The following is a 42,699-nucleotide window of genomic DNA, read 5'->3' on the forward strand; positions in this document are numbered from 1 at the left end:
TCGTGTGCTGAATGCGGCGAATGGCCGGTTCTTTCATTTAAGCCTGCGCGGACATCGCCCGTTTCAGTACATCGGCAGCGACCAGGGGCTGCTGGCGGCGCCGGTGACGCAAACCTCGTTGTTGCTTGCCCCGGGCGAGCGTGCTGATCTGGTGATCGATTTCGCCGAGCTCGCCGGGCAGTCGATCGAACTGATGAACGATGCCTTGCCGGTGCTGCAGTTTCGCGCAGGCGGCGGTAAGGTCAACGACAAGAGTCAGCTGCCCGCGGTGCTGCGCGAGCTGCCGCGCATGCCCGAGTCGGCCGCCAGCCTGACCCGCGTGCTAACCCTGGACGAATACGCCGATTGTGTGTCTGAGCCGATGCTGATGCTGCTCGACGGCAAGCGCTGGCACGAGCCGGTGACCGAAAAACCACGCCTGGGCAGCACGGAAATCTGGAGCTTGGTAAATCTCACCGAAGACAGCCATCCGATTCACCTGCACTTGGTGCGATTCCAGATTCTTGATCGGCGCCCCTTTGACGGCAACGTATGGCGCGATTCGAAAACCCTGCGCTATACCGGCCCGACGCAAATACCGCCCGCGCATGAGCGCGGCTGGAAAGACATCGTGCAAGCCTATCCCGGCATGGTGACCCGCATCATCGCCACCTTCGATGGCTATGTCGGCAAATACGCCTGGCACTGCCATCTGCTGGAGCATGAGGCGAATGAAATGATGCGGCCTTTTGAGGTGGTGGCCTAGCCGCTCCCTCTGCTGGCAGAGGGAGCGGACGTACAGGCTTAGTGCGCTGCCTTGCTCAATGCGGCGGCTTGCGCGGCATCCAGGCGCAACACCGGGTAGGCGCCAACCTCTTGCACGCTGTACCAGGGGGAACGCTGGAAGAAAAAGCTCAGGCGCGCGGAGCTGTCTTTGGCGAAGGCGGGATCGTCGTGCAGTTTCTTGTCGAACTCGGCTTTGAGCGCTGGGTTTTTGGCGATCATCTCGCGCGCTAGTTTTTCCACCACGCGCGGCTCGCCGTATTCCTTCGGCTCGAAGATGGCATTGAGGAAACCCCAGCGCAGCAGGGAGTCGGGCGCTTGGGGTTCGAGCAGGTTGATGGCGACGTTGGCGCTGCGCTGGTTGAGCGGAACGATCACTGAGCCGGTGGGCAAGGTGACTTCGCGGGTTACCGTGCTCTGCGCGAAGTCACGCAGCATCAGGTGACCCTCGAAGGGCTGGCTGGACCATTTGGGCTGATCCAGTTGATAGGCCTCGGCCTTGATCTTCTGCGGCTGGGTCAGGCGGGTGTAGCTCACGCCATGCGCGTCGAGCTTGTCGATGATGGCCGTCCATTGCGCCGGGATGACATACGCCGCCGGCGCGGTGATCGACAGGTCCGGCAGCAGGCTGTTCCAGTTTTCGATGGCATAGCTTTTGGGCTTGCTCGGGTCGTACTGGATCCAGACGCTGTCGGAGATATCGCTATGCGTCTGGCTGAATTCGAAACTCTTGAACTCGAATGGCGTCGGCGTGGGATCGAGCTTGTAGCTGAGCGCGACTTGCGCTTTGGCATCGCTGGCGCGCGCCACCACGTGCTGGTCGGCCTGACGGGTCGCGGCGAGCAGGGCTTGCGGATCGCGGCCGATTTTTTCCAGCAGGATCTCGACCAGATCGTAAGTGGCGCGGACACGGTTGTCGTAGGGCTTGAGCATATGCGTTTCGATCAGCAATGCCGGACGGTTTTGCAGCGCGACGTAGCCAGTGGAGAAGCGCGGACCCGAGCCGAAGTTGGCCAGGCCCTTGCGTGGGTCGCGGCCGTCTTTGAAATCCAGATAAATGGACTCGAGGTGACCGCGTTTTTCGTACGCCGGCATGGCCTCGTCGACGATGATGTGACGTTGCCATGCGGCGACAGCGGGGTCGAGCTTGTGCGGGTCTTCGGTATACCAGGTGAGGTCGTATTGGTAATCGGCGCCGTTGGTGGTGTGCACGTCGACGAAGAAATCCGGCAACCAGCGCTGCCACAGTTTCAGCCAGTCGCGAATTTCCGGTGCATCGGCTTTGACATAGTCGCGGTTGAGATTGAGGTATTGCGCCTGGCCACGAAAGCCCATGCTCTCGGGGCCATCCTGGTTGATGCGGTGGTACGGGCTGGAGTTCTCATGGCCGTCCACACTGAACACCGGGATATACACCAGCACGACATGATCGAGCAGTTGCGGCAGCTTGCCGGTGACGGCGAAGTCGCGCAGCAGCATCAGCCCGGCGTCTTTGCCTTCGATCTCGCCGGGGTGAATGCCTGCCTGCAGCAGCACGATGGGTTTGCCTGCCTTGCGCGCCGCCTCCGGGGTAAACGTGCCGTCGCCGCTGGCGACGATCACCGTCATCGGTCGCCCCTGCGGGCTGGTGCCGAATGACTCCAGCTTGAGTTTGCCGGGCGCCGCGGCGACCAGTCGCTGCAAATATTCCAGCGTGCTGGCGTAGTCGGGCGTGGTGCGAAAGTGCGCGGCTTCGGCGGGGGTGGTCCAGTCAGTGGCGTGTGTAGTCATCGAGACAGATCCCAACAAGGTGAGTAAAGCGAGGTGGCGCAGTTTCACGCGTGGTCCTCTGGTTGTTCGTCGGCGGCGGAAGATGATTGGCGAGGCAGGGCCGGGGCAGAGGGCAGCGTATCCGGGGCCACCGCACCGCCTGAAATGATGAAGGCCATGGCTTGGTCCATGGTCCAGTCGGTGGGTGTCAGTTCGTTCACGGGCACGATTTCCAGATAGCCGCCGGTAGGGTTGGGGGTGGTCGGGATATATACCGCCGCCATTTCCTGGCCGCTGCCTTCCTCCACCATGACGCGGGTGACAAAGCCGACGACCTTCATGCCACGGCGTGGAAAATCCACGAGCACCACACGCTGCATGCCGGAGGGCTTTTGCTGCAATACCGCCATCAGTTTCTTGGTGCCGCCATAAATGGTTTGCACCACCGGAATGCGTGCCAGCACGCCATCGAAAGCATGCAACAAGCGCTGGCCGATCACCCGGTTAGTCAGCCAGCCAATCGAATACAGCGCGGCCAGCGTGATCAGCAGCGCCACGATCGAGGTAAGCCAGCCATTGTTGAGCGCAGTGGCCGCCCGGGGGGCGACCAGCGACAGTGCGCTGGTCAGTGCCGACACCAGCGGGGCGCCGATGCCTGCAAGCATGCCCAGCACAAACTTGAACACCAGCCAGGTCACCCATAAAGGAATAAAGGTGAGCAAGCCGGTGATGAGATAGCGTTTAATGCGCAGTGGTGGCATGAGCTGAACCGAGGGGCAGGGGACAGGGGATTGTAGGCGATTGATTTCGCCCGTAGCCGCTTACGGGCTGGTGCGGATTTGTTTGCTGATGCCCCCGATGCGCGAACGTGCCGGGTAACTGCCGATGGTGGATTAAAGGGACGGCGATGTTGTTGAGTTGGCTGAGTGGCCGCGCGCGGCTTTACCCGTTCGAGGTTCGCATCATCGAAGCGGTGGGGGCTGGTTTGCGCCGCGATAGCCAATACCGGCTGCAACGCCAGGCCGAGGCCATCAACTACATACAGCGGCTGGCCGATGGCAGGGAAGTGAATTTGTACCGCATGCGGCGTGGCCGGGCTGTGTTCGACGATGACCTGCGATTTCCCGCGGCTGCCGATGAGGCCTTGTTGGCGACGGCCGCCTTGAGTGAGCCGGCTGGGCGGGTGTCATTCGGGGTGGAGGTGTGGCTGGCCAAGGGGCGCTTGTTTTCGTTGGAGTTCAGCTAATCGCCGACGCGGCTTTTTGCGAACACAAGCCCACGGTCGCTGCCGTTGCAGGTCAGCGAGCTGAAGATCTGGCTCGATCTGTAGCGATGGGCTGGGAGGCATCCGTCTTGCGAGCGAATGCCTCGGCCGAGATGCGCTTCAGCCGTGGCGGGCAAGCCGTTGGTGCATGTTGGCGTTGACCAGGTCGGCTTTGATGCGGTCGGTCAGGTGTCGAATGACCTTGGCTTCCTGCGGCTGCAAAAAGAAGTGGCCGCCCTCGAATACCGTGCTGTCAAAGCCTGCCTGAGTCAGCAGGGACCAGTCAGACAGCGCTTCGGTAGGCACGACCGGGTCATGGCTGCCACCAAGTGCGGAAATCGGCACCGTGCGTAAGCTGTGTTGAGCGACGTACTGTCCATTCAATTCAAAATCGGCGCGCAGCAGGCGAAACACCATCTCCATCAGGTCGGCGTCTTCAAAGACCATGTCGGGGGTGCCGCCGAGGTCGCGCAAGTAGGCGGTGAGTTCGGCGTCGTTCTTGCGATGCAGGGCGTTGCTGTATGCGGCCAGCGGCGGGCGCCTGCCGCTGGTGAACAAACGGGTTACGGTTACGCCGCGTTGCTCCAGCGCCTGCGCCGTGGCAAACGCGAGCGCGGCGCCCATGCTGTGTCCAAACAGGGCGATGGGGCGATCCAGCAACGGTGCGATCGCTGGCAACAGCGCATTGAGCATGGCGCTGACCGAGGTAAAGGGCGTTTCGTAAGCGCGATTGCCGCGGCCCGGCAACTGTATGGGGCAGACCTCGATGAAATCGGGCAACAGCTCGTTCCAGCCGCGATAAGCCAGGGCGGCCCCACCGGCATGCGGAAAACACAGCAGGCGTATGGCGGCCTGTGGGCGTGGTTTGCGGAAAGGGGTCCAGGTCGCGGATGAGTCGCGTGCCTTGGATGTTGCAGCAGCGTGACTGAGCAGGGCAGAGTCGTTCATTGGCACAAACCTTGAGCTTCGCAAATGATTTGTCGACCACTGGCGCCAGGCGTGTAGCAAGCTTCTCGATGGCCGCCCAGATGGCGACTGCTTTGGCGACAGTCGCCGTTTCATCGGGCTCACAAAGCACATCGCGCAGATTGAATCCAGCGCGTATCCAGGATCGACGTATCTGCCAAGTAGTACAGGGGGTGTCGCGAAGGTTTTGTGAAAGCGATGGCTTGCCAGACACGAAAAAACTCACACGCGCCTGGCTGGTGCCGGACGCGTGTGAGTGGTGTCGTCATTCAGCCCTTTACGGACTTAAGTAGGGATTCCAGCCGGCGATAACTCAGGGGAAGCCTCGTCTGCCGTTGGCGTTGATTCGCCAACACGAACCAATCCATTGGCGCGCGGAAAGCTGCAACGTGCAGAGGTCGAGCATTACGGCGAAGTACGATGCATTGGGGTATCGCCAGCATCGCCGCGGACCACACGTTTGACAGAGAAAATTTTGCGGGTTGGGGCCTCGAAACAGCATCAGACGATTCCTAAAAATTCGTCGATGCCATCGGCTGATAGGCATGTCATGGGAGGGCCTGCAGTCAGGCAGTATTTGATTCGCTGAATGCATGGCCACGTTTTCTTAGCAAACGCTTTTCAGGATGCTGCTATTCAGCCTGGCGGTTTCAACCTTGCCTACGGGGGATGGATGCACTTCTCTCCTCGTGCTTGCATTCAAATTAAGGAGAACCGGCGTGAAACGTTTCCTGATCGCTGTAGCGTCACTATCGATGTTTGCTCTTTCAACAGCGGCACTCGCTGCGCCACCGCAGGACCAGGATCACGGCCGCGGCTGGGTCGATGACGGTCATGGGCATGGGCGCGACGACGATCGCCGCGACGATCGCCATGATCAGCGCGATCATGATGACCGCGACCGTGACGATCGTGGCCGCCATGACGATCGCGACCGTCACGACAATGGCTGGCATGCTGGCTGGGACCGTCGCTATGGCCGCGGTGACCATCTGCCTGAGCGTTACCGTGGCCGTGACTACTACGTGGACGACTACCCGCGTTATCACCTGCATGAGCCGCGCCCGGGCTATCGATGGATTCGCGGCGACGGCGGTCAGTTCGTGTTGATCGCCATTACCACCGGAGTCATTGTGGAAGTGCTTTCCGGCAACTGAAGACGACGCTTTTGCTAGTTCACACAGACCCTCGCGCAAGCGGGGGTTTGTGCATTTGAGCTATGGGATTTGCTTGGCCGTCGGTCAGTCAATCGAAAACTTTGATTTTTGCTGTTGCTGGCGCCCGACCTGGCGGGCGCCGTTTTGACCGGCTTGTCAGTGACAAAAAGGCCACCATCCAAACAGGCCCAGCCAATGGCTGGCCAAGCCGCTTGCGTAGAGGCCAAGACCGAATACCGCATGTGTGACAAGGCTGTGGAAGCGCGCGACGTTAGGGCGGGGCGTGCGGCTGGCGGCGATGCCGGCGCCCATGCCTGGTTGCATGAGCAGGAAGGGCGCCGCCACACTACCTATCCCGACGATTAGCGCGGGAACCATGCTGGGGTGACAGGCCCCATCGAGCCCCCAGATGGCGAGCAGCACACCGGCGAATGCGATGCCGGTCAGATAGTGCGCCACCCAGCCGATCAGGCGCTCACCGTGCATGGGTGGCGATGCGCTAATCGGCCGGTGGCGAAAAACTCCTTTCGGCATATAAGCGAACCAGCGGCCGACCATGCGGTAGTCCAGTGCGGGAATGCCCCAGCAGCGTTGCCGGGCCATCGCCCAGAGGTCGACGATGGCCGTCGCGCCGGCTCCGATGAGACAGGCATACACTGCATAGCCGATTGCCTCAGGCATGGGGTGTCGCCGGCGTTGTCGACGATGGGGCATGGGCAACCACCATCCAGCATGCCGCGTTAAAGCGGACTTCCACTCCGTGCACATAGGGATCAAAGGCTGCGCGGACCGTTTCGATGATGCGGCTGCGGGTTGGGTCGTTCACCTGATGCAGAGCCCGGCCAAGGGGGCCGATCCCGGTCAGGTAACGAATCAACTCGCGCTCGGGAAACGCGCAGGCGACATCGACCGGCTGGATATCGATGCCGATCCAGCCGCTTTCCTCCAGCATGCGCTGCAGCCGCCGTTGATCGGCCAAAGCGAGCGGTCCAGGGGCATTCGGCACGCGTGCGGGAAGGTTCGGCAGATACGCTGCGGCCGCGCGCTCGGCCGTGGTCATGAACGGATTGTCTTCAGCGCAACGCCAGGCAACGAAACGGAGCTCGGCATGGGCTCGTGCGGCACGGCGCAAGTTCGCAAATGCCTGCACCGAGTCATCGAAGAACATCACGCCGAAGCGCGACATGATCATGTCGAAACTCGCTGGCTCGAAGGCGTGTGCTTGCGCATCGGCGCAGATGAAGTTGGCGGCTATGCCTTCGTCTTCCGCGCGGACCCGGGCGGCGGCCAGCATCGGCTCGGATATATCGATGCCGGTGCAACGCCCCTGGGCGCCGAGCAGCCGTGCGACAGCGAGCGTGGTGCTGCCGGTGCCGCAGCCGACGTCAAGCACTTGGCTCGCCGATCGGGCGGCGACCGCTTCGACCAGCAAATCTTCAAACGGTTTAAGTATCTGATCAAGCGTGGCTTGCTGCTCGACCCAGGCCTGCCCGGCGATACCGTTCCAAAGCGTGGCCTGCTCGTCAGAGCGCGAAGGGGGTAGGGTCATGTCATGTTCCTTCTTGCTTTCAGTAAGCGGAATCCGCACTGTGCCAACTCAAGTCGACTTGAGGTCAAGAGGGTGAGATACCTGGATATTGCCGAGGTCGTACAGCGCGCCGACGTTCCGGCCTCGACCTTGCGTTTCTATGAGACGAAGGGCTTGATCGCTTCGGTTGGCCGGCACGGCCTGCGTCGCTTGTTCGACCCCAGTGTGCTCGAACGGCTGGCGCTGATCGCGCTGGGGCGCGCCGCCGGCTTTTCGCTGGATGAGGTCGCACACATGCTGGCGCCGGACGGAAAGCTGCGCATTGATCGGCAGATGCTGGTCAGCAAGGCCGATGAGCTGGACAAGACGATCCGCAAACTAAGCATCATGCGCGATGGGCTGCGGCATGCGGCGGTGTGTCCCGCACCCAGTCATATGGAGTGCCCGACGTTTCGTCGCATCCTGCAAGTCGCCGCGTCCGGAGCGATGGCTACGAGGGGCAAGCGAGCGCCGCAACCACCGGCACATTAGCTGCAGCCGTACTTCTGTATGTAGGCTAGATTCAGGCATGCATCGGGTTGTGCGCGAGCCTTGGTAAGGTTTCATCTCATCGTCAACGGCAGCCAGGGGGTGTGCATTGTTTTTTATGCTGTGGGTTGTCGTTGCCTGGGCGACGCTGTTTATCTCCATGCCCAAATGGCTTTCTATCGTTCTTAACTGCGTTTTTATTGGCGCCGGATTGGTGTTGGTGATTTTTGGGTGGGCTGGAGTTACCTGGAACAGCCACATGCAACCAGGGGCGACTGCGGCCAAGTGGGGGCTGGTTGCAGGGGTTTTGCTGCTGCTCTCTCGTGCCAAATATGTGATCTGGCTGGTCATGAAGATTTTTACTGCGACTCCGGAACCGTAATGTGAGGATGGTTGCCCTGCGATGCCGCCTGGTTTGAAACGGGCGGGGTGGAGGTCGTCACACCCCTTCTGTCTCAATAGCCGCGCTCGATATCGACGATGCCGCTGATGATCTCGCCACGCATGAGTGCGCGAATCTTTCGCACGATCTGCTGCACGCTTTCGTTGCGTAAGGTGTCGGCCGAACAATGCGGTGTGATGGCGATGCCTGGGTGGCTCCAGAACGGATGCTGGACTGGTAGCGGCTCTTGCTGAAAGACGTCGAGCGTTGCTGCGCTCAGCTGTCCATTCGCCAGGGCGTTCAATAAATCGTTTTCGACCAGGTGCGCGCCGCGTGCGACGTTGATCAGATAGGCGCCGGGGGCGAGCTTTGCAAAGGTATGCGCGTTGAGTATGCCATCGGTATCGGGCGTGCTCGGTAAAAGGTTTACCAGCACCTTTACCCCATGCAGAAAGGTGTCGAACTGACTATCGCCGGCATAGCAGTCCACCCCGTCGATGTATTTGGGGCTACGACTGAAGCCACGTATGGGCATGCCGAAGCTAGCCAGCACCTTGGCCACGTGAGCGCCCAAGACACCCAGGCCCAGCACGCCAACCGTGAACGTGGCGCGCGGATGCGGTTCAAGCACATGCCATTGGTGTTCTGCCTGCAAGCGGGCGTATTCATCGAAGCGGCGCATGTACCGCAGGACAGCATGGCTGACGTACTCGGCCATCTGCGCTGCCATGCCGGTGTCTTCGAGCCGTACCAGCAAGGCATGTTTCGGCAGGGTGCCTGGATGTTCGCGTTCGAGCCCGAGCATGGCATCGACGCCCGCGCCCAGGTTGAATACCGCACGCATATCGTCGCGGCCGAGAAAGAACGCTTGCGGCGGACGCCAGGCCACGGCGAAATCCGCCGGCGCCGTGTCGCCGGGTTGCCAGTGGCGTACCTCTGCCTCGGGTAACGCCTGCGAGAAATCATCCAGGCTGGCGGCGAAGCGCGGGTGTTGTGTGTATAGCAGGAGTTTCATGCGCGACACGCATCGCGATGGGGCCTGCCATGGTTTGGATCAACGCTGACCGAATCGGGTTTGACTCGCGGGCGAGCCAGGCCGCTTTGCACAGATATCAACACGCACATCCTTGGGGGAAAACTTCGCAATATTATGATCAGAGATGACATTGCCGTGGCGATGACTAGACCGCGCGGCTGGCACGGGCCTAGCGGGTGATCTTTCTTATGCCCGGTCATCAAGGCGTGACGCTAAAAGCGCGCTATGCGGGCCCGCTGTGATTTTTTTCGCCGGGCAGCGAATCATGGGGTAATAGCGGGGATGCGAGCCACCATGGCGATGACTGAGTTACAGCGAGGCTTTGAAGTGCTGCTGCGTGAGCACCAGAAGATCGTGTTCAAGGTGGCCGCTATCTATGCGCGTCAGGCGGAAGACCGGCATGACCTGGCGCAAGAGATCTGCGCCCAGTTATGGCGCTCGTTCAGCAGCTACGACGAGCGGCGGGGCCGCTTTTCCACCTGGATGTATCGCATTGCGCTTAATGTGGGCATTTCGCATGCACGGCGTGAGCGTGGGCAGGGCGAGCGGTTTGAGCCTTTGGACGAATATCTGCTCGATACCTTGGGCGGCGGCACGCCGATAGCCGAAGCGGACGAGCGGTTGCCGCAGCTGCATGCTTTTATTGCGCAGCTCGACGCGCTGCATCGCGCCTTGATCCTGCTTTATCTTGAAGACCGCAGTTACGCCGAGATCGCCGAAATCCTCGGTATCAGCGAAACCAATGTGGCCACCAAGATCAATCGCATCAAGCAACGCCTGCGCGTTCAGATGCGCGCGGACGAAACGTTTACGACGGGAGCATGAGCCATGGAACTCGATGACTTTAAACAAGCCTGGCAAGCGCTGGATCGCCGGCTTGAGCAGCAGCATACGTTGAACGCTTTGCTGTATCGGGAAACGCGATTAGACAAGGCGCGTCGTAGTTTGCGGCCGCTGGTCTGGGGGCAGCGCCTGCAAATCGTCGCCGGTGTTTGTGTGATGTTGTTATTCGCGCCGTTCTGGCTGGCGCATCTGGATAAGCTGCATCTGATGTTGTCGGGGCTGGCGCTGCATGTGTATGGGCTGATGTTTGTGTTGTCTGCGGCGCGCAATCTGTACCTGGTCACGCGCATTGATTACGCAGAGCAGGTGCTGGATATCCAGCGGCAATTGAGCACCTTGCAGGCATGGCGGGAGCGGGTCGAGTGGCCGGTGTTTGCGATCATCGGCTGCTTTATCTGGGTGCCGCTGATACTGGTGATATTTGCCTGGATGGGGGCCGATGTATGGGCCAACGCGCCGATCGTGGTGTGGAGCTGGATCGCTAGCGCCTTTGGCTGTTTGCTGATGCTCTGGGGCATCGTGCATTGGATGCGCCGCAGCGGGCGTGAGCGTGCACTTCAGCGCAGCAAATCGGGCAAGTCGGTTTATCGCGCGGAAAGTGAGCTTGACGAGTTGGCGCGCTTCGAGCGTGAGGGGCTGGCTTAGGGCGAATGGGTTGGCTGGACCAGGCTTATCGGTTTACATACGCATGCGTACGGTGCTGTTAGACTACGCGCTCGCCCGTAACCGATGTTGTGCCGATGAGTCCTACTTTATTTCGCCGGTTGATGAACCTGTGGCCGCCTTTTTTCTTCAACAGCATCAAGATCACCCACATCTCCGATGATTGGAGTGCGGTCACGGTACGGCTGAAGTTACGGCCATGGAACCGCAATTACGTCAAGACGCAGTTCGGCGGAAATATGTTCGCCATGACCGACCCATTCTGGATGCTGTTGGTGATGCATCAGCTCGGTCGCGATTACTACGTGTGGGACAAGGCCGGGGCGATCGAATTCGTGGCGCCGGGGCGTGAGGATGTCTACGCCCATTTCGTGCTCGATGAAGCGACCGTTGCAAGCCTACGCCAGCAAGCTGCCTCGGGCGAAAAGGTGCTGCGCTGGTTCGATGTGGATGTGACGACGGCGCAAGGCGAGGTGGTGGCCAAAGTGCGCAAGCAGGTTTACATCCGTTTGAAAAACAACCTGCGCGAAGGCAAATAGTTTCGCTTCTTGCTGGATGACAAGGCGGTGGAGTCGGCGGTGCCCCACTGGCCTGCCGAGCACCTGTCTATTCTTGTACGGAAGCTGGTTCTGGTTCGCGGCGAAGACATGCTGCTCGAAACCGCGCTATGCCTGGGTAAGTGTCAGTTACGACGAGTGCAGCCAATGACCATCCCGCGCGGGTCGCCGCCGCGGGATGGTTTACCTTGCGTTGGCGCTGTTGCCGGCAAGAGGGCGATCAGAACAGTAGCGAAGCCATGCGGCGGCGGTAGCGTCCCACCAGCTCAGCATCGTCAAGTGTGCTGAAGGCCGCCAGCAGGCGTTTTTTGCCTTGGCCGTCATTCCAGTCGCGAGCGTGCTGGAGAATCGCCAGGAATTGATCCAGTCCGGCGGCGGCATCGTCTTCCAGCAGCAGGCGCACGCCGAGCAGGTCGCGGGCCTGCCAGTCGTTGCCATCGGTTTGTACCCGCTGATGCAATTCGCTTAACGAAGGGGCTCCGTGCACTGCGCGGGCGAGCTCGAGCTGGTTGCGCAGGCGCACGGCGCGGGCATCGGTGGCCAGGTTGACAGGCAACGCGGCCAGCCCGGCCTCGGCTGTATCGACGTGCCCGGCGCGCATCTGCGCCAGGGCCAGGTCGAGTTTCAATTCATGGCGCTCTGGCTCGGCGGCGATGGCTTGTTGCAGACGTTCGACGGCTTGCTCAGGGCTTTCGGGCGCCTCTTCGATCACTTCGTCGACCGGCGCGCCTTCAAGCGGTTGCAGGTGGCGCGACAAAAATTCGCGCAGCTTGCCTTCGGGCAGCGCCCCGGCAAAGCCATCGAGCACCTGGCCGTCTTTCACCAGCATCACGGTGGGAATACTGCGGATGCCGAACATGCCGGCCAGCTGCTGGTGCTGGTCGACATCGACCTTGCCCAGGCGAAAGGCGCCGTTGTACTCGGCGGTAAGCTTTTCCAGCATCGGGCCCAGGGTTTTGCATGGCTCGCACCAGCTGGCCCAGAAATCGATCAGTACCGGCGTATTCAGTGAGGCTTGCAGTACCTCGGTTTCGAAGTTGTCCTCAGCCACGTCGAATACATGGGGATTGGCAATCGTGGCACTCACGGCAAAACTCCTGAATTAGCGGGTCGCCCAAGAATCAGGGCACTGCGCAGCATATCAAGGGTGGCCGCGGCGGCGGGAGCGCATGGCGGCAGGCGGGCGTTGAGCAGGTTCGCCGGTTGCCGCGATAACGGTGGTGGGCTGGCGTTTCGCCGGCTCTAAGCCGTCAGTCATACGCTGAAGCGCAGTCTCGCATTCACCGTTTGTCGCCGGGATTTGCGAGAATCGCCGTCATGACCGCTCCGCTGATGATCTGCGAACACTGCGACACCGTTTATCAACGGCGCGAGCTGGTGTGCGGCGAAGTGGCGCGCTGTGTCCGTTGCGATGCGGTGTTGGAGCGATATCACCGTTTTAGCGTCAGCAGCATGCTGGCGTTGGTGCTGACGGCGCTGGTGGTGTTCGTGCAAGCCAATGTCTGGCCGATCGTGACGCTGGGCTTGAACGGGCAACTGGTCAGCACCCGGCTGTGGGGCACCATTGTGATGATGTGGAACGACCATTCGCAGGTCGTGGCGGTACTGGCGGCGGCGACGCTGTTTTTCTTTCCGCTGGGCAAAATGCTGTTGCTGGGCTGGGTGTTGTGGTTTGCGCGCAAGGGTCAACGGGCGCCGGGTTTTCGCTGGGCGATGCTGGCCTTGCATCACATCAAGCCATGGACGATGAGTGAGGTGTTCGTGCTCGGTGCGCTGGTCGCCATCGTCAAGGCGCATGTGTATTTCGATGTGATTCCCAATGCCGGCATCTTTGCCTATGCGGTGATGATGTTGCTGATTACCGTGTTTGCCGGCATCGACCTGCGCAAGCTGTGGGATATGACGGCGGAGCGTGCCGCGTGAGCAGCCGCTTGCCCCGTGCCAGCGAATTGGGCCTGATCGGTTGTCATGTGTGCGGCCTGGTTTGCCGCGATAACGATCTGGACGAGGCCGCCTGCCCGCGTTGCGGCTCGCCCCTGCATCGGCGCAAGCACGCCAGCTACATACGGACCTGGGCACTGCTGATCGCGGCCTTTCTTTTATACATTCCTGCCAATCTGCTGCCGATCATGCGTACGGTGAGCGTCGGCGACGTGGATGACAACACCATCCTCAGCGGCGTGATCGAGCTATGGGTAAAGGGCTCGCCGGATCTTGCGGTAATCGTCTTCACCGCCAGCATCGTGGTGCCGATGTTGAAGTTTTTTGCCATGACGACGCTGCTGGTGAGCGCCCATCGCCGTTCAGGTTGGGCGCAACGCCAGCGTGCCAAGCTGTATCGGTTGGTGGAGCTGATTGGCTATTGGTCCATGCTCGATGTGTTTGTGGTGGCCTTGCTCACGGCACTGGTGCAATTTGGTTTGCTGAGCCTGGTCGAGCCGTTGCCCGGCGTGGTTTTTTTTGGCCTCACGGTGGTGCTCACCATGCTGGCTTCGATGAGTTTTGACCCGCGATTGATTTGGGATAGTAGGGATACCCATGACTGACGAACACAAGCCCCAAGCCGGTGACGACCTGCCGCAGCCGGTCATCCGCCATCGCCGGGTCAGTGTGTCGCTGATCTGGCTGGTGCCGATCCTGGCGGCCATCGTGGGCTTGTCGCTGGTCATTCACTCGTGGCGGCAGGCGGGGCCGGTCATCACCATCAGTTTTCAGAGCGCCGAGGGCCTGGACGCCGGCAAGACGGTGGTGAAGTTCAAGAACGTGGTCATCGGCCGGGTTACTTCGATCCGCCTGAGCAGAGACCGTGGCCATGTCGAGGCCAAGGTCGACCTGGACAATAGCGCCGAGGGCTTTGCCACCGCCGATACGCGGTTCTGGGTGGTGCGCCCGCGCATTGGCCTGGGCGGCGTGTCGGGTGTGGATACCTTGTTCTCGGGGGCCTTTATCGGTGCCGACGTGGGCGAATCGAAAGAGCCCAAGACCGAATTCACCGGGCTGGAATCGCCCCCGGCGATCACCCATGGCGCGCCCGGCAAGCGCTTTACCTTGCATGCCGATGACCTCGGTTCGTTGGATATCGGCTCGCCGGTGTATTACCGGCGCATCCAGGTCGGCCGGGTGGTGGCTTATCAGCTGGATAAAGACGGCAAGGGCGTATCGCTGCAAATCTTTGTCGACGGGCCGAACGATCAGTTTGTTACCGAATCCACCCGTTTCTGGAATTCCAGCGGCGTCGATGTGTCGCTGGGCGCTGACGGGCTGAAGTTCAATATGCAGTCGCTGGCCACCGTGCTGGCCGGCGGCGTGGCCTTCCAGGAGCCGCTGGGGCCGCATGAAACCACCCCCGCGGTGGCCGATGCGGAATACCGCTTGTTTAGCGAGCAGGTCAGCGCGATGGCGCCGCCGGATGGCGAGCCGCGCTATATCCGTATGCGTTTCGATCATTCGCTGCGCGGTCTTGCCGTGGGTGCGCCGGTGGAGTTCCAGGGCATCAACTTTGGCCGCGTGGTGTCGATCAATCTCGATTATGACGAGAAGGCGCAGCGCTTCCCGTTGATTGTCGGTGCGGTGATTTATCCGCAGCGCCTTGGCCGCGCCTTCCAGAAACTCAGCGCCCTGGCCTTGGCCAAGGGTGACGACGCGCAGCTGTCGCAGATGATGGGGACGTTGATCCAGCATGGTCTGCGTGCGCAGGCGCGTACCGGCAACCTGCTGACCGGGCAGCTGTATATCGCGCTGGATTTCATACCGAACGCGCCCAAGGTCAATTACGACCCGACCGTGCGGCCGTTTGAAATGCCGACGGCGCCGGGCAGCTTCGACAAGCTGCAAGAACAGATGGCGCAAATCGTCGACAAGATCCAGAAGATTCCCTTCGACAGTATCGGCAAGCATCTCGACGAGACGCTGGGTGAGCTGGGCGGCACGCTCAAGCAGGTCAACAGCCAAGTGCTGCCCGAGTTCAAGAACACCTTGCAGGGGGCGCAGCAGACCATGGGCAATGCGAACAATGCGCTGTCGGCAGACTCGCCCTTGCAGCAGAATCTCGGCAGCACCTTGCAAGAGCTGCAACGCACGGCGCGCTCCTTGCGGGTACTGACCGATTACCTGGGCGGACAGCCCGATGCGCTGATTCGCGGCAGACAAACCGACCCCGCGCCGGCCAAGTTCGCGGCACCAGCCAAGTCACCGCAGCAAGAGAGCAAGCCATGATCCGTATCGCCTATCGTCCCTTGTTGCTCGCTGCGGCGTTGGTGCTGTCGGGCTGCTCTTCGGCGCCGCTGCATTACTACACGCTGGTGCCTGCGGCGAGTGAGTTCGTACCGACCGCGACCCATGCTGCGATCAACGTGCCACCGGCCCCGTTCCAGTTCGAGCTGCTGCCGGTGACCGTGCCGGCGCAAGTCGATCAGCCGCAACTGGTGGTGCGTCAAGGCGGGCAGGGTGTGGCCGTACTCAATGGCGAGCGCTGGATCGCACCGCTGGGTGACGAGGTGCGCAGCGCGCTTTCCGCCGAGCTGGCTCGCGAGCTGCATACCCAGGATGTCAGCGGCCTGCCGGCGAGCGGCAAGCCGGTGTTGCGGATCAAGCTGGATCTGCGCCGCTTCGATTCCGAGCCGGGCCGCTACGCCTTGATCGATGCGGCCTGGAGTATGCGCTCGCTCAAGGGCGGCGCCACGCTGGCCTGTACCAACCGGATCAGCGAGACCGTGGACGCCGGCTACGATGCCCTGGTCCAGGGTCATCAGCGTGCGATTGCCCGGCTGGCGGCACAAATCGCTAGCGCTGCGGGGCCGTTGGCGGCGGGGCAGACGCCAGCCTGCCCGGCTGACAGCTGACGCACTGATCTTGCGGCCGGTCGCCGCGCCATGCGGCTTGGCTGGTGCGTGTTTTTGCAACGCCGGGCTTGGCGCTAGGCCGACGCTCGGCTAGTCTGCTGTGTTCCCCGCGGCCGCCGGCAAATGCCAGCGCAAGGCCGCCAAAGCTCAATCGGCGCTGGAATGATGCAGGATATTCAAGACCAAGTAACGAACCAGGATGCGGTCGGCGGTTACGACCCGCAGGCCGTGGAAGCGGCTGCCCAGCAATATTGGACCGCCAAGCATGCGTATGAGGTCAAGGAAGACACTTCCAAGCCCAAGTTCTATTGCCTCTCGATGCTGCCATACCCCTCCGGTGCGCTGCACATGGGGCATGTGCGCAACTACACCATTGGCGACGTGATCAGCCGCTATCAGCGGATGAATGGCAAAAACGTGCTGCAGCCGATGGGCTGGGATGCGTTCGGCCTGCCGGCGGAAAACGCCGCGATCAAGAACAACACCGCACCGGCTGCCTGGACCTACCAGAACATCGAGCATATGCGCGGCCAGTTCCAGCGCATGGGCTTCGCCTACGACTGGACCCGCGAATTCGCCACCTGCCGCCCGGACTACTACCGCTGGGAACAGTTGATGTTCACCCGGCTGATGAAAAAGGGCATGGCCTACCGCAAAAATGCGGTGGTCAACTGGGATCCGGTGGACAACACCGTGCTGGCCAACGAGCAAGTCATCGATGGCCGCGGCTGGCGTTCCGGCGCCCTGGTGGAAAAACGCGAGATTCCGCAGTGGTTTCTGAAGATCACCGATTACGCGCAAGAGCTGCTTGATGGTCTGGACACGCTGCCCGGCTGGCCCGATGCGGTGAAAACCATGCAACGCAACTGGATCGGCCGTTCCGAAGGCCTGGAAATCCAGTTCGCGGTCGAGGGTGAGGCTGAGCCGTTGACCGTCTTCACCACGCGCCCCGACACCTTGATGGGGGTGACTTTTGTTTCTATCGCCGGCGAGCATCCGCTGGCGATCAAGGCCGCCCAGGGCAATGCGGCGCTGGCGGATTTCCTGGCCGAACTCAAACACGGTGGTATTTCCGAAGCCGAGCTGGAGACGCAAGAAAAGCGCGGCATGGATACCGGCCTGCGCGCCATCCATCCGGTCAGCGGCGATCGCGTGCCGGTGTATGTCGCGAACTTTGTCTTGATGGGATACGGCACCGGTGCGGTGATGGCGGTGCCCGGGCACGATCAGCGCGATTTCGAGTTCGCGCACAAATACAAGCTGCCGATCAAGCAAGTGATCGGCTTGGCTGCCGGCGCGTCGGACAAGCCGTTTGACGCCAGCGTCTGGCAGGACTGGTACGTCGATAAGAGCCGTGCCGATCTGCTGGTGGTCAATTCCGGTGCGCTGGACGGCAAGAACTATCGCGAGGCGTTCGATTTTCTCGCCAGCAAACTGGAAGGCGAGGGCAAAGGTCAGCGCCGCGTCAATTGGCGTTTGCGCGACTGGGGGGTTAGCCGCCAGCGCTATTGGGGTTGCCCGATTCCGGTGATTTATTGCCCGACCTGCCAGGCCGTGCCGGTGCCGGAAGATCAGCTGCCGGTGGTGCTGCCGGAGGATGTGGCGTTTTCGGGGATTCTGTCGCCGATCAAGGCCGACCCCGAGTGGCGCAAGACCACCTGCCCGCAATGCGGCGGCCCGGCCGAGCGCGAAACCGACACCTTCGACACCTTTATGGAGTCGAGCTGGTACTACGCGCGCTACACCAGCCCAGGCGCCAACGAACAGGTCGACGAGCGCGCCAACTACTGGCTGCCGGTGGATCAATACATCGGCGGTATCGAGCACGCCATCCTGCATCTGCTGTATTTCCGCTTCTATCACAAGCTGATGCGTGACGCCGGGCTGGTCCACGCCGATGAGCCGGCGACCAATCTGCTGTGCCAGGGCATGGTGATCGCCGATACGTTTTATCGCGAGAACGCTGACGGCTCGAAAGACTGGTTCAATCCCGCGGCTGTCGACATGCAGCGCGACGAGCGTGGCCGGATCATCGGCGCCAAGCTGATTGCAGACGGTAAGCCGGTCAGCATCGGCGGCACCGAGAAGATGTCCAAGTCGAAGAACAACGGTGTCGATCCGCAAACCATGGTGAGCAAGTTCGGCGCCGATACGGTGCGCTTGTTCTCGATGTTCGCCGCGCCGCCGGACCAGTCGCTGGAATGGAGCGACGCGGGTGTCGAGGGCATGTCGCGCTTCCTGCGCCGTTTCTGGCGTGAGGTGACCACGCATGCCGCGGGGCCGGATCACGCCGTGGTCGATCCGGCCGCGCTGGATGCCGGCCAGAAAACCCTGCGCCGCCAGTTGCACGAGACCATTCAAAAGGTCAGTGACGATTTCGGTCGCCGTCACGCCTTCAATACGGCGATTGCCGCGTTGATGGAGCTGCTGAACGCCTTGCAGAAATTCAACGACGCCAGCGAGCAGGGCCGTGCGGTACGTCACGAGGCGCTGGAGGTGATGGTGCTGTTGCTCAATCCCGTGGTGCCGCATGTCAGCCATGCGTTGTGGCAGACGCTGGGCCGCCCCGAGAGCGTGCTGGAAGATCAGTCCTGGCCGCAGGTCGATGCCGCGGCGCTGGTTCGCGACTCGTTGACCCTGGCAGTTCAGGTCAATGGCAAATTGCGCGCTACCATTGAGGTCGCCGCCAACGCTTCGAAAGAAGAGGCCGAGGCGCTGGCCCGCGCACATCCGCATGTGGTCGCTTTTCTGGAAGGCCAAACCGTGCGCAAGGTTATCGTGGTGCCCGGCAAGATCGTCAACATCGTCGCAGGATGAGAGTTATGAATCGTCTGGTTCAGTTCAGTATGAAAGCTTCATGGCTGCTGATGTCGGCGCTTGCATTGACGGCGTGCGGCTTTCACCTGCGCCAGAGCGCGGCATTGCCACCGGCGATGCAGCGCGTGCATCTCGTCGTCAATGGCGGCGGCGATTTGCAGCGCGGTATGGCGCGTGCCCTGAACGCTTCCGGGGTAAACGTCGAGGAGAAAGGCGGCCCGGGTATCGCTGAAATGCGTATACCGGTTGCGACATTCAGCACCGAAACCCTTAGCGTCGGCAGTTACGCGCAGGTCACCGAATACGCCAGCCGCTACCACGTGCTGGTCAGCGTGAGCGATAGCAACGGCGAGGTGTTGCTGCCGGAGCAGAACATCAATATGTCGCGCGAGTTCAGCTACGACGCCACCAATCCGATCGGTAACGCATCGCAGATCGAGCAGATCCAGCGCAGCCTCAACGATGACATGGTGCAGTCGATCCTGTTCCGCTTGCAGGCGGCGGCCAAACCAAAAGCTACCCCGACGGTCGCTCCGGCGGCGGCGTCCAGCACCAACTAAACCATGCCGTTGAATCCCGTCCAATGGCAAAAGGCGCTGGCCGCTGACAGCCTGCGCCCGGTTTACCTGCTGGCCGGTGAGGAGTTGCTGGTGCTCGAGGCTGCCGATGCCCTGCGTGCGCAAGCGCGCAAGCTGGGTTATGCCGAGCGTGAAGTACTGGAAGTGGGTAGCCACTTCGATTGGAACGACCTGGCTCGCGCCGCTGCCGGCATGTCGTTGTTCGCCACCCGGCGCTTGCTCGATCTGCGCTTGCCGACCGGGCGTCCAGGCACCGAGGGCGCCAAGGCGATCAACGAGTTCTGTGCCAACCCGCCACCCGATGTAACCCTGCTCATCACCGCGATGGACTGGAGCAACAAACACGAGGGCGCGTGGACCAAGAACCTCGACGCAGCGGGTGCACTGGTGGTGTTCAATGCACCACGACCGAACGAGTGGGCGGGCTGGATCAGCGCTCGCTTATCCTCGCGCGGACTCTCCGCGACGGCGGATGCTGCCGCATTGTTGGCTGAGCGGGTGGAAGGCAACCTGCTCGCCGCCGCGCAGGAGATCGACAAATTGGTCGTGCTGCACGGTGAAGGAAAAATCAGCACCGCCGAAATGGAAAACCTGGTTGCCGACAGCGCCCGCTACGATGCCTTCAAACTCACCGATGCCGCCTTTGCCGGCGAAGGTGGCCGTGCCTTGCATATTCTTGCCGGGCTGCGTGCCGAAGGCGATGAGCTGATTGCCTTGATGGGTTGGCTGGTCAATCAATTGCAGTTGGCGTTGCGTTTGGCCAATGCCCGCGATTTCGCTGCGCAGGCGCGGGTCGAGCGCTTATGGCCGGCGCGCGAGCAATTATTTCGCAAGGCGCTGCGCCGCGCACCGCGTGAGCATTGGCTGCAATGCCTGGCTCGTGCCGCGCGTATCGACCGTATGGCCAAAGGCCGCGAACAAGGTGAGCCGTGGCTCGAAGCCGAGCGCTTGATCGCCACGATTGCCGAGCCGCGGGCAGCACAGGTATTGGGATGAGCGGTTGGCGCCGCGACGTGGCTGCCTGGGTGGGCCTGCTGCGCAAAGGAGCGCTAGCCAAGGCGAAGGAGTCATGACGTGCAACCCTTAGCCATTTTCGGCGGCACCTTCGATCCGGTCCATCTGGGCCACCTTAGCGTGGCCTGGGAAGCCTCGGAATTGCTTGATGCCGAAGTGCGTTTGATGCCCGCCAGCGTGCCTCCGCACCGCCCGCCGCCGAGTGCGAGCGCCGCGCAGCGAGTGGCGATGCTGCACGCCGCGCTACAAGGACAGTCGCGACTCACGCTGGATCTGCGCGAGCTGGAACGCAGTGGTCCTTCCTATACCATCGATACCTTGATCGAGCTGCGGGCGGAGCAGGGCGATCGTCCACTGGTATTGCTGATCGGTGCCGATGCTTTTGCCGGATTAAGCAGCTGGCATCGTTGGATCGAGCTTTTCGATATCGCGCATATCGGGGTACTGAATCGTCCGGGCATGTCGGTTGAGTTGCAGGTGGAACTGGCGATTCAAAAGGCGGTGCGGCATATCGACGATGCCGCGGTGTTGCGTGCGTTGCCTGCCGGAAAAATCATCGATCTTGCGGTGACGCCGCTGGAGATTTCCGCAACGCGTATTCGTGAGTTGCTCGCCGCCGGGCGCGATCCGCGCTACCTGCTGCCGAGTGGATTGTTTGACGATCCGGCGCTGCTGCAGCCTTATCGCGGTTGAATTCGCTGCAAGCTTTCTTACCAAGGGACGGGATCAAGATGCTACGTAAAAAGCGATGGCTCATGGCCTTGCTGTGTTGCTGGATCTATCCGCTGGCGACGCCGGCCGATGCGGCGGCGAAGTCGCCGACGCATATCGTTTGGCCGGATGGCTGGCGCGTCACCGCCACGCCGCTACCCGCTATTCTCAACAAGCCCGGCAAGCTCGGGGAAAGCTGGGAGGCGTTGAAAACCGATGCCGCCACCGGCGAAGGAGTCGCGGAGATATCGTTCGTTCGACTGGCTGTCATCACCGGCGATGATTCCGAGCTACACGCTAAATTTTTGAACGTGCAGCAATCCTATCGTCAAGGTTATCTGGCCAGGTCCCTGCAACTGGATTGCGATAACGGCAAGCCAGGCACCTTGGACACTTTGCCATCACTGGCCAGTACCTGTGACGTACACAATGGCGCCAAGCTAGTAGCGCGGCAGTTAATGGTCACAGCGATAGGAAACGGCTATGTCTACAACCTTTTGTATACGGCGCCGGCGAGTAGCTACGCGAATTATCTGCATGATTTCGAGTCAGTACGTGCCAGCATACGTATCGATGACAAGCCATGATTCGTGAGACGGTCACCCGGCGCGGGGGATAAACCGTAGCGCGACCGAGTTCATGCAGTAGCGCAGCCCGGTCGGTTTCGGGCCATCGTCGAACACATGGCCTAGATGGCTATCACAGCCCGCACAGCTCACGGCGATACGCTCCATGCCCAAGGTGCTGTCGCTGTGTTCGATCACATTGGCCTTGGCAATCGGCTGCCAGAAGCTCGGCCAGCCGGTGCCGGAATCGAACTTGGTCGATGCATCGAACAACGCGGTATCGCAACCGGGACAGCGGTATAAACCCTTGGCGTGCTGGTTCCGGTACTGGCCGCTGAAGGCGCGCTCGGTGCCTTCACGGCGCATCACGTAGAACGCGTCGTCGCTGAGCCGCTGCCGCCATTGCGTTTCGCTCAGTACCAGCTTGCGTACCCGGCAGGGGCCGAGATGGTGGCCGTCGTCATCGGCAAAGCATTCCAGCAGCACATCAGGTGCCGCCGCTGACACTGTCGGGGCTGCATCGGCATGCGCCAGCAGCTTGCGTGCCCAGCTGCCGCCGAGCACCACGGCGGCGCCGCCAAGTACGGCAGCGCGCAGGAAGTGGCGGCGACGGGCAATGAGTGCTTGTTGATCAGAACGTGACATGAGGATGCTCCACGTGGACTCAGCCGAAGGTAAAGGCGTAGGCCTGTACGCCGGGGTCGAGGAATTCGATGTCGAACAAGCGCTCGCCATTGCCGTTGGCCTGGCGGATCAATTGATACAGGCGTTGTTCGGTGACGCTGCCGTTGCCATCGGCATCGGTATCCATGCCGTGATCAGCGCCCGGTGCTTTGCCGTCGATGCGGACCCGAAAGCGCACTGCTTTGCCGTCGTTGCCCGGGCCGAGTACCAGGTGCAGGTCGCGGCCGCGAAAACGATAGACGATGTGACCGCCGGCTTGCTCCAGTTGCGCGCTTTCGTGGTGAACGGTCCAGCGGCCAGCCAGGCTCCATTGGTTGGAGCTCAACGCGGCTGGCGCGTGGTAGTCCCATGCATCGTCGTTGGCCAGCTTGCCGCCAGCGAAATTCGCGGCGCGCTGGTAACCGACGTAGGTTTCCGGTGAGCGGTCGGGATCACCCGAGCCCGCCGCCTCGGCACCCTTGGCACCCGGTTGCACGTAACCGCCCGGCAGGTTGGTCTGGCCGGCTTCGGTCAGCAATTGGCGGATCACATCCTCGCTTTGCGCGTACTCGCCTTCGCCGAAATGGTGATGGCGGATCTGCCCTTTGTTGTCGATGAAATAATGCGCCGGCCAATATTCGTTGTTAAAGCCTTTCCAGATGGCGTAGTCGTTATCGAGCGCGACGGGGTAGTTCACGCCGAGATTGCCGATGGCCTTGGCGACGTTGTCGGGTGTTTTCTCGAAAGCGAATTCCGGCGCATGCACACCAATCACCACCAGGCCGTGATCTTTGTATTTGTCGGCCCAGGCGCGCACATAAGGCAGCGCACGGATGCAATTGATGCAGGAGTAAGTCCAGAAATCGACCAGCACCACCTTGCCGCGCAGCGATTGCGTGCTGAGCGGTGCGCTGTTGAACCACTGCGTGGCACCGGCCAGCGACGGCATCTCGCCTTCGACCGGCAGCGGCTCGCCGGCCTTCAGTTCAGGTTGCGGCGCCGGTGCGGGGCGTACCGCATTGACCAGCTGTTGTTCGATGCCGCCGGTACTGGCCAGCGACAGCCGCGTCAGCAAACCGGTATCCAGCCCCAGCGCAATCGCGGCCACGCCCGCCAGAACCAGCACGCCCAATGCACGGCGTACCCATTCGCCGGTGCCGAGCGAGCGCTTCATCAAGGCAAACACCTTGCCGCCGATGAGCAGGGCCAGGCCCAGCGAGGTCGCTGCGCCGGCGGCATAGGTGAGTAACAGCAAGGTGGTCTGTACACTGGCGCCATTGAGTGCGGCGCCGGTCAGCAGCAGGCCAAGAATCGGGCCGGCACAAGGTGCCCAGAGCAAGCCGGTGGCGACGCCGAGGGCGGCGGCAGAAAACACCGAGTCGTTGTCGGCACCGCTGCGTTGGGTGAGCTTATTGCCTAGTGCCACAAAGGGGCGGCTGACCCATTCGGCAAAATGCGCTGAAAGCAGGGTCAGGCCCAGCACTGCCAGCACCGCCATGGCAATGACGCGGCCATATTGATTGGCATGAATCGCCCAGCTACCACCCACTGCCGCCAGTGTGGCGACCAGCGCAAAGGTCAAGGCCATACCCAGCAGCATCGGCAGGCCGTTGCGCATGAAGGGACGGTCCGAGCGCGCGAACACGAACGGCAGCACCGGCAAGATGCAAGGGCTGAGGATAGTCAGCACGCCGCCCAGATAGGCAAGGATCAATACGAGCATAAGAAGTAGCGTCCATCGGAGAGGTTCATTGGGGTATTCGCCAAGGGTGGGGCTGGGGTTACGTGGGTTGAGAGCGGGGAACGGGGGATGGGGAACAGGGAACGCGAGAGTTGAGGGGGCGTTTAAGCTCTACGTTCTTTTTTCATCTTTTTGCTTTTCTTTGATTCTGCTCTTGCTTTATGGCCTCTGCTTTTTAGGCTTTTCCCCGTTCCCCGTTCCCCGTTCCCCGTTCCCCGTTCCCCGTTCCCCGTTCCCCGTTCCCCGACCGAAGTAACCCTTTCCCCGCCCGCAGCGAACCCCTCATTAAGCACTCGATGCGAGGTAATGATGAGGTTCGGCTTGACGGCTACCGGCACGATAGGTCTAGATGGCGGTTTCCCCGCATGGGGCGAGCGTCGGTCAAGCGTGTCTAGCGAACCTGTCAGCGCCAAAGAGCAATCCGAGCAACGCCGTATGGCGTGGATGGCGGCTGCGCAAGCGGGTGATCGGCGGGCATATGAGCGGCTTCTGGCCGATTCGGTGGCGTTGATCCGCAGCGTGGCGCGGCGGCAAGGTGTGGCGGTGGATCTGCTCGATGACGTAGTGCAGGAAACGCTGCTTACGGTGCACCGGGTACGTCATACCTATGACCCGACGCGTTCTTACGATGCCTGGCTGGCGGCGATTGCCAGCCGTCGGGCGATCGACGCATTGCGTAGCCATGGCCGCCGCGATCGCCGTGAAGCCTCTGATTCGGAGGCGCTGGAAAGTTACCCAGACAGTGGTGATGCCTCGACCGAAACCGAGCGTACGCAGCAGGCCAAGTATTTGCGCGAGGCGATTGCCGAGCTGCCGCCGGGGCAGCGCGAAGCCGTCGAGCAACTGGGTTTGAAGGAGCAGTCGTTGGCCGAGGCGGCCGAGCACACCGGTCGTAATACCGGTGCGTTGAAAGTGAATTTGCATCGCGCGCTGAAGGCGTTGCGTAACCGTTTGTATAGAGAGCCTTAGAGGAATGTCCGAGCTGAGTCGCCACGACAGTCTGATCAACACGCTCGGCGCGGAGCTGGTGCCGGTGCGGCGCTTGCTGCCGCCGTGGCGGCGCACGCTGGGCTGGCTGCTCGCGGTGTTCGCGATCGCCGTGGTGTTGTTGATGCTTAATGGCGTCGTCGGTATGCAGCGACGCTGGGCCGGCACGCCCGATCTGGCCTGGGCCGGCGTGGGCGCCATCATCACCATGATCAGTGCCGCCTGGGCAGCGTTTGCCTTGGGTGTGCCCGGACGCTCTGCGGCGTGGGCGTGGCTGCCCTTGCCTGGCCTGCTGTTATGGCTGGGTGCCAGTGGCATGGGCTGTCTGCGAAAACTGATTGCGCCGGCAACGCACGCTGCCAGCATGCATGAGGCGGGTGATTGCCTGTTCTTTATCATCGGCTTTTCGCTACCGCTGTCGGCCTTGCTGATCTTGCTGCTGCGCCGGGCTTATCCGGTGCGCCCGGTATTGACGGCGGTGCTGATTGGCCTGGCCAGCGCGGCGGCTTCGGCCAGCTTGCTTGAAATCTGTCATTCGTTTGACTCCACCGCCACCGATCTGTTGATGCATGCCATCGCAGTGAGCCTGGTGATCGGTGTCAACGCCGCCATGGGCGGACGGCTGCTGCAACGGCAGTGACCCGGCGTAAATGAGCCGCCGCCCTGCTCGGGGCGGCCTATCGCAAGATCGTATTGATCCTGAACGGGCGACGCGCAAGCGGTTGTCAATGCGGCTGCGAGGTATAACCTTGCGCCTCTGACAACGCCGGAACGGCTATTCAAGGATTTACGCGGCTGGGGAGCAGTCGTGGCACAGCAGCGGGTACGCACGGGTTCAATCCGCTAACGCAGGGCTCGACGCCAGACCCGCAAGGCTGAGGCCATCCAGGACGGGTAGTCTCGGCAGATGCTTGAAGGTGCAGTTCATTCGCACGGTTTACCTAAAACTGATCACATAAGACTGATTACTTCACAGCTTCAGGAGAACGTACCCATGAAAGTTTCTCGCTACGCTTTGTTGGCCTTTTCGTCTGCCCTGGTTGCCGGTCTCGCCATGAGCCCGGTCATGGCCCAATCCACCGCCCCCGCGACACAGACGGCTGGCCAGGCGGCACAAACCGCCAAGGACGCAAGTAGTGACGCGATGAAAGCGAATGACTCGATGAAGGCGAGTGATTCGATGAAGGCCGACAGCAGCGCCCCGGCGGCGACGTCCAACGCCGACGCCGACACCCACAAGATGCACAAGAAGGGCGGCAAGCATCATATGTCCACCAAACCCGCAGCGGCCTCGACGGCAGCTGGCGGCTAAATCGTCTTGTCCCCATCGTGTCCCTTGCCCGTATGGGCGAGGGACACCCCCGCTCAGCGCGGCCCGATCAGTGGTGTGACCCTGGTTTGCTGCGGAGTTACATCATGTCTGCTTGGTTTGCCGATCGCCTGGGTATCGCCCACCCTTTGATCCAGGCCCCGATGGCTGGTTCCACCACCCCGGCCCTGGTTGCAGCGGTATCGCACGCCGGCGGCCTGGGATCGCTGGGTGCGGGTTATCTTTCGCCGCAGGCGATCCTGGAGCAATGTGCGCAGATCAGCGCGCAAACCGATCGCCCGTATGCCGTGAACCTGTTTGTACTGCCAGACGAATTCGAGGTAGATCCGAAGGCGCTAACGCGAGTGCGGGCCCAGCTCGATGCGTTGATGGAGCGTGAAGGGCTGGCAGTACGCACGGCGATACCTGAGCGCTGGGCGCCGCGGTTTTCCGATCAGCTGGCGGCCTTGTATGAGGCACGGCCGGCGGTGGCCAGCTTCGCCTTTGGCCTGATTACGCCGGCTCAGCTGCGCGAATTGAAGCGGCGAGACATGACGGTGATCGGCACGGCTACCACAGTGGCCGAGGCACGGGCCTGGGCTGAGCTGGGCGCCGATGCGATAAGCATGCAGGGCGCCGAGGCCGGCGGTCATCGCGGCACCTTCTTGCATGACGCCGAAGCGGCGATGATCGGTCTGTTTGCCTTATTGCCATTGACCGTGCGCGCCGTAGATATTCCGGTGATTGCCGCCGGCGGCATCATGGATGGCCGTGGCATGTTGGCTGCCGAGGCGCTGGGGGCGGCGGCCAGCCAGCTCGGTACCGCCTTTCTGGCCTGTCCGGAAAGTTCGGCTGCCGCCGCCTGGAAGCTGGACCTGACCAAGGCGCAAGAGCATGACGTGACGACGATTCGCAGCTTTTCCGGCCGTGCCGCGCGCGGCCTGCGTAACCGTTTTGTCGAGGCTATGCCCGCGGCTGCGGCTGAGCTGCCGCCTTATCCCATTCTTAATGCATTGACCTCGCCATTGCGCCGCGCGGCGGCCGAGGCCGGCCGAGCCGACCTGCTTTCGGAGTGGTGTGGACAGGCGGCGGGAATGGTGCGGGCGCTGCCCGCCGCCGAGCTGGTGGCGCGGCTTATGCGCGAATACACCGAGGCCAGGCGGGGCTTGGCGGCGGTTTAGGAGCCTAAGTCCTGCAAGCAAACAGCTCCTGCCGCGTGCCGGGGGGAGCCGCTGAGCTGGCTTCTAGGGCCTCGGTCACACCGCTGACATCGGGGAGGCGCATAAGCACGCTTAAGGGCTTGCAGACAGCTATTTGACGTAGTCGGGAAGCCAGGGCGTTATACTCCGCCAGCGCCATCTTGCGCATCTTTTCCGCCTTGAGGCCGATACTCTTGAGTCCTACCGCAAAACGCAATAAATCGATCCCTGCCGTTCCGCTTCGTCAACTCGTGCTTGACGCGCTGGACGAACTGAAAGCCAAGGATGTCCGCGAACTCGATGTTCGTGGCAAAACCTCCATCGCCGACCTGCTGGTTATCGCCTCCGGCACTTCTGCCCGCCATGTCAAATCCATTGCCGACGAAGTGGTGAAGTTCGCCAAGAAGGCGGGCGCCATGCCGCTGGGTGTGGAGGGTGAAGTCGAGGGTGAGTGGGTGCTGGTGGATCTTGGCGACATCATTGTCCACGTCATGCTGCCGCGCATCCGCGAGTTTTATGGCCTGGAACGGCTGTGGACCGTGGGTGACCACGAAACCGACGAATTCATAGGCGAAGCTTGAGCTTCACCTCGCCTCAGGCCCCCGGTAGCCATTACGTTTTCTTATGCGTGCTCGCCTGATCGCTGTCGGTGAACGCATGCCTGCCTGGGTGGCAGAAGGGTTTGCCGAGTACCGCAAGCGGCTTTCGCATGAGCTGCCGCTAGAACTCACCGAACTCAAACCGGGCATACGCGGCAAGGGCCGCGATGATGCGCGGGCGATGCTGGACGAAGGGGCGGCGATACTCGCCGCGCTGCCGCGCGATATCCATGTAATCGCGCTCGATGGCCGTGGCAAGACCTGGTCCAGTGAAGCGTTGGCCGAGCAATTGGCGAAGTGGCGGATGGCCGGGCGCGACCTGGCCTTCTTGATTGGCGGCCCTGACGGGCATGCTCCCGAGGTGCTGGCTCGTGCCGATCAACGCTGGTCGCTCGGTCCACTGACCTTGCCGCATATGCTGGTGCGGTTGGTGCTGGCCGAACAGCTTTACCGCGCGACCACGCTGCTGGCGGGGCATCCGTATCACCGCGCCTGAGGGCGTGTGCTCGCCCGGGTCGGGAAAATGGAATGGCTCAAAGGCATGGCTTCGTCGGGCATGACGATGCTAGCTTTTGTCCCTCCCCATTCTCGACTCACGGCGGCGTTTCTCCATGCCCTTTCAGTTAAGACAAGCCACGATTCACGACCTCGATCGCGTCGCCCCGTTGTTCGACGGGTATCGACAGTTTTATGGGCAGCCTGCGGACCTTCCGCGTGCGCGTGCTTATCTCGCTGAGCGTTTTGCACATCACGAATCGGTGATTCTGCTGGCAGCGGATGAACAGGGACGAGGGCTGGGGTTTACCCAGTTATACCCCTCGTTTTCATCGGTGCGCACGGTGCGCACGTATTTGCTCAACGATTTGTTTGTCGCCCCTGAAGCGCGCCGGCAGGGCGTTGCCGAAGCGTTGTTGCACGCGGCCGTCGAGCACGGCCGCGCGATGGGGGTGGCGAGTCTTTCCTTGTCGACTGCGCATGACAATCTGCCCGCGCAGAAGCTTTACGAATCGCTGGGTTGGAAGCGCGACGAGCACTATCGCGAGTACAGCTTCAGCCTTGTGGGCTAGCCGCAACGGTTAAACTCGCGGTCTCTCTCCCGCATAGCGAATCGTCATGCTTTATCTCGCCTCGCAATCGCCACGCCGTCGCCAGTTGCTGGAACTGCTTGGAGTCGACAACACGGTGGTCGATGTGGACGTGCCCGAACAACGCCTGCCGGGAGAGGCGCCGCAGGACTACGTCAGCCGCGTGGCGCTCGACAAGGCACGTGCCGGGTTTGCCGCGCTTTCCCGTGCCGATGCGGTGGTGATCGGCGCGGATACCGAAGTGGTGCTGGATGACGAAGTCTTCGGCAAGCCCGTCGACGCGGCCGATGCGGCGGCGATGTTGCGCCGTTTATCGGGCCGTACGCACGAGGTCATTTCCGTGGTGTGGGCGGTGAGCGCGGCGGGTGAACAGCGAGAGGTATGTGTGTCGCGGGTGCGTTTTCCCGCCTTGGATGAGGCCACGATCGCCCGCTATGTGGATACCGGCGAGGTCTTTGGCAAGGCCGGTGCGTATGCGATCCAGGGGCGCGGCGCGGCCTTGGTCGAGCATCTGGAAGGCAGTCATTCCGGCGTGATGGGGTTGCCGTTGTTTGAAACGGCGCGCTTGCTCGCGGCGATAGGGGCGCATCCTGCGCGGCAGTGACGCCCGGCGGCTGCCACTTAGCCCGACGACGGCCCGATCACAAACCAGGCGACCACCGCCATCATGTTATTGACGCCATGGGCCACGACAGCTGGCCAGATCGAGCCGGAACTGAGCCGCAGCCAGGCCAGGGCCACGGCGAGCAAGAACAGGTTGGGCAGCGCGTACCAAAGAAAACTCAGGTCGGGCAGGTGAACGGTTGCGAACAGCAGTGAGCAGACGGCGGCCGCCCAGCCTGGATGCAGGCGTTTCATCAAGGCCGATAGCAAGGCGCCACGAAACAGTAGTTCCTCCACCAACGGTCCTATGCTGATCACCATCAAGGCGAGTGGAATACGCAGGCCCATGGAGGTATCGGCGCCCAGCTGCTTGATGTCCTGAGTGATGACATGGTCACCAGCGAGCAGCTGCGTCAGCAAGCCGCCAATGACCGGCATGGTCAGGCCGATAAACAGGGCGGCCACATAAAAAGATGGATTGCCGGGGCGGGTAAAACCAAGCCCGGGCGGTGTCGGTTGCGACCATCGTGCGGGCCACAGGCGCCGGGTCAGATAAATGATGCAGCCCGCTGCGATGAGCAGGGTAATGATCACCACGATGGCATTGAGGTCCGAGCGAACCGGCAGCGTTTGCCCGGTCGAGGTTGCCAGCGCGCCCGGCGGACGGCCAGCGATGCTATTGACGACCCAGCCGACCGCCGCGCCGATGGTCAGTTGCAGCAAGAAATACAGCCCGATCAAGCCGAATGCCGTCCATAGGCTCGGGCCCGGTAGCTGCGGCGATGCGTTGGGCAGAGGCCACGATGCGGGCGGCGTTATATCGGCGCGTGGCACATCCATTAGCAAGCGGATTCCTGGTCGGTGCAACGGGTGAATCGTTAAGGGCATGAGCAAGCTCAAGGCCTTGGCAGGCACACGCTAGCGGTAGCTTATGCGTGCACGCAATCCCGTCCTTTGGCAGGGTGGGCCCATGGCATGGATTCGGACGCCTGATACTGCCTGTATAGTGGCTGCTCTTTAAAGGAGGACCCTGGCGCTCTGGCGCTGACCCATGTTTGCTTTTGACTGGCTTGCCGACCCCACTGCCTGGGCCGGTCTTCTCACCTTGGTGGTGCTGGAGATCGTGCTTGGTATCGACAATCTCGTCTTTATCGCGATTCTCGCCGATAAGCTGCCGGCATCGCTGCGCGATCGGGCACGTTTGATGGGTTTATCGCTGGCGCTGTTCATGCACCTGGCGCTGCTTGGGGCGATGTCCTGGCTGGTGCGCCTGACGACACCGATCATCAGCTGGATGGGGCTGTCGCTGTCTTGGCGCGACATCATCTTGCTGCTTGGCGGTACCTTCTTGCTGTTCAAGGCCACGCTTGAACTGCATGAGCGGCTAGAAGCCGATGACGAGCACGAGGGCCGCAATCGCGCACGGGCGAAGTTCTGGCTGGTGGTCGCGCAGATCGTGGTGCTGGACGCGGTGTTCTCGCTGGATTCGGTGATTACCGCGGTCGGCATGGTCGAGCACTTGTCGGTGATGATGGTGGCGGTGGTGATCGCCATGGTGTTGATGATCAGCTCGAGCAAACCGCTGACCGCATTCGTCAATGCACGGCCGACCGTGGTGATTCTGTGTCTGTCGTTCTTGTTGATGATTGGTTTCAGCTTGATCGCCGAGGGCTTCGGCTTTCATATTCCGAAGGGTTATTTGTACGCCGCGATCGGTTTCTCGATCATGATCGAGGCCTTCAATCAGGCGATGCGGCGCAATCGCCAGCGCAGCCTGTTCAGCGGTACGCGCAATCTGCGCGATCGCACGGCGGTGGCGGTGCTGCGCCTGCTGGGCGCGGGTGGCGATGACGAACTGGACACACCCAAAACAGCGATAACGGTGCCGGCCAGTCGCCCTGCGGTATTCGGCAAAGAAGAGTTATCGATGGTGCAGGGCGTGCTCGATCTGGCTCATCGGCCGGTGCGCTCGATCATGACGCCACGACCGGAAATCAGCTGGATCGATCCGCGCGAACAAGCCGGTGTGCTGCGCGCTGAGCTGGTAGCAACCGAACATCATTGGTTGCCGGTCGCCGGCGACGATCTGGATCAGTGGGTGGGTATCGCCTCGTCGCGCGATTTGTTGGCGAACTTGCTGGAGCATGGGCATATCGACATCGATAGTGTCGTGCGCAAGCCGATGACCGTGCTGGAATCGCTCAGCGTGCTGCGCTTGATCGAAGAATTTCGCCGGGTGCCGTTGCAAGTGGCGTTGGTGGTCGACGAGTACGGCAGCGTGCTTGGCATGGTCACCCCGGCCGACGTGCTGGAGGTGATCGCCGGCGATTTCAATGAAGAGGAAGACGGCGATCCGGTCGCGGTACAAGCGGCGGATGGCAGCTGGTTGCTGGATGCCAGTCTCGACTTGCGCCGGGTGGAATATCTGCTCGGTCACAAACTGCGCGGCGACGGTAGTTTCTCCACCCTTGCCGGCTATGCGTTGATGCAGTTGGGACGCCTGCCAGGTGTCGGTGATGGCTTTGTCAGCGACGGCTTGCAGTTTGAAGTGCTGGCGATGGATGGGGCACGCATCGAGCGGCTGAAAGTACGGCCAGTGAGCTGACCCAGGCTTGAGTTGGATCAAGCCCCAGAGATGAAGTGAGGCGTTCGATGACAACCATCGACTTTGGCAAGACGGCGGACGACTACGCAAAACATCGCGCCGGATTCCCGGCAGCCTTTTTTGAGCGGCTGTTTGCTTATCGACTGGCGCGCAGCGGTGACATCGGATTGGATGTGGGCACCGGCACCGGCACCATCGCGCGCGGTCTGGCGCGGCGTGGCTGCGTCATGACGGGGCTGGACCCTGCCGCGCCCTTGCTGGCACAGGCTGCGGTGCTCGATCAAACCGCCGGGGTGCAGGTGCGCCAGGTGCACTCGCGCATCGAAGACGCGGAATTTCCGCCGGTATCGTTCGACCTGATAACCGCGGGGCAATGCTGGAACTGGTTCGATCAGCCACGCGCGGCCGCGCTGGCGCATCGCTGGCTGCAGCCGGGCGGGCGGCTGGTCATCGCGCAGTTCGACTGGTTGCCACTGGCTGGAAACATGGTCGAAGACACCGAGCGCCTGATTCGGGCCTATAACCCGGATTGGCAGCTGGGTGGCGGCACAGGTCTTTATCCGGCCTGGCTGAGGGGTGTGCGTGAGGCCGGTTTCGGCGATCTGCGTACATTTTCATTCGATCTGGATATTTCCTATATCCACGAAGACTGGCGCGGGCGCATTCGCGCCAGTGCAGGGGTGGGGGCGGCCCTGGATGCTGCCAGTGTGGCGTGTTTCGATGCCGAGCTAGCGGCCTTGCTGGCGGATCGGCATCCGGAGGAGCCGATGGAGGTACCGCACCGGATCTGGGTATTGAGCGCGGTGGCCTCGGGCTAGATCGCGCAGGCAGGGTGAGTTCGCTGGCACAGACGGCCTCAGTCACGCCTGAGGCCGTCCCTTTGGGTGGATTAGCCCGCCAGCATCGCCCGGGTCAAGCCGATGCCGCTCATCACGACTAGCGCCGCCCAGCCCAGCATGGCGATCATGAAGCCCGGGCCACGTTTGCCTGCATCCTTGAGATAGGCCAGCGCATACCACACGCGGCCGACAATCCAGAGCAGGCCGGCAATGCCTGCCCAGAGCGGGTCTTCATAGTTGGAGGCCAGCCACAGCACGGGCAGAAACATCATCGTGCCCTCTAGCGTATTCATCTGCACGCGCAAGGCCCGTTCGAAACCGGGATGCCCGCTGACCGCCGGCGCCTTGACTTCATAGCGCTCGCGCGCACGGCCTACCGCCCACATGGTGGCGAACTGCAGCAGAACGGTAAGCAAGGTGACTAGGGCGGGTAAATTCTGGGACATGGCAGGCTCTCGTTAAAAGACTGCCTACTGTAGCTGCGGCCGCCGTCTGGCGGGATCTTGTGCAAGGGGTTATCGTCGCCGCGCGGCACCGGCGGCGGTGCATCGATAAGACGGAGCGCGTATGGACTGGCAGAAAGGCGAACGCAGTCAGAACGTCGAAGTCGACAGCGGCGGTGATGGCGATGGCGGCGGTCCGCGTTTTGGCGGTGGTCGCGGGTTGGGCATCGGCGGCATTGTGATCTTGGCGATCCTGGGCATGGTGTTCTTCAAAGATCCCACGGCCTTGTTGAGTCAAACAGGCGGTGGCGGCCAGGTCAGTGCGCCGACCGGTCAGCCCGCCCAGGTCGATCCACAGCAGAAAGATTTTGTCAGTGCGATCCTCGGCTCTACCGAGAAAACCTGGGGCGATATTTTCGCTGCCAACAGGCGTACCTATACCGAGCCCAAACTCGAGCTTTTCAGCGGCGGCGTAAATACCGCCTGCGGCGGTGCGTCTTCAGCGACAGGGCCGTTTTATTGCCCAGGCGATCAAAAAGTGTATTTGGATCTGGCTTTTTTCAGTGAGCTGGAAAACCGCTTTCATGCCTCGGGCGATTTCGCCCGCGCGTACGTCATCGCTCATGAGGTCGGCCATCATGTGCAGAAGTTGCTAGGTGTTTTCGACCAGGTCGATCAAATGCGTCGTCAAGGTAGTCGCATGGAGGGGGCCGATGGCTTATCGGTGCGCCAGGAACTGCAAGCAGATTGTTTTGCGGGGGTGTGGGGCAATCGCAGTCAGCAGCGTCTGCAATGGTTGAAGCCGGGGGATATCGAGTCGGCACTCAATGCAGCGACCGTGATCGGCGACGATGCTTTGCAAAAGCAGGCGCAGGGCCGCGTTGTGCCGGATTCTTTCACTCATGGGACTTCGGCTCAGCGAGTGAAATGGTTCCGCGTTGGTTTCGACAGTGGCGACGTTGCACGTTGCAATACGTTTGCAGGCACGCCATAAATTTCTGCGTAGAAACCATTGAGCAGCAACCGAGGGCCCGCTGTTTCAGCGGGCCTTTGTCGTTCTGGCGTCGTTATGCCGCTTGCGGTGCAAAGCGATAGATATCCATCGCCATAAAGCCCTGGTCGATACCCGCATCGATACGTTGCGCGGAGGCGGATATTCCACCGGCACCCAAGGCGACAAACAGCGGTAAGAAGTGCTCGTCGGTGGGGTGGGCGCGTTCGGCAAAGGGGGCCTGGCGGCGATAGTCGAGCAAGGCTTCGATATCGCCAGCGGCAAGCTTTTGTTCGACCCAGCCGATAAAAGGCCGTACGTAGGGTGCTTCACGCGTTTCGCTATAACCGCCGCGCAGGTCATACAGGTTGTGCGTGATGCTGCCTGAGCCGATCACCAGCACGCCTTCTTCGCGCAGCGAGGCGAGTGCCTGCCCCACAGCCAGGTGATGGGCTGGGTCGCGTTCGGGTTGAATCGACAGCGGTATCACCGGGATATCGGCTTGCGGATAAAGCAGGTGCAAAGGCACCCAGGCGCCATGATCCAGCCCGTGTCTGGCGTCGATGCTGGACGCCAGGCCGGCGGCATCGAGTCGTTGTTGCACGCGCGCCGCCAGCTCGGGTGCGCCGGGGGCGGGGTAGCGAATCTGGTAGAGCGGCGCGGGAAATCCGTGGAAGTCGTGGATGGTTTCCGGTGTCGGTGCGGCGCCGACCTGGGGCTGGCGTGTCAGCCAGTGCGCGGTGGCGATCACGATCGCCTTGGGGCGTGGCAGCACGCGGGCCAATTCGCTCAGGCGCTCGCCGGTCAGGCCTGGTTGCAGCGCGGTCATCGGCGAGCCGTGGGAGATAAACAAGCTGGGCAGGGCAGTCATGGCAGTGCTCGGAGGTGCGAGTCAAGCATGATGGGGGCCGCTAGCGGACTTTTTGAGGGGGCTGAGGGAAACGGTGCGTTCCAACGAAAACGCCCTCCGCTGCAGGCAGTGGAGGGCGTTTCGGACTCGCTTACGCGGTCACTTATCGCTTAGGGTTTACGGCGCGGTGGCTTGCCGCCGCTAAAGCCCTGGCCCTGGGGCCGCGGTTTGCCCTTAAAGCCACCGCCGCCCGGCCGGAAGCCGCCGGGTTTGCGCGGCGGTGCTGCGTCGCCGGCACCGCTGTCATTGCCATCCCATTCATGGATGCGCAGCTGTTGCTGGCTCACCCACACCTTTTGCAGGTGCTGGAACACCTCCTTGGGCATGCCGTCGGGCAAGTCGATCAAGCTGTATTCGCCACGGATGCTGAGGCGACCGATAAACGAGCTCTCCAGGCCGGCTTCATTGGCGATGGCGCCAATGATGTTGCCCGGCTTTACGCCGTGTTCGTGGCCGACTTCCACACGATAGGTGCGCTTGCCTTCTTCGGTGACGTGTTCGCGCACCGGGCGGGTGCCGAACTCGCGCGGGGCGCTGTCACGTTCGCGTGGGGCACGCTCGCGCGGCGGACGGCTATCGCCACCTTCGCGCTCGAACGAAGGGCGTCGTTCATTGCGATCACGCGGTGTGCGCTCGCGCGACTCTTGCTCGCGCGGGGCGTATTCGCGTTTCGGCGGCGGCGTCAGCAGCAACGGTTGATCGCCTTGCGCAATGCGGGCCAGCGCGGCGGCAATCTCGATCGCCGGGATGTTGTGCTCTTGCTCGAACTGTTCGATCAACTGCTGGAAAAAGCTCAGGTCGCCGACTGCCAGCGTATCGCTGATGCGCTGCTTGAATTTGGCGATACGCTGATCGTTGACGGCTTCCACCGTGGGCAGTTTCATCTCTTCGATGGGCTGGCGGGTGGCGCGTTCGATCGCGCGCAGCATGCCTTTCTCGCGCGGGGTGACGAACAGAATCGCTTCGCCGCTGCGACCGGCACGGCCGGTACGGCCGATGCGGTGCACATAGCTCTCGGTGTCGTACGGAATGTCGTAGTTCATCACGTGGCTGATGCGCTCCACGTCGAGACCGCGTGCGGCAACGTCGGTGGCGACAAGGATGTCGAGCTTGCCGTCTTTAAGCTGCTGGATCACGCGCTCGCGTTGCGGCTGGGCAATATCGCCATTGATGGCGGCCGCAGCCAGGCCCCGTGCTTGCAGTTTCTCGGCCAGCTCTTCGGTGGCCTGTTTGGTGCGCGCGAAGATAATCATCGCGTCGAACGGTTCGGCTTCGAGAATGCGGGTCATCGCGTCGAGCTTGTGCAGGCCACTGACAAACCAGTAGCGCTGGCGAATATTCGCCGCCGTCGTGGTGGACGACTTGATGGTGACTTCCACCGGATCTTTCAGATGCCGTTGCGCGATCTTGCGGATCACCGTTGGCATGGTTGCCGAGAACAGGGCGACCTGGCGCTGTGGCGGGGTGGCCTGCAGTACTTTCTCGACATCGTCGATAAAGCCCATGCGTAGCATTTCGTCGGCTTCGTCGAGCACCAGATAACGCAGTTCGGACAGATCGAGCGTGCCGCGATCCAGATGGTCGATGACTCGACCCGGCGTGCCGACCACGATGTGCACGCCGCGTTTCAGCGAATGCAACTGCGGGCCGTAGCTCTGGCCGCCGTAGATCGGCAGTACCTGGAAGCCCGGGATATGGGCGGCGTAGCGCTGGAAGGCCTCGGCCACCTGGATGGCCAGTTCGCGCGTTGGTGCCAGCACCAGCGCCTGCGGCTTGCCGGGTTTGACATTGATGCGCGACAAAATCGGCAGCGCAAACGCCGCGGTTTTACCGGTGCCGGTTTGGGCCTGGCCGAGCACATCGCGCCCTTCCAGCAGCGGTGGAATGGTGGCAGCCTGAATCGGCGAAGGCGATTCGTAGCCTACATCGGCCAGTACGCGCAGTACCTCCGGATGAAGGCCAAGCGTAGCGAAGCCGGCGGCAGCCGGAGCGGTGTCGGGAGACGGGGAGGACATGTGAACCTCATGTGGCATGCAGAACGGCATGCGGGAGAATGGCCGCTATTGTAGCAGCCTGGCTCGATTCAACCGATAACTTTATACGACTAACTAGCACATTTTTCGAGGAAAGATCATGCAGAAGCGTCTTACAGGCCGAATTGCCCTGGTTACCGGTGCCTCGTCGGGCATTGGCGAGGCCACCGCCCTGGCTCTGGCCGAGGCAGGCGCACGGGTGGCGATCGCCGCCCGGCGCCAGGATCGTCTGGAAGCCTTGGCGGCCAAACTGAAGGCGCTGGGCGCCGAACCGTTGATCCTGGCCGCCGACCTGTTGTCGGTTACCGAGGCCCAGCGTGTGGTGGCGGAGACCGAAGCCCATTACGGCCAACTGGATATCCTGGTCAACAACGCCGGCGTGATGTATCTGGAGCCGGTGATCGAGGCCGACCTGGGCCGTTGGCAGCAGATGCTGCAGCTGAACGTCATGAGCCTGATTGCCTCGACCCAGGCTGCATTGGCTGGCATGCGCGACCGCCGCGAGGGGCATGTCGTCAATATCTCTTCCACCGCCGGGCGGGTGGCCAATCCCAATGCTGCCGCCTACGCGGCGACCAAGTTCGGTGTGGTGGCGTTCTCTGAGGCGCTGCGGCGCGAGGTCTATCAGCACAATATCCGCGTCAGTGTGATTGAGCCGGGTGCGGTGGCGACAGAGCTGCGTGAGCATATAGGCCACGCCGGCGTGCAGCAGGCGACCAATGCCTGGGCTGAGGGTATGCGCCAGTTGCAGAGCAGCGATGTAGCCGAGACGATTTTGTTCTGCGTGACGCGGCCGTCGCACGTCAATATCAACGAAATCTTGATGCGGCCGACCGATCAAGAGCGTTGAGTCGATGAAGACCGCGTGTTTGTTTTTGCTGACGGCATTGGCTGAGATCGTGGGTTGCTATCTGCCGTACCTCTGGTTGCGCAAGGGCGCATCGGCGTGGCTGTTGTTGCCGGCGGCCTGCGCGCTGGCCTTGTTCGCCTGGTTGCTGAGTTTACATCCGACGGCGGCGGGGCGGGTTTATCCGCTTATGGCGGCATTTACGTGGCCGTGGCGCTGGGCTGGCTGTGGCTGGTCGATGGTGTGCGACCCAGTGGCTGGGATGTGCTCGGCGTAGCGGTGATCCTGCTCGGCGCCGCTATCATCATGTGTGCTCCGCGAGTGAGTTGAGGGACAAGGATGAGTGCTGCAAATCTTGTGATCGAAACGCTGTCTGAGCATCGTTGTCATGGTGGCGTTCAGGGGTTTTACCGGCATGCATCCGCTTACTGTGGTTCGATGCGCTTTGCCGTTTATCAGCCTCCGCAGGCTGCGCGCGGGCCGTGTCCGGTGCTGTATTTCCTGGCCGGGCTGACCTGCACGGAGGAGACCGCCACGGTCAAGGCGGGCGCGCAACGTCTTGCCGCTGAACTTGGCCTGGTGCTGGTGATGCCCGATACCAGTCCACGACAGACCGGCATCGATGGCGCGACGGGCGATTGGGAGTTTGGTGAGGGCGCGGGTTTCTATCTGGACGCCACGCAGGCGCCGTGGTCGGCGCGGTTCCAGATGCACAGCTACATCGCACTGGAGCTGCCGGCGTTGATCGCGGCCAACTTCCCGGTCGACATTGCGCGCAGCGGCATCTTTGGCCACTCGATGGGTGGGCATGGTGCGCTGACTATGGCGCTGAAGCATCCGCAGCGCTATCGCTCGGTGTCCGCATTCGCACCGATTGTTGCGCCAAGCCAGGTGCCGTGGGGGCGCAAGGCATTTCCGCGTTACCTGGGTGAGGACGAGCGCAGCTGGGCCGCTTATGACGCCTGCGAATTAGTGCGCCAGCAGACCCTCCCCGGAACGATTCTGATCGACCAGGGCGAGGCGGATCATTTTCTGGAAGCGCAACTCAAGCCCGAGCTTTTCGATCAGGCTTGCGCCGAGGCCGGGCAGGCGCTGCTACTGCGCCGGCACGCCGGTTATGACCATGGTTATTACTTCATCGCCAGTTTTATCGACGATCACCTTCGCCATCACGCGAAGGCCTTGGGTGCGGGGTGAGTGTGCCGCCGCGCTTACGCACCGCGCGGACGCTGATTCGTCTGGCTGAGGAGGCGGATGCAGCCAAATTGCTGCGTTACCGAGTGGAGAATGCCGAGCATCTGGCGGCGTGGGAGCCGTTGCGCGAATGCCACTTTTTCACCCTGGATCATTGCCTGCAAAGCATCGCGGAGGGGCGAGAAACGGCCCGGCTGGATCGCGGCTATCCGTTAGCCGTGTTCAGCCCGGACGAGGAGACGATGCTGGCGACGATGAACTTTGCGAATATCGTGCGTGGCGCTTTTCAGGCCTGCCATCTGGGTTATGGCATCGCTGCATCCGAGCAGGGGCAAGGGCTTATGCACGAGGTGTTGCTCAGCGGGCTGGGGTGGGCCTTTGGCGATCTCGGCCTGCATCGGGTGATGGCTAATTACCTGCCGCGCAATCAACGCAGCGAGCGATTGCTGCAGCGCTTGGGCTTTGAGCGCGAGGGCTATGCCAAGCGGTATCTGCAGATTGCCGGTGTGTGGGAGGACCATGTCCTCACCGCGAAAGTGGTCGCGGCCTGAGCGCATCTCCCCCAGGCAAAGCCCGGGGGAGGTGGTATAGAACTTACGCCTTGGCGGCTGGACGGCCGCCGCGCCGGCTGCGCTGACGGTTGGCCGCAGCGTGCTCACCGTTGGCGTTGGAGTTGGCATGGCCGTGCGGGCGATGTCCCGGTGCGGATTTGTTTTGACCGCCGGGGCGGCCTTGCGGACGCGCCTGACGCTGACCTTGCACCGGGCGCGGCGCACCCGGATCCAAACGCAGTGGCTGCGACGGTGCATAGCCCGGTACGTCGGTGATTTCGATCTCTTGCTTGAGCAGCTTGCGGATATCGCGCAGCAGGCCGGATTCGTCATGGCTGACCAGCGAGAGCGCCAAGCCTTCGCTACCGGCACGGCCAGTGCGGCCAATCCGGTGCACGTAGTCTTCGGCAACCATCGGCAGATCGAAGTTGATGACGATCGGCAGCTGGTCGATATCGATGCCGCGAGCGGCAATATCGGTGGCGACCAGGACGGTGATGCGGCCGGTTTTGAAGTCGCTGAGCGCGCGGGTGCGGGCGTTCTGGCTCTTGTTGCCGTGAATCGCCGCGGCGCGCAGGCCGGAAACTTCCAGGAAGCGCACCAGTTTGTCGGCGCCGTGCTTGGTGCGGCTGAACACCAGCGTCTGGCGACGGCTGTCTTGCGACAGCACGTGCAGCAACAGATCACGCTTGCGCGAAGCATCGACCGGATGCACATGGTGGCTGACCGTGGTCGCTACGGTATTGGCCGGGCTCACCGACACTTCGCGCGGCTCATGCATGAACTGCATCGCCAGTGCCTTGATCGGTGCGGCAAAGGTGGCCGAAAACAACAGGGTCTGACGCTGACGCGGCACGGCGCTGAGAATGCGCTTCAGGGCCGGCAGGAAGCCCATGTCGAGCATGCGGTCGGCTTCGTCCAGGATCAGTACTTCGATACCGGAGAGGTCGACCGAGCGCTGCTGCATATGGTCGATCAGGCGGCCGGGGGTGGCGATAACCACATCCACGCCACGGCGCAGGGCCTGCATCTGCGGACCCATGCCCACGCCACCGAAGATCGTGGTGGTGCTGACGTGCATGTGCTTGCCGTAGCTGCGCAGGTTGTCGTTGACCTGTGCGGCCAGTTCGCGGGTCGGTGTAAGCACCAGCGCGCGCGGACGGCGCGTCATGGTTTTGCCGCTGGTGGACAGGTGCTGCAGCAAGGGCAGCGAGAATGCCGCCGTTTTGCCGGTACCGGTCTGCGCGGCGGCAAGCAGGTCTTTGCCTTCCAGCACGAGCGGGATGGCGGCAGCCTGGATCGGGGTGGGTTGGGTGTAGCCTTGATCGGCAAGCGCACGCAACAACGCGGGCGCAAGGCCCAACGATTCAAAAGACATTAGAAGCTCCAGAGCAACTCGGAGCGTTCTATCGAACCGCGTTGCATTATTCAAAAAGGGGAGTGGCGGACGGTGCCGCGGCGCGGAGTATAGCGCACTGGTGCCGTTTACGCTGGATCAATATGAACGGAGGCCGGTTTGGGCGGTTTTTTGCGGTGCCGGCCGCTGCGCCACGATCAGATAACTGTTGTATGGCGTGCGTCCGCGTAGCGATTCGATCTGCACGGTGAGGCCGAGCGCCTCTAGCGGAGTGCGTATTTCAGCGGCCGCGGGGTAGTGCTGTGCACCGCCGGGAATCCAGCCCGAAGCGCGCAGAAAAAACTCCTCCACGCGGGTGGCATGAAAGCGCCAGCTGGGCTCGCGCAGCACATTGCGAATGATCAGCACGCCGTTGGGAGCCAGATGGGCCACGGCATTTTTTAGCAGGGGATCCTGGCGTGCCGCAGGCAGGTAATGCAGTACGTCGAGCAGGGCGACGTGGCCTTGAAGCGATGGCAGGTCGGCGACATCGGCACGACGCAATTGCATGATTCGCTCAAGTCCACCGTGTTCTGCGGCGGCTTGGCCGGCGGCGATCTTGCGCGGGTCATGATCCAGTCCGATGTATTGGGTCAGTGCGCCGGTCGCGTGCAGATACTGGCCGAGCAGGCCGATGCCACAGCCAATGTCCAGCAAGGGCAGTTTGCAGGTGTCGATCAGCGCTGCAGTTGCGGCGTAGGCAGGGTCATAGGCGAGTTTCCAGCGCGCATGAAGTCGTTGG

At 62.0% G+C, this 42,699-nt stretch carries 47 protein-coding genes and 1 pseudogene; 33 read left to right on the plus strand and 15 right to left on the minus strand.

All coding sequences use genetic code 11. The annotated features are described in order from the left end of the window. Positions 1-745, plus strand: a 745-nt coding sequence (locus OUZ52_RS08255; protein WP_266157911.1) for a multicopper oxidase domain-containing protein, incomplete at its 5' end; no start/stop codon positions are given. A gap of 38 nt (positions 746-783) precedes the next feature. Here OUZ52_RS08255 and OUZ52_RS08260 read toward each other — a convergent pair. Together OUZ52_RS08260 and OUZ52_RS08265 are read right to left on the minus strand one after the other, a co-directional pair. Next, entirely contained in the window at positions 784-2,532 is a 1,749-nt protein-coding gene (locus OUZ52_RS08260) for a M14 family metallopeptidase (RefSeq protein WP_266157912.1), read from the minus strand. A gap of 44 nt (positions 2,533-2,576) precedes the next feature. Further along, positions 2,577-3,272: a DUF502 domain-containing protein gene (locus OUZ52_RS08265; RefSeq protein ID WP_266157913.1), complete on the minus strand. Its 696-nt coding sequence runs from the start codon at positions 3,270-3,272 to the stop codon at positions 2,577-2,579. A 146-nt stretch (positions 3,273-3,418) separates the two neighbouring features. Here OUZ52_RS08265 and OUZ52_RS08270 point away from each other — a divergent pair, with 146 nt between their 5' ends. Then, positions 3,419-3,757, plus strand: coding sequence for a hypothetical protein (locus OUZ52_RS08270; protein ID WP_266157914.1), 339 nt, complete (start codon positions 3,419-3,421; stop codon positions 3,755-3,757). A gap of 138 nt (positions 3,758-3,895) precedes the next feature. On the opposite strand, the gene OUZ52_RS08275 is transcribed toward OUZ52_RS08270, so the two are convergent. Then, a complete protein-coding gene (locus OUZ52_RS08275) occupies positions 3,896-4,723 on the minus strand; it encodes a thioesterase II family protein (protein ID WP_266157915.1) in 828 nt (275 codons plus the stop codon). 737 nt (positions 4,724-5,460) lie between these two features. On the opposite strand from OUZ52_RS08275, the gene OUZ52_RS08280 reads away from it, so the two are divergent. Next, on the plus strand, positions 5,461-5,898 hold the full coding sequence (locus OUZ52_RS08280; protein ID WP_266157916.1) for an RcnB family protein: 438 nt from the start codon (positions 5,461-5,463) through the stop codon (positions 5,896-5,898). Positions 5,899-6,054: 156 nt separating this feature from the next. Here the strand turns inward: OUZ52_RS08280 and OUZ52_RS08285 are convergent, their stop codons facing one another. Together OUZ52_RS08285 and OUZ52_RS08290 are read right to left on the minus strand one after the other, a co-directional pair. Continuing rightward, on the minus strand, positions 6,055-6,579 hold the full coding sequence (locus OUZ52_RS08285; RefSeq protein ID WP_266157917.1) for a DUF2938 domain-containing protein: 525 nt from the start codon (positions 6,577-6,579) through the stop codon (positions 6,055-6,057). Next, the gene (locus OUZ52_RS08290; RefSeq protein WP_266157918.1) at positions 6,572-7,447 is read right to left on the minus strand and encodes a class I SAM-dependent methyltransferase; all 876 of its coding nucleotides are present in this window, start codon (positions 7,445-7,447) and stop codon (positions 6,572-6,574) included. The genes OUZ52_RS08285 and OUZ52_RS08290 overlap by 8 nt, the downstream gene beginning before the upstream one ends. A gap of 72 nt (positions 7,448-7,519) precedes the next feature. Here OUZ52_RS08290 and OUZ52_RS08295 point away from each other — a divergent pair, with 72 nt between their 5' ends. Both OUZ52_RS08295 and OUZ52_RS08300 read left to right on the plus strand, forming a co-directional pair. Further along, positions 7,520-7,957, plus strand: coding sequence for a helix-turn-helix domain-containing protein (locus OUZ52_RS08295; RefSeq protein ID WP_343214942.1), 438 nt, complete (start codon positions 7,520-7,522; stop codon positions 7,955-7,957). Positions 7,958-8,063: 106 nt separating this feature from the next. Then, complete coding sequence (locus OUZ52_RS08300) at positions 8,064-8,336, plus strand: hypothetical protein (RefSeq protein ID WP_266157919.1); 273 nt, start codon at positions 8,064-8,066, stop codon at positions 8,334-8,336. A gap of 73 nt (positions 8,337-8,409) precedes the next feature. Here OUZ52_RS08300 and OUZ52_RS08305 read toward each other — a convergent pair whose 3' ends face one another. Further along, positions 8,410-9,351, minus strand: coding sequence for a 2-hydroxyacid dehydrogenase (locus tag OUZ52_RS08305; protein WP_266157920.1), 942 nt, complete (start codon positions 9,349-9,351; stop codon positions 8,410-8,412). Between the two features lie 315 nt (positions 9,352-9,666). Between OUZ52_RS08305 and OUZ52_RS08310 the strand changes: the two genes are divergently transcribed. The 3 genes from OUZ52_RS08310 (at position 9,667) to OUZ52_RS08320 (ending at position 11,417) form a co-directional block, all read left to right on the plus strand. Next, positions 9,667-10,197 (plus strand): RNA polymerase sigma factor, encoded by a 531-nt coding sequence (locus OUZ52_RS08310; protein WP_266157921.1) that lies wholly within the window; start codon positions 9,667-9,669, stop codon positions 10,195-10,197. Between the two features lie 3 nt (positions 10,198-10,200). Continuing rightward, complete coding sequence (locus tag OUZ52_RS08315; protein ID WP_266157922.1) at positions 10,201-10,860, plus strand: hypothetical protein; 660 nt, start codon at positions 10,201-10,203, stop codon at positions 10,858-10,860. Between the two features lie 95 nt (positions 10,861-10,955). Beyond that, positions 10,956-11,417, plus strand: coding sequence for a DUF4442 domain-containing protein (locus OUZ52_RS08320; RefSeq protein ID WP_266157923.1), 462 nt, complete (start codon positions 10,956-10,958; stop codon positions 11,415-11,417). Between the two features lie 238 nt (positions 11,418-11,655). On the opposite strand, the gene trxA is transcribed toward OUZ52_RS08320, so the two are convergent. Then, positions 11,656-12,522 (minus strand): thioredoxin, encoded by an 867-nt coding sequence (gene trxA, locus OUZ52_RS08325; RefSeq protein WP_266157924.1) that lies wholly within the window; start codon positions 12,520-12,522, stop codon positions 11,656-11,658. Between the two features lie 230 nt (positions 12,523-12,752). Between trxA and OUZ52_RS08330 the strand changes: the two genes are divergently transcribed. From OUZ52_RS08330 to OUZ52_RS08370, 9 genes are all read left to right on the plus strand, one after another. Continuing rightward, complete coding sequence (locus OUZ52_RS08330; RefSeq protein WP_266157925.1) at positions 12,753-13,358, plus strand: paraquat-inducible protein A; 606 nt, start codon at positions 12,753-12,755, stop codon at positions 13,356-13,358. Next, a complete protein-coding gene (locus OUZ52_RS08335) occupies positions 13,355-13,981 on the plus strand; it encodes a paraquat-inducible protein A (RefSeq protein ID WP_266157926.1) in 627 nt (208 codons plus the stop codon). The genes OUZ52_RS08330 and OUZ52_RS08335 overlap by 4 nt, the downstream gene beginning before the upstream one ends. Continuing rightward, complete coding sequence (locus OUZ52_RS08340; protein ID WP_266157927.1) at positions 13,974-15,650, plus strand: PqiB family protein; 1,677 nt, start codon at positions 13,974-13,976, stop codon at positions 15,648-15,650. The genes OUZ52_RS08335 and OUZ52_RS08340 overlap by 8 nt, the downstream gene beginning before the upstream one ends. After that, positions 15,647-16,276 carry a PqiC family protein gene (locus OUZ52_RS08345; protein WP_266157928.1) on the plus strand — a complete coding sequence of 210 codons (630 nt, stop codon included), beginning with the start codon at positions 15,647-15,649 and terminating at the stop codon, positions 16,274-16,276. Before OUZ52_RS08340 ends, OUZ52_RS08345 begins: the two co-directional genes overlap by 4 nt. 165 nt (positions 16,277-16,441) lie before the next feature. Next, positions 16,442-19,093, plus strand: a complete 2,652-nt coding sequence (leuS, locus tag OUZ52_RS08350; protein ID WP_266157953.1) for a leucine--tRNA ligase — start codon at positions 16,442-16,444, stop codon at positions 19,091-19,093. A 5-nt stretch (positions 19,094-19,098) separates the two neighbouring features. Further along, on the plus strand, positions 19,099-19,653 hold the full coding sequence (locus OUZ52_RS08355; RefSeq protein ID WP_323135326.1) for an LPS-assembly lipoprotein LptE: 555 nt from the start codon (positions 19,099-19,101) through the stop codon (positions 19,651-19,653). Positions 19,654-19,656: 3 nt separating this feature from the next. After that, positions 19,657-20,667, plus strand: a complete 1,011-nt coding sequence (gene holA / locus OUZ52_RS08360) for a DNA polymerase III subunit delta (RefSeq protein ID WP_266157930.1) — start codon at positions 19,657-19,659, stop codon at positions 20,665-20,667. A gap of 78 nt (positions 20,668-20,745) precedes the next feature. After that, the gene (gene nadD, locus OUZ52_RS08365; protein WP_266157931.1) at positions 20,746-21,378 is read left to right on the plus strand and encodes a nicotinate-nucleotide adenylyltransferase; all 633 of its coding nucleotides are present in this window, start codon (positions 20,746-20,748) and stop codon (positions 21,376-21,378) included. Positions 21,379-21,440: 62 nt separating this feature from the next. Then, positions 21,441-21,983: a DUF4946 domain-containing protein gene (locus OUZ52_RS08370; RefSeq protein WP_266157932.1), complete on the plus strand. Its 543-nt coding sequence runs from the start codon at positions 21,441-21,443 to the stop codon at positions 21,981-21,983. A 12-nt stretch (positions 21,984-21,995) separates the two neighbouring features. On the opposite strand, the gene msrB is transcribed toward OUZ52_RS08370, so the two are convergent. Further along, complete coding sequence (gene msrB, locus OUZ52_RS08375) at positions 21,996-22,607, minus strand: peptide-methionine (R)-S-oxide reductase MsrB (protein ID WP_266157933.1); 612 nt, start codon at positions 22,605-22,607, stop codon at positions 21,996-21,998. A 19-nt stretch (positions 22,608-22,626) separates the two neighbouring features. After that, positions 22,627-24,348, minus strand: coding sequence for a cytochrome c biogenesis protein DipZ (locus OUZ52_RS08380; protein WP_266157934.1), 1,722 nt, complete (start codon positions 24,346-24,348; stop codon positions 22,627-22,629). Positions 24,349-24,810: 462 nt separating this feature from the next. Here OUZ52_RS08380 and OUZ52_RS08385 point away from each other — a divergent pair, with 462 nt between their 5' ends. The 8 genes from OUZ52_RS08385 (at position 24,811) to OUZ52_RS08420 (ending at position 30,149) form a co-directional block, all read left to right on the plus strand. Continuing rightward, the gene (locus OUZ52_RS08385) at positions 24,811-25,335 is read left to right on the plus strand and encodes an RNA polymerase sigma factor (RefSeq protein WP_266157954.1); all 525 of its coding nucleotides are present in this window, start codon (positions 24,811-24,813) and stop codon (positions 25,333-25,335) included. A gap of 4 nt (positions 25,336-25,339) precedes the next feature. Continuing rightward, a complete protein-coding gene (locus OUZ52_RS08390) occupies positions 25,340-25,993 on the plus strand; it encodes an NrsF family protein (protein ID WP_266157935.1) in 654 nt (217 codons plus the stop codon). A gap of 354 nt (positions 25,994-26,347) precedes the next feature. Next, on the plus strand, positions 26,348-26,665 hold the full coding sequence (locus OUZ52_RS08395; protein WP_266157936.1) for a hypothetical protein: 318 nt from the start codon (positions 26,348-26,350) through the stop codon (positions 26,663-26,665). Positions 26,666-26,769: 104 nt separating this feature from the next. Beyond that, a complete protein-coding gene (locus OUZ52_RS08400) occupies positions 26,770-27,843 on the plus strand; it encodes an NAD(P)H-dependent flavin oxidoreductase (RefSeq protein ID WP_266157937.1) in 1,074 nt (357 codons plus the stop codon). A gap of 212 nt (positions 27,844-28,055) precedes the next feature. Then, complete coding sequence (rsfS, locus tag OUZ52_RS08405) at positions 28,056-28,442, plus strand: ribosome silencing factor (protein WP_425493820.1); 387 nt, start codon at positions 28,056-28,058, stop codon at positions 28,440-28,442. Between the two features lie 43 nt (positions 28,443-28,485). Beyond that, positions 28,486-28,956 (plus strand): 23S rRNA (pseudouridine(1915)-N(3))-methyltransferase RlmH, encoded by a 471-nt coding sequence (rlmH, locus tag OUZ52_RS08410; RefSeq protein WP_266157938.1) that lies wholly within the window; start codon positions 28,486-28,488, stop codon positions 28,954-28,956. 115 nt (positions 28,957-29,071) lie between these two features. After that, a complete protein-coding gene (locus tag OUZ52_RS08415; protein WP_266157939.1) occupies positions 29,072-29,527 on the plus strand; it encodes a GNAT family N-acetyltransferase in 456 nt (151 codons plus the stop codon). A 46-nt stretch (positions 29,528-29,573) separates the two neighbouring features. After that, positions 29,574-30,149, plus strand: coding sequence for a Maf family protein (locus OUZ52_RS08420; RefSeq protein WP_266157940.1), 576 nt, complete (start codon positions 29,574-29,576; stop codon positions 30,147-30,149). Between the two features lie 17 nt (positions 30,150-30,166). Here OUZ52_RS08420 and OUZ52_RS08425 read toward each other — a convergent pair whose 3' ends face one another. Then, entirely contained in the window at positions 30,167-30,988 is an 822-nt protein-coding gene (locus OUZ52_RS08425) for a CPBP family intramembrane glutamic endopeptidase (RefSeq protein WP_266157941.1), read from the minus strand. 211 nt (positions 30,989-31,199) lie between these two features. On the opposite strand from OUZ52_RS08425, the gene OUZ52_RS08430 reads away from it, so the two are divergent. Together OUZ52_RS08430 and OUZ52_RS08435 are read left to right on the plus strand one after the other, a co-directional pair. After that, complete coding sequence (locus OUZ52_RS08430) at positions 31,200-32,753, plus strand: TerC family protein (protein WP_266157942.1); 1,554 nt, start codon at positions 31,200-31,202, stop codon at positions 32,751-32,753. A 47-nt stretch (positions 32,754-32,800) separates the two neighbouring features. Beyond that, positions 32,801-33,571, plus strand: coding sequence for a class I SAM-dependent methyltransferase (locus OUZ52_RS08435; protein WP_266157943.1), 771 nt, complete (start codon positions 32,801-32,803; stop codon positions 33,569-33,571). Between the two features lie 71 nt (positions 33,572-33,642). Here OUZ52_RS08435 and OUZ52_RS08440 read toward each other — a convergent pair whose 3' ends face one another. Then, a complete protein-coding gene (locus OUZ52_RS08440) occupies positions 33,643-34,038 on the minus strand; it encodes an MAPEG family protein (protein ID WP_266157944.1) in 396 nt (131 codons plus the stop codon). Positions 34,039-34,159: 121 nt separating this feature from the next. On the opposite strand from OUZ52_RS08440, the gene ypfJ reads away from it, so the two are divergent. After that, entirely contained in the window at positions 34,160-35,029 is an 870-nt protein-coding gene (gene ypfJ / locus OUZ52_RS08445; protein WP_266157945.1) for a KPN_02809 family neutral zinc metallopeptidase, read from the plus strand. A 73-nt stretch (positions 35,030-35,102) separates the two neighbouring features. Here the strand turns inward: ypfJ and OUZ52_RS08450 are convergent, their stop codons facing one another. Then, positions 35,103-35,897 carry a dioxygenase family protein gene (locus OUZ52_RS08450; protein ID WP_266157946.1) on the minus strand — a complete coding sequence of 265 codons (795 nt, stop codon included), beginning with the start codon at positions 35,895-35,897 and terminating at the stop codon, positions 35,103-35,105. A gap of 149 nt (positions 35,898-36,046) precedes the next feature. Next, positions 36,047-37,951 (minus strand): DEAD/DEAH box helicase, encoded by a 1,905-nt coding sequence (locus tag OUZ52_RS08455; protein WP_266157947.1) that lies wholly within the window; start codon positions 37,949-37,951, stop codon positions 36,047-36,049. A 118-nt stretch (positions 37,952-38,069) separates the two neighbouring features. Here OUZ52_RS08455 and OUZ52_RS08460 point away from each other — a divergent pair, with 118 nt between their 5' ends. The 5 genes and pseudogenes from OUZ52_RS08460 to OUZ52_RS08480 all read left to right on the plus strand — a co-directional run bounded on the left by OUZ52_RS08460 (position 38,070) and on the right by OUZ52_RS08480 (position 40,561). Further along, positions 38,070-38,819, plus strand: a complete 750-nt coding sequence (locus OUZ52_RS08460; protein WP_266157948.1) for an SDR family NAD(P)-dependent oxidoreductase — start codon at positions 38,070-38,072, stop codon at positions 38,817-38,819. Positions 38,820-38,823: 4 nt separating this feature from the next. After that, positions 38,824-38,874, plus strand: a pseudogene (locus tag OUZ52_RS08465) (hypothetical protein); the annotation flags it as partial. A 41-nt stretch (positions 38,875-38,915) separates the two neighbouring features. Then, the gene (locus OUZ52_RS08470; RefSeq protein ID WP_266157956.1) at positions 38,916-39,146 is read left to right on the plus strand and encodes a YnfA family protein; all 231 of its coding nucleotides are present in this window, start codon (positions 38,916-38,918) and stop codon (positions 39,144-39,146) included. Positions 39,147-39,155: 9 nt separating this feature from the next. Further along, on the plus strand, positions 39,156-40,013 hold the full coding sequence (gene fghA, locus OUZ52_RS08475) for an S-formylglutathione hydrolase (protein ID WP_323135327.1): 858 nt from the start codon (positions 39,156-39,158) through the stop codon (positions 40,011-40,013). Then, positions 40,010-40,561 (plus strand): GNAT family N-acetyltransferase, encoded by a 552-nt coding sequence (locus OUZ52_RS08480; protein WP_266157949.1) that lies wholly within the window; start codon positions 40,010-40,012, stop codon positions 40,559-40,561. The genes fghA and OUZ52_RS08480 overlap by 4 nt, the downstream gene beginning before the upstream one ends. A 43-nt stretch (positions 40,562-40,604) precedes the next feature. Here the strand turns inward: OUZ52_RS08480 and OUZ52_RS08485 are convergent, their stop codons facing one another. Together OUZ52_RS08485 and OUZ52_RS08490 are read right to left on the minus strand one after the other, a co-directional pair. Further along, positions 40,605-41,939: a DEAD/DEAH box helicase gene (locus OUZ52_RS08485; protein WP_266157950.1), complete on the minus strand. Its 1,335-nt coding sequence runs from the start codon at positions 41,937-41,939 to the stop codon at positions 40,605-40,607. A 117-nt stretch (positions 41,940-42,056) separates the two neighbouring features. Then, a partial coding sequence (locus tag OUZ52_RS08490; RefSeq protein ID WP_266157951.1) for a class I SAM-dependent methyltransferase occupies positions 42,057-42,699 on the minus strand: 643 nt, incomplete at its 5' end.

Origin of the sequence: Dyella silvatica (assembly GCF_026283955.1) — a bacterium.
GTDB classification, from domain to species: Bacteria; Pseudomonadota; Gammaproteobacteria; order Xanthomonadales; family Rhodanobacteraceae; genus Dyella_C; species Dyella_C silvatica.

Bases quoted from the DNA above. Each gene is read 5' to 3' on its own strand.
- OUZ52_RS08395 (WP_266157936.1), top strand. From the start codon at position 26,348: ATGAAAGTTTCTCGCTACGCTTTGTTGGCCTTTTCGTCTGCCCTGGTT.
- OUZ52_RS08260 (WP_266157912.1), bottom strand. From the start codon at position 2,532: ATGACTACACACGCCACTGACTGGACCACCCCCGCCGAAGCCGCGCAC.
- OUZ52_RS08345 (WP_266157928.1), top strand. From the start codon at position 15,647: ATGATCCGTATCGCCTATCGTCCCTTGTTGCTCGCTGCGGCGTTGGTG.
- OUZ52_RS08390 (WP_266157935.1), top strand. From the start codon at position 25,340: ATGTCCGAGCTGAGTCGCCACGACAGTCTGATCAACACGCTCGGCGCG.
- OUZ52_RS08380 (WP_266157934.1), bottom strand. From the start codon at position 24,348: ATGCTCGTATTGATCCTTGCCTATCTGGGCGGCGTGCTGACTATCCTC.
- OUZ52_RS08315 (WP_266157922.1), top strand. From the start codon at position 10,201: ATGGAACTCGATGACTTTAAACAAGCCTGGCAAGCGCTGGATCGCCGG.
- rlmH (WP_266157938.1), top strand. From the start codon at position 28,486: ATGCGTGCTCGCCTGATCGCTGTCGGTGAACGCATGCCTGCCTGGGTG.
- OUZ52_RS08420 (WP_266157940.1), top strand. From the start codon at position 29,574: ATGCTTTATCTCGCCTCGCAATCGCCACGCCGTCGCCAGTTGCTGGAA.
- OUZ52_RS08355 (WP_323135326.1), top strand. From the start codon at position 19,099: ATGAATCGTCTGGTTCAGTTCAGTATGAAAGCTTCATGGCTGCTGATG.
- leuS (WP_266157953.1), top strand. From the start codon at position 16,442: ATGCAGGATATTCAAGACCAAGTAACGAACCAGGATGCGGTCGGCGGT.
- OUZ52_RS08270 (WP_266157914.1), top strand. From the start codon at position 3,419: ATGTTGTTGAGTTGGCTGAGTGGCCGCGCGCGGCTTTACCCGTTCGAG.
- OUZ52_RS08435 (WP_266157943.1), top strand. From the start codon at position 32,801: ATGACAACCATCGACTTTGGCAAGACGGCGGACGACTACGCAAAACAT.
- OUZ52_RS08455 (WP_266157947.1), bottom strand. From the start codon at position 37,951: ATGTCCTCCCCGTCTCCCGACACCGCTCCGGCTGCCGCCGGCTTCGCT.
- OUZ52_RS08460 (WP_266157948.1), top strand. From the start codon at position 38,070: ATGCAGAAGCGTCTTACAGGCCGAATTGCCCTGGTTACCGGTGCCTCG.
- OUZ52_RS08310 (WP_266157921.1), top strand. From the start codon at position 9,667: ATGGCGATGACTGAGTTACAGCGAGGCTTTGAAGTGCTGCTGCGTGAG.
- OUZ52_RS08305 (WP_266157920.1), bottom strand. From the start codon at position 9,351: ATGAAACTCCTGCTATACACACAACACCCGCGCTTCGCCGCCAGCCTG.
- OUZ52_RS08385 (WP_266157954.1), top strand. From the start codon at position 24,811: ATGGCGGCTGCGCAAGCGGGTGATCGGCGGGCATATGAGCGGCTTCTG.
- OUZ52_RS08275 (WP_266157915.1), bottom strand. From the start codon at position 4,723: ATGAACGACTCTGCCCTGCTCAGTCACGCTGCTGCAACATCCAAGGCA.
- OUZ52_RS08400 (WP_266157937.1), top strand. From the start codon at position 26,770: ATGTCTGCTTGGTTTGCCGATCGCCTGGGTATCGCCCACCCTTTGATC.
- msrB (WP_266157933.1), bottom strand. From the start codon at position 22,607: ATGTCACGTTCTGATCAACAAGCACTCATTGCCCGTCGCCGCCACTTC.
- OUZ52_RS08450 (WP_266157946.1), bottom strand. From the start codon at position 35,897: ATGACTGCCCTGCCCAGCTTGTTTATCTCCCACGGCTCGCCGATGACC.
- OUZ52_RS08425 (WP_266157941.1), bottom strand. From the start codon at position 30,988: ATGGATGTGCCACGCGCCGATATAACGCCGCCCGCATCGTGGCCTCTG.
- OUZ52_RS08285 (WP_266157917.1), bottom strand. From the start codon at position 6,579: ATGCCTGAGGCAATCGGCTATGCAGTGTATGCCTGTCTCATCGGAGCC.
- holA (WP_266157930.1), top strand. From the start codon at position 19,657: ATGCCGTTGAATCCCGTCCAATGGCAAAAGGCGCTGGCCGCTGACAGC.
- OUZ52_RS08430 (WP_266157942.1), top strand. From the start codon at position 31,200: ATGTTTGCTTTTGACTGGCTTGCCGACCCCACTGCCTGGGCCGGTCTT.
- OUZ52_RS08340 (WP_266157927.1), top strand. From the start codon at position 13,974: ATGACTGACGAACACAAGCCCCAAGCCGGTGACGACCTGCCGCAGCCG.
- OUZ52_RS08265 (WP_266157913.1), bottom strand. From the start codon at position 3,272: ATGCCACCACTGCGCATTAAACGCTATCTCATCACCGGCTTGCTCACC.
- OUZ52_RS08290 (WP_266157918.1), bottom strand. From the start codon at position 7,447: ATGACCCTACCCCCTTCGCGCTCTGACGAGCAGGCCACGCTTTGGAAC.
- ypfJ (WP_266157945.1), top strand. From the start codon at position 34,160: ATGGACTGGCAGAAAGGCGAACGCAGTCAGAACGTCGAAGTCGACAGC.
- OUZ52_RS08415 (WP_266157939.1), top strand. From the start codon at position 29,072: ATGCCCTTTCAGTTAAGACAAGCCACGATTCACGACCTCGATCGCGTC.
- fghA (WP_323135327.1), top strand. From the start codon at position 39,156: ATGAGTGCTGCAAATCTTGTGATCGAAACGCTGTCTGAGCATCGTTGT.
- OUZ52_RS08440 (WP_266157944.1), bottom strand. From the start codon at position 34,038: ATGTCCCAGAATTTACCCGCCCTAGTCACCTTGCTTACCGTTCTGCTG.
- OUZ52_RS08320 (WP_266157923.1), top strand. From the start codon at position 10,956: ATGAGTCCTACTTTATTTCGCCGGTTGATGAACCTGTGGCCGCCTTTT.
- OUZ52_RS08370 (WP_266157932.1), top strand. From the start codon at position 21,441: ATGGCCTTGCTGTGTTGCTGGATCTATCCGCTGGCGACGCCGGCCGAT.
- OUZ52_RS08330 (WP_266157925.1), top strand. From the start codon at position 12,753: ATGACCGCTCCGCTGATGATCTGCGAACACTGCGACACCGTTTATCAA.
- OUZ52_RS08485 (WP_266157950.1), bottom strand. From the start codon at position 41,939: ATGTCTTTTGAATCGTTGGGCCTTGCGCCCGCGTTGTTGCGTGCGCTT.